Origin of the sequence: Empedobacter sp. UBA3475, assembly GCF_002378465.1 — a bacterium.
Lineage (GTDB): Bacteria > Bacteroidota > Bacteroidia > Flavobacteriales > Weeksellaceae > Empedobacter > Empedobacter falsenii_B.
Map to the genome: position 1 here is coordinate 1 of NZ_DFRA01000041.1, position 41,413 is coordinate 41,413.

At 31.5% G+C, this 41,413-nt stretch carries 42 protein-coding genes, 3 tRNA genes and 1 pseudogene; 28 read left to right on the forward strand and 18 right to left on the reverse strand.

All coding sequences use genetic code 11. The features are described from left to right. Positions 1–707 precede the first annotated feature (707 nt). Genes B3I31_RS09390 through B3I31_RS09405 form a run of 4 tightly spaced genes read right to left on the reverse strand, consistent with a single transcriptional unit; the run spans position 708 to position 5,098 of the window. Entirely contained in the window at positions 708–1,841 is a 1,134-nt protein-coding gene (locus B3I31_RS09390) for an efflux RND transporter periplasmic adaptor subunit (RefSeq protein WP_219034695.1), read from the reverse strand. 24 nt (positions 1,842–1,865) lie between these two features. Next, positions 1,866–3,122, reverse strand: coding sequence for an ABC transporter permease (locus tag B3I31_RS09395; RefSeq protein ID WP_038335695.1), 1,257 nt, complete (start codon positions 3,120–3,122; stop codon positions 1,866–1,868). Then, entirely contained in the window at positions 3,122–4,351 is a 1,230-nt protein-coding gene (locus B3I31_RS09400) for an ABC transporter permease (protein ID WP_038335694.1), read from the reverse strand. Before B3I31_RS09400 ends, B3I31_RS09395 begins: the two co-directional genes overlap by 1 nt. Positions 4,352–4,408: 57 nt before the next feature. Next, positions 4,409–5,098, reverse strand: coding sequence for an ABC transporter ATP-binding protein (locus B3I31_RS09405; protein WP_038335693.1), 690 nt, complete (start codon positions 5,096–5,098; stop codon positions 4,409–4,411). Between the two features lie 173 nt (positions 5,099–5,271). On the opposite strand from B3I31_RS09405, the gene B3I31_RS09410 reads away from it, so the two are divergent. The 3 genes from B3I31_RS09410 to B3I31_RS09420 are packed head-to-tail and all read left to right on the forward strand — an operon-like array spanning position 5,272 to position 6,559. After that, the gene (locus B3I31_RS09410) at positions 5,272–5,772 is read left to right on the forward strand and encodes a GbsR/MarR family transcriptional regulator (protein ID WP_038335692.1); all 501 of its coding nucleotides are present in this window, start codon (positions 5,272–5,274) and stop codon (positions 5,770–5,772) included. Between the two features lie 52 nt (positions 5,773–5,824). Beyond that, the gene (locus B3I31_RS09415) at positions 5,825–6,172 is read left to right on the forward strand and encodes a hypothetical protein (RefSeq protein WP_291060342.1); all 348 of its coding nucleotides are present in this window, start codon (positions 5,825–5,827) and stop codon (positions 6,170–6,172) included. Positions 6,173–6,184: 12 nt separating this feature from the next. Further along, on the forward strand, positions 6,185–6,559 hold the full coding sequence (locus B3I31_RS09420) for a hypothetical protein (protein WP_125349102.1): 375 nt from the start codon (positions 6,185–6,187) through the stop codon (positions 6,557–6,559). A 42-nt stretch (positions 6,560–6,601) separates the two neighbouring features. Here the strand turns inward: B3I31_RS09420 and priA are convergent, their stop codons facing one another. Next, entirely contained in the window at positions 6,602–9,061 is a 2,460-nt protein-coding gene (gene priA / locus B3I31_RS09425; RefSeq protein WP_286496372.1) for a replication restart helicase PriA, read from the reverse strand. 148 nt (positions 9,062–9,209) lie between these two features. Here priA and B3I31_RS09430 point away from each other — a divergent pair, with 148 nt between their 5' ends. Beyond that, entirely contained in the window at positions 9,210–9,521 is a 312-nt protein-coding gene (locus B3I31_RS09430) for a hypothetical protein (RefSeq protein ID WP_115001209.1), read from the forward strand. 69 nt (positions 9,522–9,590) lie between these two features. Then, positions 9,591–9,899 (forward strand): hypothetical protein, encoded by a 309-nt coding sequence (locus B3I31_RS09435; RefSeq protein WP_115001211.1) that lies wholly within the window; start codon positions 9,591–9,593, stop codon positions 9,897–9,899. Between the two features lie 50 nt (positions 9,900–9,949). Here the strand turns inward: B3I31_RS09435 and B3I31_RS09440 are convergent, their stop codons facing one another. Both B3I31_RS09440 and B3I31_RS09445 read right to left on the reverse strand, forming a co-directional pair. Further along, entirely contained in the window at positions 9,950–11,122 is a 1,173-nt protein-coding gene (locus B3I31_RS09440; protein ID WP_115001213.1) for a proline dehydrogenase family protein, read from the reverse strand. Positions 11,123–11,254: 132 nt separating this feature from the next. Beyond that, complete coding sequence (locus B3I31_RS09445) at positions 11,255–11,503, reverse strand: type B 50S ribosomal protein L31 (protein ID WP_038335685.1); 249 nt, start codon at positions 11,501–11,503, stop codon at positions 11,255–11,257. Positions 11,504–11,797: 294 nt separating this feature from the next. Between B3I31_RS09445 and B3I31_RS09450 the strand changes: the two genes are divergently transcribed. Next, a complete protein-coding gene (locus tag B3I31_RS09450; RefSeq protein ID WP_257468169.1) occupies positions 11,798–13,186 on the forward strand; it encodes a hypothetical protein in 1,389 nt (462 codons plus the stop codon). Between the two features lie 32 nt (positions 13,187–13,218). Here the strand turns inward: B3I31_RS09450 and B3I31_RS09455 are convergent, their stop codons facing one another. Genes B3I31_RS09455 through B3I31_RS09470 form a run of 4 tightly spaced genes read right to left on the reverse strand, consistent with a single transcriptional unit; the run spans position 13,219 to position 15,988 of the window. Continuing rightward, complete coding sequence (locus B3I31_RS09455) at positions 13,219–13,680, reverse strand: hypothetical protein (RefSeq protein WP_219034692.1); 462 nt, start codon at positions 13,678–13,680, stop codon at positions 13,219–13,221. Between the two features lie 56 nt (positions 13,681–13,736). After that, complete coding sequence (locus B3I31_RS09460; protein WP_115001214.1) at positions 13,737–14,195, reverse strand: LexA family protein; 459 nt, start codon at positions 14,193–14,195, stop codon at positions 13,737–13,739. A gap of 12 nt (positions 14,196–14,207) precedes the next feature. Then, the gene (locus tag B3I31_RS09465) at positions 14,208–15,542 is read right to left on the reverse strand and encodes a Y-family DNA polymerase (RefSeq protein WP_306459994.1); all 1,335 of its coding nucleotides are present in this window, start codon (positions 15,540–15,542) and stop codon (positions 14,208–14,210) included. 17 nt (positions 15,543–15,559) lie between these two features. After that, positions 15,560–15,988 carry a CC0125/CC1285 family lipoprotein gene (locus tag B3I31_RS09470; protein ID WP_180906237.1) on the reverse strand — a complete coding sequence of 143 codons (429 nt, stop codon included), beginning with the start codon at positions 15,986–15,988 and terminating at the stop codon, positions 15,560–15,562. 270 nt (positions 15,989–16,258) lie between these two features. Between B3I31_RS09470 and ccsA the strand changes: the two genes are divergently transcribed. The 7 genes from ccsA (at position 16,259) to B3I31_RS09505 (ending at position 23,300) form a co-directional block, all read left to right on the forward strand. Then, the gene (gene ccsA, locus B3I31_RS09475; protein WP_291047538.1) at positions 16,259–19,549 is read left to right on the forward strand and encodes a cytochrome c biogenesis protein; all 3,291 of its coding nucleotides are present in this window, start codon (positions 16,259–16,261) and stop codon (positions 19,547–19,549) included. Positions 19,550–19,664: 115 nt separating this feature from the next. Continuing rightward, on the forward strand, positions 19,665–20,258 hold the full coding sequence (locus B3I31_RS09480; protein WP_181816287.1) for a glutathione peroxidase: 594 nt from the start codon (positions 19,665–19,667) through the stop codon (positions 20,256–20,258). Positions 20,259–20,261: 3 nt separating this feature from the next. Continuing rightward, complete coding sequence (bshB1, locus tag B3I31_RS09485) at positions 20,262–20,963, forward strand: bacillithiol biosynthesis deacetylase BshB1 (RefSeq protein WP_125349099.1); 702 nt, start codon at positions 20,262–20,264, stop codon at positions 20,961–20,963. 118 nt (positions 20,964–21,081) lie between these two features. After that, positions 21,082–21,157: transfer RNA gene (locus tag B3I31_RS09490), tRNA-His, on the forward strand. Between the two features lie 41 nt (positions 21,158–21,198). Beyond that, a tRNA-His gene (locus tag B3I31_RS09495) sits at positions 21,199–21,274 on the forward strand. A gap of 42 nt (positions 21,275–21,316) precedes the next feature. After that, positions 21,317–21,392: transfer RNA gene (locus B3I31_RS09500), tRNA-His, on the forward strand. A 261-nt stretch (positions 21,393–21,653) separates the two neighbouring features. Continuing rightward, the gene (locus B3I31_RS09505; RefSeq protein ID WP_125349098.1) at positions 21,654–23,300 is read left to right on the forward strand and encodes a dipeptidyl-peptidase 3 family protein; all 1,647 of its coding nucleotides are present in this window, start codon (positions 21,654–21,656) and stop codon (positions 23,298–23,300) included. Positions 23,301–23,348: 48 nt separating this feature from the next. Here B3I31_RS09505 and B3I31_RS09510 read toward each other — a convergent pair whose 3' ends face one another. Both B3I31_RS09510 and B3I31_RS09515 read right to left on the reverse strand, forming a co-directional pair. Beyond that, positions 23,349–23,984, reverse strand: a complete 636-nt coding sequence (locus B3I31_RS09510; protein WP_114999737.1) for an NAD(P)H-dependent oxidoreductase — start codon at positions 23,982–23,984, stop codon at positions 23,349–23,351. A gap of 76 nt (positions 23,985–24,060) precedes the next feature. Next, entirely contained in the window at positions 24,061–24,525 is a 465-nt protein-coding gene (locus B3I31_RS09515; protein ID WP_147279970.1) for a hypothetical protein, read from the reverse strand. Between the two features lie 105 nt (positions 24,526–24,630). Here B3I31_RS09515 and B3I31_RS09520 point away from each other — a divergent pair, with 105 nt between their 5' ends. The 3 genes from B3I31_RS09520 to B3I31_RS09530 are packed head-to-tail and all read left to right on the forward strand — an operon-like array spanning position 24,631 to position 26,777. Then, positions 24,631–25,647, forward strand: coding sequence for an aminoglycoside phosphotransferase family protein (locus B3I31_RS09520; protein WP_219034690.1), 1,017 nt, complete (start codon positions 24,631–24,633; stop codon positions 25,645–25,647). Then, positions 25,640–26,062 carry a RapZ C-terminal domain-containing protein gene (locus tag B3I31_RS09525; protein WP_219034689.1) on the forward strand — a complete coding sequence of 141 codons (423 nt, stop codon included), beginning with the start codon at positions 25,640–25,642 and terminating at the stop codon, positions 26,060–26,062. Before B3I31_RS09520 ends, B3I31_RS09525 begins: the two co-directional genes overlap by 8 nt. 1 nt (position 26,063) lies before the next feature. Beyond that, entirely contained in the window at positions 26,064–26,777 is a 714-nt protein-coding gene (locus B3I31_RS09530; RefSeq protein ID WP_219034688.1) for a nucleotidyltransferase family protein, read from the forward strand. 377 nt (positions 26,778–27,154) lie between these two features. Here B3I31_RS09530 and B3I31_RS09535 read toward each other — a convergent pair whose 3' ends face one another. Further along, positions 27,155–27,526, reverse strand: a complete 372-nt coding sequence (locus tag B3I31_RS09535; RefSeq protein WP_219034687.1) for a YchJ family protein — start codon at positions 27,524–27,526, stop codon at positions 27,155–27,157. Positions 27,527–27,556: 30 nt separating this feature from the next. Beyond that, positions 27,557–28,279, reverse strand: coding sequence for an RDD family protein (locus tag B3I31_RS09540; RefSeq protein WP_219034686.1), 723 nt, complete (start codon positions 28,277–28,279; stop codon positions 27,557–27,559). Positions 28,280–28,308: 29 nt separating this feature from the next. Between B3I31_RS09540 and B3I31_RS09545 the strand changes: the two genes are divergently transcribed. The 6 genes from B3I31_RS09545 (at position 28,309) to B3I31_RS09570 (ending at position 34,204) form a co-directional block, all read left to right on the forward strand. After that, positions 28,309–29,304 carry a stage II sporulation protein M gene (locus B3I31_RS09545; RefSeq protein ID WP_219034685.1) on the forward strand — a complete coding sequence of 332 codons (996 nt, stop codon included), beginning with the start codon at positions 28,309–28,311 and terminating at the stop codon, positions 29,302–29,304. Continuing rightward, positions 29,291–29,953: a hypothetical protein gene (locus B3I31_RS09550; protein ID WP_280036848.1), complete on the forward strand. Its 663-nt coding sequence runs from the start codon at positions 29,291–29,293 to the stop codon at positions 29,951–29,953. Before B3I31_RS09545 ends, B3I31_RS09550 begins: the two co-directional genes overlap by 14 nt. Further along, positions 29,950–31,194 carry a hypothetical protein gene (locus B3I31_RS09555; protein ID WP_286495855.1) on the forward strand — a complete coding sequence of 415 codons (1,245 nt, stop codon included), beginning with the start codon at positions 29,950–29,952 and terminating at the stop codon, positions 31,192–31,194. The genes B3I31_RS09550 and B3I31_RS09555 overlap by 4 nt, the downstream gene beginning before the upstream one ends. Further along, positions 31,194–32,180, forward strand: a complete 987-nt coding sequence (locus B3I31_RS09560) for an AAA family ATPase (RefSeq protein WP_286495856.1) — start codon at positions 31,194–31,196, stop codon at positions 32,178–32,180. The genes B3I31_RS09555 and B3I31_RS09560 overlap by 1 nt, the downstream gene beginning before the upstream one ends. Further along, positions 32,180–33,508: a DUF58 domain-containing protein gene (locus tag B3I31_RS09565; RefSeq protein ID WP_219034682.1), complete on the forward strand. Its 1,329-nt coding sequence runs from the start codon at positions 32,180–32,182 to the stop codon at positions 33,506–33,508. The genes B3I31_RS09560 and B3I31_RS09565 overlap by 1 nt, the downstream gene beginning before the upstream one ends. Positions 33,509–33,586: 78 nt before the next feature. Further along, positions 33,587–34,204: an N-acetylmuramoyl-L-alanine amidase gene (locus B3I31_RS09570; RefSeq protein WP_125349084.1), complete on the forward strand. Its 618-nt coding sequence runs from the start codon at positions 33,587–33,589 to the stop codon at positions 34,202–34,204. 49 nt (positions 34,205–34,253) lie between these two features. On the opposite strand, the gene B3I31_RS09575 is transcribed toward B3I31_RS09570, so the two are convergent. Next, positions 34,254–34,607, reverse strand: a complete 354-nt coding sequence (locus B3I31_RS09575) for a TonB-dependent receptor domain-containing protein (RefSeq protein WP_185144102.1) — start codon at positions 34,605–34,607, stop codon at positions 34,254–34,256. A gap of 60 nt (positions 34,608–34,667) precedes the next feature. Continuing rightward, on the reverse strand, positions 34,668–35,357 hold the full coding sequence (locus tag B3I31_RS09580; RefSeq protein WP_286495857.1) for a DsbA family oxidoreductase: 690 nt from the start codon (positions 35,355–35,357) through the stop codon (positions 34,668–34,670). Between the two features lie 230 nt (positions 35,358–35,587). On the opposite strand from B3I31_RS09580, the gene B3I31_RS09585 reads away from it, so the two are divergent. The 5 genes and pseudogenes from B3I31_RS09585 (at position 35,588) to B3I31_RS09605 (ending at position 40,392) form a co-directional block, all read left to right on the forward strand. Continuing rightward, positions 35,588–36,877: an adenylosuccinate synthase gene (locus B3I31_RS09585; protein ID WP_219034680.1), complete on the forward strand. Its 1,290-nt coding sequence runs from the start codon at positions 35,588–35,590 to the stop codon at positions 36,875–36,877. 56 nt (positions 36,878–36,933) lie between these two features. Next, positions 36,934–37,788 carry a fructosamine kinase family protein gene (locus tag B3I31_RS09590; RefSeq protein WP_286495858.1) on the forward strand — a complete coding sequence of 285 codons (855 nt, stop codon included), beginning with the start codon at positions 36,934–36,936 and terminating at the stop codon, positions 37,786–37,788. Positions 37,789–37,809: 21 nt separating this feature from the next. Continuing rightward, the gene (purB, locus tag B3I31_RS09595) at positions 37,810–39,237 is read left to right on the forward strand and encodes an adenylosuccinate lyase (protein ID WP_125349080.1); all 1,428 of its coding nucleotides are present in this window, start codon (positions 37,810–37,812) and stop codon (positions 39,235–39,237) included. Between the two features lie 88 nt (positions 39,238–39,325). Next, positions 39,326–39,753: pseudogene (locus B3I31_RS09600) on the forward strand (SGNH/GDSL hydrolase N-terminal domain-containing protein); the annotation flags it as partial. Then, on the forward strand, positions 39,754–40,392 hold the full coding sequence (locus B3I31_RS09605; RefSeq protein WP_286495860.1) for an SGNH/GDSL hydrolase family protein: 639 nt from the start codon (positions 39,754–39,756) through the stop codon (positions 40,390–40,392). Positions 40,393–40,492: 100 nt separating this feature from the next. Here B3I31_RS09605 and B3I31_RS09610 read toward each other — a convergent pair whose 3' ends face one another. Continuing rightward, the gene (locus B3I31_RS09610) at positions 40,493–40,867 is read right to left on the reverse strand and encodes a DUF962 domain-containing protein (protein ID WP_286495861.1); all 375 of its coding nucleotides are present in this window, start codon (positions 40,865–40,867) and stop codon (positions 40,493–40,495) included. A 114-nt stretch (positions 40,868–40,981) separates the two neighbouring features. On the opposite strand from B3I31_RS09610, the gene B3I31_RS09615 reads away from it, so the two are divergent. Further along, positions 40,982–41,413, forward strand: a 432-nt coding sequence (locus B3I31_RS09615; protein ID WP_291060349.1) for a hypothetical protein, incomplete at its 3' end; no start/stop codon positions are given.

Here is a 41,413-nt window from a genome sequence, read left to right on the forward strand (position 1 = left end):
CAAAGGTAATACTTATTTTTTAACTAACAAATTGTATTTTGATAAATTTTAAAGCTTTTATTTCAATAAGTCAATTCTTACTTTTACTCCCAACCCCCCTTTCGGAATCGGATTGCAAAGGTAATGCTTATTTCTAAACTCGCAAATTTATTTTTAAATAATTTTTGTCGCTATATAAGTCCTTATGTCAACTACAATACTACTCGTCTTTCGTATTGGGATTGCAAATATACGGCTGGATTATTCGTTTTTCCAAACATACTTTACTTTTATTTTACATTCTTTCCTTAAGTTATTGGTACAATGGAAAATATTTTTTGAAATGTTTAGATATGAGAACTGAGATATTAGATTTTTGACGAGAAAAGCTCTTTTTAAAAACTAAATTATAACGGGATAGATTTCTCGACAAGCTCGAAACGACAGGAAAATTAAACTTGTTAATTACTCAAGAATGCCTTTTAACTTCATAAAATGATTAGATGTTTTGCTTTTCTTACCAAAAAGAAAAGTAAAATGGATACTTTTGAGTTAACTATTCGGGAGGAATTGTCGCAAAGCGAGAATGAGTTATTCAGTATAGTTAATAATATAATGGATACGATGCTGATGACATCATAATTAAGTTTCTATAAAAAAGCTTTTTGATAAAATCGGAGTGACAGAATCAAAAAAAGGAGAACGCTTTATTCTCCTTTTGTATCTTATTAATGTGGACCGTTACCGTTTTTATCTTTTTCCAAATCGGTATTCCAAATTTTGATTTTATCTGTTTTTTTCAAGCCAGATTTTACTTGAACATTCACTCCGTCTGTAATTCCAAGAGTGATGTATTTCTTTTCGTATTTTGCATCTTGTCCTTTACCAGAAGTAAGAATCTCAACATATGGTTTTTGGTTTTCGTCGTAACGAACATGCGCTGATTTTACCAACAATACATTTTTTGCTTCCTGCGTTACAACCTCAGCATTTGCAGAATATCCCGCACGAATAAAGTTATCTGAATCTAATTGAACTGGTGCTTTAATCTCGAACTGAACTACTCCATTCGTTGCAACTCCTTGAGGCGAAATAAAATCAAGAATCGCTGTAAAAGTTTTGTTCGGAATTGCACCAATCGATACATTAATTTTCATTCCTTCTTTTAATTTACCAACCTCAGCTTCGTCAACTTTTCCTTGGAAAATCATTTTCTTAACATCAGCCATCGTAGCAATAGTAGTACCTGTAGAGAAATTATTAATCTCTTGCACCATATTCCCAACCTCAACAGGAATATCTAAAATCATTCCCGAAGTAGTTGCTGTAATACGTGTTGTTGCATAAGCTTCCAAACCGGGAGCAATACCTGTTTGCGCAACTTTGTAATCGTTTTCGGCAGCTTTTAATTGTTGTTGAGCTGACTTATATGTCGCATTTGCATTGTCATAATCTGCACGAGGCAAAACACCTTGATTATATAAAGTTGATGTTCGATTGAAATTACGACGTTCTTGATCGACCGTAATTTGAGCCGCTTGAATAGACTGACGAGCTGCATTTAACGACTGAACATTTGGAACAACTTTCAGTTCACAAATCAACTGACCACGCTCTACATATTGTCCTTCAGCAACATTAATCGATTTTATAACACCCGAAATATTTGGCTTAATTTCAATTGTTTCCAACGGTTTTAATTCACCAGTTGCAACAGCTTTCACCTCTATATTTCCCATAAAAGGCGTTGTCGTTTCATAAACTTCATTGTCTTGGCTATTCTTTTTACCGAAATATGCAATCACACCGATTACAGCACCGATAAAAACGACAATCATCAAAATCTTTAGAAATTTTTTCATTCTTCTATATCTGTTAAGTTTTAGTTATTCATCTCTCAAAGCATCAATAGGTTTGATTTGAATTGCACGTTGAGCAGGAATCAATCCCGCTAAAGTTGCCATAATCACCATCACTGCTAAAGCTGTAAAAAGTGTAAACAAATCGATTGACGCATTATATAAAGGTATGTTTTTATTTGATGGAATGATAATTTCGTTGAGAACCATTAGTAAAAGTGCTGCAAAAATAATTCCGCCTAAACCTGCAATTAATGTTAAAACTACTGATTCTAACAAAATTTGTCCTCGAATTTGAGCAGGAATTGCACCTAATGCTCTTCGAATTCCAAATTCTTTTGTTCGTTCTGAAACTGTAATCAATAAAATACTTGCAATCGCAATAACCCCGGAAAATAATGTCATTCCTCCTACAACAATCGCTAGGAACTGCATTCCTTTTACGAATTTCATAATCTTTCCAAGCATTTCACCTAAATTAAAACCACCAATTCCCTGGTCGTCATCTGGCGAAATATTTTTAATTTGTTTCAGATATGTTTTTAATTCTTTTTCGAATGCTACAATATCATAATTATTAGGTAAACTCAAACTTAAATATTGAATCGTTTCTCCTTGATTGTATATTTTTTGAAATGTTGTAAACGGAATAAACACTTGATCTTTACTCTCTACAGGCGAAGAAGGTGTGTCGTAAACGCCGACAATTGTATAATAACTATCGCTAATTCTGATTTCTTTCCCTAAAGGTTTCGGTTTATCACCAAAAAATTGTTCGGCAACTTCAATTCCAATTACACAAACTTTCGATTCAGTTTTGATATCATCTTCATTGATAAAACGACCTTGAATAATATCTTTCCCAAACATTCGGTTTTGATCTGGATAATCTCCATTAACCGTGTAAAAATTATATTTTGTTCCGTAAGTTAATATTGAATTTGGTTTCGAGTTTCGAGGAGCTAACAACGAAATTTGAGGAAAACGAGCCTGAATTTGACGAACATCACTCATTTTCAATTCAATTGTGCGACCTTTTTGAAATCCTTGATATGGCATCGATGTTGTCCCTCCCCAAACAAATAATGAATTGGTTGCGGCATTTGCCAAATTACGGTCAAAACCATTTTGCAAACCGCGTGTTACTCCTAACAATAATACAAATAAGAACATTCCCCATGCAACACCAATCATTGTCAAAATAGTGCGCAATTTATTTTTGCGAATCGCCGCGTAGACTTCGCTCCAAGCATCTGGATCAAAAACAAATTTTATAAAGTTCATTATTCGTCTCTTAAAGCATCAATAGGTTTAATACGTGCTGCATTCAAAGCTGGAATTAATCCAGAAACTGTTCCTGCAACAAATAAAATAATACAAGCCATTACCAACGAATTAGTTTCTACACCTGGATTATAAATAAAATATTCTTCTAAGCTATCTCCAATATTTTCTACAACAAGTGCCGCTAAAGCAATTCCTATTGCTCCGAAAATAATTGTAATCATAATTGCTTCTTGTAAAATCAGTCCCAAAACATTGGCTGGTGTTGCGCCTAAAGCTTTTCGAATACCAATTTCTTTGGTACGCTCTTTTACACTAAACACCATAATATTTCCGATACTTACGATTCCTGCAATCAAACTTCCTCCACCAATTACAAATACAATAATTGTCAGAATCAAGAAAAATTGATTGGTATCTTCCATTGCATCAGCCGCATTTCGCACCCAAATTCCACCATAATCAGAAGGTGCAACATTATGTCGACCTTTTATATTATATTCAATTGCATTTGCAAGTTTAGAAATGTCAGCCAAAGCCATTCCATCTTTTGGTGTTACAATAATCGATGATACTTTATCTGTAGCATAAATCGTTCTAAACGTTGTAAAAGGTGCATACAAAGCACGCTCGGCATTATCACCACCATCTTTACTTTCGAAAACACCAACCACTTGATACATACTTGAACCTAATTGCAAATACTTACCAATCGCAATCTGATTTGGAAAAAAATCTTGCGCAACCAATCGTCCAATAACAATTGATTTGGACTGATTCTCCATATCTTTTTTATTGATAAATCGACCAAGCGTTACATTTTCATTAATCATTGATTCATATTCTGGATAAACTCCAGTAATTGAATAACTTCCTGAATTAGCTTCATTTCTAATCGTATCACTTTTCGAAATTGTACTTACAATCGATTTTATTTCATCTGGAAAAGAATGTTTAATAAAATCAAAATCTTTTACATCCAATTCAATTGTACGTCCTTGTTTGAAACCATTGTAAGGTTCTGTTGTTGTACCTCCGTTAACGGTAATATTTAATGAATTTGCTTTGAAAAATTCTTGTTGAAACCCGTTCTGCAAACCATTTCCCAATCCATACAATGTAATAAACACAAAAAGCGCCAAAGCGATTGTCAAACCCGACAATGCTGTACGCAATTTATTACTTGCAATGGACGACCATATTTCGCTCCAACGGTCTGTATCAAACATATTTTATATTTAAGATTCTTTGATTTATGATTTACGAAGTTTGAGATTCGAAAATCATTAAACTCTTACTTGTTCTACTTTTTCGTCACTTACAATTACACCATCTTTAAGACGAACAATACGTTTACACATATTTGCAATATCATCTTCATGCGTCACCATTACAATTGTTTTACCTTCGTCATTAATTTCTTGAATCAGGTGCATTACTTCTTGCGAAGTCTTTGTATCCAGCGCTCCTGTAGGCTCATCCGCCAATAACAATTTTGGTTTTGCAGCCAATGCACGCGCAATTGCAACACGTTGTTTTTGTCCACCCGAAAGTTCATTTGGCATATGAGTAGCCCAAGGCTCCAACCCCACTCTTTCCAGATAACTAAGCGCTATTTTATTTCGATCCGATCGTTTTACTTTTTGATAATACAACGGTAACGCTACATTTTCTAATACATTTTTGAAACTAATTAAATTATAAGATTGAAAAATAAATCCTAAAAATTTGTTTCGATAATTAGCCGCTTTAGTTTCGTTTAACTTCTCAATTCTAACACCGTCCAATTCATAAATACCTGTATCATGCTCGTCCAACATTCCAATGATATTCAATAAAGTTGATTTCCCCGAACCCGAAGATCCCATAATCGCAACAAATTCGCCTTCCGTAATCTCAAGGTTAATTCCTTTGAGTACGTGAAGTTTGTTTTTTCCCATTATGTAGGATTTATTTAAATCTCGAATAGATATCATAGATTGTTGTAAATTTCAATAAAGATAACAGATAAGTCGAAATTATAAGAAAAATGTTACAAGCAAGTTTAAGATTTATCTTATAAATAGCGCTAAAATATTTTTCAAAATTAATTTTCAATAATTTTTGAAAGTATAGAAATTTATATATATTTGTGTAAATAATAATTGCAATGAAATTAGAAGAATCAAAAGAAAAATTTGTTCAAACTTGGGGAACTTTCGCTGTTAACTGGGGAATAAATCGTACTATGGCACAAGTTCATGCATTATTATTAACGTATAATGAACCTATTTCTACAGATCAAATTATGGAGGAATTACAAATTTCTCGCGGAAATGCAAATATGAATTTGCGTGCTTTGATGGATTGGGGAATTGTAAGAAAAGAATTGATAAAAGGAGAACGTAAAGAATATTTTGTTGCCGATAAAGATGTTTGGTATTTATTCAAACAAATTACAAAAGAACGCAGAAAGCGTGAAATAGAGCCGGTAATTGATTTTTTAGAATCATTAAAAAACATCGACGATCAATCTGATGATGCAAAAGAATTTGCAAAATTATTACAAGATTTATCTTCTGTTTCGACAAAAATCAATAATATAATGGACCTTGCTATCAAATCTGATGAGCATTGGTTGGTAGGAAAAATCACGAATTTGATAAAATAATCAATTCGTATTTTTTTGAATCACAAATTTCAAAAATTATTGAAAATTCAATATGTATAATATTATTTCGTATATCATTTATCTGATTATTACTTTCTACATCACCATTTTTATTGGTTGGAAAGTGTATAAAATTGGTTTTGTGTACTTGACAAACTTAATCGATAATCATTCTGTTTGTCAATCGATTAATAATCTTTTATTGATTGGATACTATTTGGTCAATTTAGGTTTTTCGGCAATAAGTTTACAAAACTGGGAACAAGTTGACTCCATTACCATCATGTTTTCTTCATTGTCCTACAAAATTGGATTTATATTATTAATCCTCGGAATATTAAATTTTATTAATTTATCAATTATTTATATCGCAAGAAAAAGCAAAAAAATAAACACTTAAACACAGCAAATTATGACAAATTACAATCTAATTGCATATTTGGTTTACTTACCAGTGGCAATATTAATGACAATCGCAGTTTCTAACGTTTTATTCAAAAATGGAAAAATATTTATGTACGATATTTTCCATCAAAAAGAAGATATTGCAAGCGCAACAAATTCATTATTCAAAATTGGTTTTTATCTTTTGAATATCGGTTTTGCCATGCTAATTGTTTACATGACTTCTATCGCAACAACCGAAGATTTGATTGTAAAATTAAGTACAAAAATTGGTAGTTTCGCCATTTATTTAGGAATAATGTTGATGCTAAACCTTTTCTTATTTATGAAAGGCAGACGTAGATCTTTGCAACAACAATATTTAAGAAGTTTAGAATCTTAACAAGAAAACCTCCCAAAAGTTAACTTTTGGGAGGTTTTTATTTTAAACTGGATCAACATCAACATCAATTCGTACCGAACGAAAAGCTGCAATTGTATGCAATTGATCTATTTTTGCTTGAATTAAATCTTTTACTTTTTGAGGTGATTGATTTGGTCTAATTTTAATCATCACATCTGTAATATATAAATTATTGATTCTTCCAATCGAAGGCGTTTCTGGACCAAGTAAACATTTTGCATCAAAACTTGGTTTAAGCAAAACGACTAATTGAGCCGCCGTTTTATCCAAACGCTCTTTATTTTTATGCTTGAAACGCAACTTGATTAACCGTGAATAAGGAGGATACAAAAATTCTTTTCGCTCATACAAAATATCTTTCATCGTTGGTGCATAACTGTAGGTTGTGACATTTTGCAAAATCTGATGTTCTGGCTGAAAAGATTGAATCAATACTTTTCCTTGTTCTTGACGACGACCTGCACGACCAGAAACTTGCGTTAACAATTGAAACGCTTTTTCGTGCGCTCTAAAATCAGGAAAATTTAACAAAGAATCTGCTCGAATAACACCAACAAAATTAACATTTCCAAAATCAAAACCTTTTGTAATCATTTGCGTTCCAATTAAAATATCAATTTCTTTGTTCTCAAAATCTTCGATCAATTTTTCGTACGCAAATTTCCCTCGCATCGAATCGACATCCATTCTTCGAACTTTTGCTTCAGGAAAAATTGTTTGAACTTGCTGTTCTATCTGTTCTGTTCCCAAACCTTTTGTATTCAATTCGTACGAACCACAACTCGGGCAACGCAAAGGTTTTGCTTGTGCATAACCACAATAATGACATTTTAGTTGATTCGAGAATTTATGATATGTTAAACTGACATCACAATTTGGACATTCGGGCGTATGACCACACGTATTACATTCCATAATTGGCGCATATCCACGACGATTCTGAAATAAAATGACTTGCTTTTTTTGATGCAATTGATTGAAAATTTCATCACGAAGTGTATGCGAAATATCTTCTGTAATTTCTTTTTCCTTTTGCGCTTTTTTGAGGTCAATCAAATTAATTTCGGGCAATTTTATACTCCCAAAACGTTCAGTTAATTCGACATAACCATATTTTTTATTTTTCGCATTATAATAACTTTCAGCCGAAGGTGTCGCTGAACCTAATAAAACCTTCGCATTCATCATTCCTCCAAGCAACATCGCCATATCGCGCGCATGAAAAAATGGTTTTACATCCATTTGTTTATAAGAAGATTCGTGCTCTTCATCCACGATAATCATTCCTAAATTATCAAAAGGCAAATACAACGCTGTTCGTGGACCAATGATAATATCAAAATCGCCATTCAAGGTTTTCTGCCACAATTCTACACGTTCATTTTGATTGAATTTCGAATGATAAACTCCTACTCTTTCTCCAAAATGTTTTTTGATTCGATGAACAATTTGAGTTGTCACAGAAATTTCTGGTAATAAGTACAACACTTTATTTCCTTTCGCAATTACTTGTTCCATCAATTTTAGATAAATTTCTGTCTTTCCACTTGATGTTACACCATGTAATAAAACGGTTGATTTATCCTTAAAATCTTCTTTAATTTGATTTAAAGCTGCAATTTGTTTCAAGGTCAATTCAGCAATTTCAGCAACTTCTTTCTCATCTTCATCTACACGAGAAGTTTGATGTTGATAAATTTCAACTGCTCCTTTTTCTGCTAAAGATTTAAGTACAGCATTTGTCGCACCTTGTTTTATAAAATCTGCAACTTTTAGCGGTTTTTCTTGCGATTGCGTTTCTAACGTAATCAATTGCAACAAGGTTTCGCGCTGTTTTGGTGCTTTATTTAATTGATTTAAAATCTCGATAAAGGCAGTTTCATTTCCTTTTAAATCTGGATGTAATCGGACATAATTATCAATTTTTGGCGTATATTTTTCGTTCAGTTTTTCATCTAACCGAATAATTCCTTTATCAATTAATAATTTAAGTGTTGGAATTGCTGATTTCTCGTCTACAATTAAAGCTGCTTCTTCAACTGAAATGATTTCACGCAATTTCAACGCTTCAAAAACTAAGAATTCATAATCATTTAGCTCTTCAATTGTTTCATAATTTGGATTAATTAATCGAACAAAAGTTTGAGATTCTAATTTTAATGCAGAAGGAAAAGCATTTCGAAAAACATCGCCCAGTGAACACATATAATAATTCGCCATCCATTCCCAAAAATTAATTTGCGTTTGCGTCACCAAAGGTTCATCATCCAAAAAAGCATGAATCGCCTTTGTTTTGTATAATTCTGGCGCATTTTGATGAATAGAATGTACAATTCCTGTATATAATTTTTGCGTTCCGAAAGGCACGGAAACACGCTGACCAACTTTAATTTGCTGTAAATCAATTTCAGAAAGATGGTATGTAAATGTTCCATTTAATGAAAGTGGTAAAATAATTTCGGCAAAATAATTCGTTGTCATTTTATATGATTAAAAACGCAAGTTAAACATTTTTTTGTGTTAAGAATGAAGATTACAATTGCTTAAAATTTCACAAATTATTAATATTTCATTTTCAGATAGTTTGAAGAATTAATACTAATTTTAAGAGAATTCAAAAACTATCATTATGTTACATGCCATTTTAGATCAGATTTCGGAATCGGAAAAACCAATTATAAAAATCATTTTCAGAAATGATGATACGCGTGTTGTTGCTTTTGGACTAAAAAAAAGTTTGAAATTAATCGATCATCAATTACCTGTAAATGCAAAAATTTTAATGCTGAAAGGTGAAATAGAAATTGATTCAAAAATTGAGATTGTCAATTTAAAAGAATTTGACGAATATATTCTTCCTCCAAAAGTTATTCATCAAGTGACTTCCTTACAAGATTCGATGATGTTGGTTATTCTAAATTTTAATAAAAAAAGTTTTTAAAATATAGTTAAACTCTATTTATTTACACTATAAAAAACTTTATATTTATGATTATTAATTTATCAAAATATGAAACTACTTTTCTCATTAACTACTCTCCTTACCTTAGCCCTATCTTCTTGCAGTACAAGTATTAAACACGATCGATTATTTACTGGAACGATTGTGAGAGATTGTACAGGAACTTACATTCGTGTTGATGACAAAGAGGATTATTTGGTTTGTAACAATGAAATATTTTCAGACAAAAAAGAAGGTGAAACCGTGAGTGTTATTTATGATTTTGAAAAAACATGCAAAGAGTTAGAAAATAAAGCAACTTGTATGATGTATCATGAACATAAAGGCAAGATTAGAATCAAGAAAAATAATAATTAATCAAAAAATCCACTCAAATTGAGTGGATTTTTGCTTTATATAAAATACGATTATTTCGATTTTTTACGACGCTCTAATTCTTTTTCAATCAGCATCAATTCGCGTCCTGTTTGTCCTGCAACAGAAGTGTTTTCTTGTGCTCGACGAACCAAGTAAGGCATTACTTCTTTGATTGGCCCGTAAGGTAAATATTTTGCAATATTGTATCCTAAATGCGCCAAGTTGAATGAAATATTATCACTCATTCCAAATAATTGTCCAAACCAGAAATTTGGATTATTTTTCTCAATTCCGTTTTCGTTCATCAATTTGATTAACAATTCGCAACTTTCTTCGTTGTGCGAACCTGCGAATAAACCAAAACGCTCGTGATGAGAAGCAATAAATTCTAACGCTAGATTATAATCTCTATCCGAAGCTTCTTTGTTTGGTTGAATTGGAGATGGATAACCTTCGGCTTGCGCACGTGCACGCTCTTTCTCCATATATGCTCCACGCACAATTTTGAATCCTAAGAAATATCCTTCGCGCTCTGCTTTTGCATGCATTTCTTTCAAATAAGCCAAACGATCATGACGATACATTTGCAACGTATTCCAAACTAATGCACGTTTTGTGTTATATTTCACCATCATTTCGTCAGTCAAATCATCTGCAGAACCTTGCATCCAAGTTTCTTCTGCATCTACCATGATATTAACATCCAAATCATATCCTTTTTGACATACTGCCTCGAAACGTTGACGAATATTAGCCCAAGATTTTTCTTCTTCTGCAGTTAACGTTTGTTTCTTCCCTACTTTTTCAAATAATTCGATTCGACCAAATGCAGTTGGTTTAAATACTACAAATGGAATTGATTGATTAGATTTTGCTAAATCAACCAAGTGTAACATAACGTCACGAACTTCGTCAAATTGTTTTTCTTCTGTTAATCCTTCGATAGAATAATCTAAAATAGAACTTACGTGATATTTAAATAATTCATTTGCGACAACCACACCTTGTTCTGCCGTTTCTCCTCCTACAAATTGTTTGTAGATTGTTTCACGAATTACAGGTTTTACGAATGGGATATCTACCGCAAATGGTAAATTAAAAAACTTAGTTCCAAAACTTGTCAATGCGGGGCTTCCGATTAACTTGTATAAGTAATACGCTTTCTTTAAATCTTTATCTGATTTCGATTCGAAAGCAAACTGTGTATTGTCGAATAAAGACATGTGAGTTAACTATTTTTTGTGTTAATATAACGTTACAAATTTATAATTAAAACCTGATTAAACTAAAAAAACCTACAAGAAATTCTTGTAGGTTTTTGATATATTTTAAAGATTGCAAATAGTTGCCTATTCTTATCCTTTTTTAGCGTATTTGCTTCTGAATTTGTCGATACGTCCTGCAGTATCAACCAATTTAGTTTTACCTGTGTAAAATGGGTGAGATGTAGAAGAAATCTCCATTTTGATTAATGGGTACTCTACTCCGTCAACAACTAATGTATCTTTAGTATCAGCACAAGATTTTGTGATGAACACATCTTCGTTAGACATATCTTTGAATGCTACCAAACGGTAATTTGTTGGGTGGATATCTTTTTTCATTTTTTTAATCTTCTTTGTTAACTTTATTGGAGTGCAAAGATAATATTATTTACAGAATGTTACAATCAATTTTATTGAAAAAACATTTAAAACAATACATTAAGCAAATTTAATTTCGAGTGTAATGGGCTTCTTAAAATTAAACCTGCACTTCTTGTACACATTTTTCGTGGTGCAAATATAAACATTTTAGTAATTCGTACAAATATTTTTGGTGAATCTATTCATAAAAATCTATTTTTTATCTTTGTCCATCTACAATAAAACCTATTATTTGCTGTTTAAACTTATATAATGAATCATAATTTTATGAACGTAAAAACATTAATCGCCGGACTTGGTATTGCTTCTTTGATTGGTTTTCAATCTTGTCGCGATGATTTTGACTATGATCCAATTAGTTCTGAATTGCGCTTTAGCAAAGATACCGTTTCCGTAGATACCGTATATAATTTCTCTAAATCTGAAACCTATCTGCTTAAAATTTATAATCCTGAGAATGATGATCGCGTGATTCCAAAAATATATTTGACACGTGGAAATAATTCATTTTTCAATATAAATGTAGACGGAAAAGCAGGAACAAGTTTCGAAAATGTGCCGATTCGCAAAAAGGATAGTTTATTTATTTTTGTTGAAGTAAATGCTCAAGAAGCGCCTCTTAATCCGCTTTACGATGACGAAATTAACTTTAAAACAACCAATTCTTCTAAAAAAATCAAGTTACTTTCTTGGATAGAAAAAGCTAAAATTCATACAAAAGATGCTACAATTTCTTCTGCAAATTGGAATATGGACGAAGCCCAAGTAATTGACGGAAATTTAACTATTACAAGTGATTTAACAATTGATAAAGGTGCAAAAGTTTATTTCAAAAAAGGAGCAAGTTTAACAGTTGGAAACAATGCAAAACTTACTGTAAATGGAGCTTTGAATGAAGAAGTGAAATTTCGTTCAGCTCGTCATGATAATAAATACGATTCGATTCCTGATCAATGGAACAAAATCGAACTAGCTCCAAATAGTACATCAAAAATCAATTATGCAAAAATTATTGGTGCAGATACTGGTTTACACGTAAATAATTCGAAATTAGATATTAGTAATGCTAAAATTGTTAATAATCAATCGTATGGAATTTTAGCAACAAACGCTACAATTACAGGTTACAACTTGGTGATGAATAATAGTAATTTGGCAACTTTAGCAATAGAATATGGTGGTTCGTACGAATTTTATCATTCTACTTTTGCCAATTATTACAATTTTGCGACAAGTGCTGGTCCAGCTTATTCGCTTTTCTTGAGTAACGAAAACAATGATAAAAATGTTTCGGCTTTGACAAAAGCAACGTTCGGAAATTGTATTATATATAATGAACGCACGCCAAATGCTATTTTATTGGATAAAAAAGATGGTGCGGCTTTCAATTATTTATTTGACACCAATGTTATTCACAATGCGGATACTTCAGTATTAAATGTGACAACTGCGCCAAATTTCTTGGCAAGTATTACGTTAGATCCGATGTTTGAGAATACAAATTATTTCGCAAATAAATTAGCTGTGAAAAATGAATCACCTGCTAAAGGGAAAGGAAAAATATCTTTTGCGCAACAATATCCGTTAGATTATAACGGACAACCTCGAGGAACAACTCCTACAATTGGAGCATTTCAATAAAATAAATAAGGTCGAGTAAAACTCGACCTTATTTATTTATTATTTAACTGAACAGATACTTTTCCTTTAAAATCATCTCCTTTAAAATTGATTCTATAACTTTTATAAGATTCTAAATGAATAGATTCTTTTTTATTCATTTTTCCTTTCGAAGCACTACCTATTTGAGTTAATTCTTTTCCTGTATAATCTACAATCGAAAAATCCATTAAACCATTTTTTTGTTTCACTTCATAATCTAATTCAAGTTCTATATCTTGATTTGTTTTCAAGAAATAATAAACTTCTCCTTGCATTTGTGTAAAGTCCAAAACGATTTGATTATTATTTCGTCTAATCACTTTTGTTGCTGAATATGTTGTTCCTTCTGTTTTATAAATTCCATCAATACTCAAATATCTTGACGCATTCGTTGACACATTCGAAACAGTTGAAATTGTAATACAAGATTGCACCAACATCACTGCAAAACACAATAAAATAAATTTTCTCATAACATCATATCTTTACTATTAAGATGCATGTTTTATAAAAAAGTTACAACAAAGATTTAAATTCTATTCGTTATTTCTCGTACCAAAACACCAACAACTCCTAAAATAACCACCTCATCATTTTCGTGTATTTGAACACAATCTTTGTAATTTAGATTTATCGCAATCAGTTTATTGTTTATTTTATCAAAGCGTTTCAACGTATAATCTTCATTATTAACAGAAACAATAATATCATCGTGATGCAACGGAATAAGATCTGTCCGAATCACCAAAATATCATTTTTTTGATAAACAGGATACATCGAATCTCCACCAACGACAATCAAAAAAGTAGATTCGGGATGCGTTAAATAACGTTCGTCCAAACTTATTCTATCGTCCACAAAATCTTCTGCAGGTGAAGGAAATCCAGCATTTACATGACCAAAATTCGGAATATATTTTTTCTCACCATCTGTATTTATAACAAAAAGGTTGAGTTCTTTGTCTAACATTTTTATCTCTCCATTCATTTTTTCTATCGTTTAATACACCACCAACAAATCTTTCCACTTGGTTGTATAACAAGGTGATAAATTATTTTGACGCATTTTCCACGTTTTATTCAAATCTTGCGAAGCTAATTTTATTTTTGCCGCACCAAATTTTTTGTTCAACAAATCGATGACTTTCATCAAATCTGGGTGATTTGGATTTTCTTCTTCAAAAAGCGATAATTGTTTTTGATCTGACGAAACAATTCCAGACACCACTACTCCAGCCTTTTTGTACTCATAACCATCTTTATAAATTTGCTCAAACGCTTTAATTGCAAATTTGGACAACGTTATACTTGAATTCGATTCGTAAGGTAAATGGACCGAAATTGTACGGTAATATTGTGGTTTATTTCTATCAAAATTATTGGTCTGAATAAAAACTGTAACCAAATTGCAAGAAGAATTCTGTTTCCGAAGTTTCTCTGCACACGAAACCGCAAAAGTAGCAACACGCTCTTTTACATATTCAAAATCGTTGGTATATTCTTCAAAACTACGCGTCGTTGCAATACTTTTCTTTGCCGAAATCGCTTCTAAATCTAACACCGCTTCACCTAACAAATCTTTTTTCAAACGCAAACCTACTATCGAAAATTCTTTCCGAAGAAAATCATCTTTTAATTGTACAAAATCCAACGCTTTATTGACACCGATCATTCTCAAACGTCGCGACATTCGTCGACCAATTCCCCAAACATCTTCAATATTTAACCATTTTAACGCTTTATGGATTTGTTCTTGAGTCTGAATAATATAAACCCCTTGATGAACTTCTGGAAATTTTTTCGCAATATGATTCGCTAATTTCGCCAAGGATTTTGTTGGAGCAATTCCTACACAAACTGGCAATTTTGTAAATTGATATATTTTAGATTTGATTTCTAATCCGTAATTTTTCAAATCAAAACGATCAAATCCATTCAATTTTAAGAAACATTCGTCTATCGAATAAATTTCCTGATCAGGCGAATACAACGATAAAATCGACATTACACGATTGCTCATATCCGCATATAATTGATAATTTGACGAAAAAACTTTGATTTTTTTCTGTTCAAAAATACGTTGAAATTGATGCGCAGGCGCACCCATTGGAATTCCAGCTAACTTTGCTTCGGCAGAACGCGAAATTACACAACCATCATTATTAGACAATACTACAATTGGCTGATGAAGAAGCTTCGGTTGAAAAACACGATGGCAACTGGCGTAAAAATTATTACAATCTATCAATGCGAACATAATACAAAGTTGAGAAGTTAAAACGCCACATTGTGTCATCGAAAATGTTAAATTATTCAAAAATAAAAAACCACTCAAATGAGTGGTTTGTATTCTTATTTAATTTTATATTTTTTATGCAAATCTTTTATTACAACAGCTGGTTCATAAACCGTTTGAAATTTTATCGGTTTACTGTTTTTGAAATATTGTACTTTCAGCCACGTATCATTATTATCTAACTTTGTATAGCTGTTACTTTTTTCCAAAACTTTATCGTTCACCGTACTTAAAATTGCAAAATAATCAAAATTATTACGCTGACCAATTTCTGCTGCTCTCAACAAAGCATAGTCAAACGTTTTGTCTTTTTTATTGTATTCGTTTCCATCAAAACTAACAATATAGGTATCATTGTTCACCTTTTCTTCGGTATAACCGCCTGTACCATTATCTTTTTGGTATGCAACAGCCTTGCTGTTATGACAACTTGCTAAAGCAAAAATGAAAGCTCCAGCACATAAAATTTGAGTTAATTTTTTCATATCATTATAATTGGTTATTGAGCTTTAACAAAAATTGTTCCTTTTAAGATATGTTTTTGATATTTCTAAATATTTTCTTAACAAATTATTTTTGAATAAAATACTTTGTTATAAACATTTCTGATTAACAGTGTGTTTTTTAAACATTTAAAATCAATTTTGGCACAACATATTTAACATTCTATTAACTCATTGATTCTAATAAAAATCATTTAAGTTTTAATGCTTTATCTGATAAACTCACCTATTTTTGTAAATCAATTATAAGTAATGAGTAAATTAGAAAAATATCTATTTTCTACCAGAACCATGACGGTCTTGCTATTCATCTACGCAATCGCCATGGGTTATGCCACTTTCATTGAAAATGACTACGATACGGCTACTGCAAAAGCTGTTATTTACGAGGCAAAGTGGTTTGAGGTATTAATGATTTGGTTGATCGTTTTGTTCTTAATGAATATCAAACGATACCGATTATGGTCAAAGGAAAAATTGCCTTTATTGGTTTTCCACTTAGCATTTTTGTTTATTTTTATTGGAGGAGGAATTACTCGTTACATCAGTTTCGAGGGTGAAATGCCTATTCCAGAAGGAGGAACAAGTAACGAAATTACATCGTACAAATCTTATTTCAAGATGATGGTTGATGATGGTACACAACGTTTGGCGTATGACAATCATCAATACAATATGACGTATTTTGACAGAAAAGATAGTACAAGTTCTTTGTTCCGTAGACACTTTGAAGGTGAATATCAGTTCAAAGATAAAGTCATTAAATTAAAAACTTTTGATTACGTACCTCACGCTTTAGATACGGTTGTAAGAAAAAAAGAAGGAATTAATGTTTTAGAAATCGTGACAGTTGGACAAGCTGGACGTAATTCTGTTTTCATCAGAAATGGTGAAATAAAAAGTGTTAATGGAACTTTAGTTTCGTACAATAGACCGCAAGATGGTGCGGTACAAATTACTGGAGAAGGAGAAAATTTGGTTATCAAATCGCCTTTCGAAGGAGAATATGTACAAATGGCTGGACAACAAGTTGGACAAATTACAGACATGCAAAAATTGCAAGAAGGTGCTGGAAAAGTTGAATTTAATGTTCCTGCTCCATTAAAACTACGTTCGTTATATACAATCAACGGAGCGCAATTTGTAGTTCCAAATCCGGCTTTCAAAGGTGAAGTTTTATATAGACAAGGTTCTAAATTTAAAGCAGAAGAAAAGAATCTACCTGGTGCAATTAGAGCCGAAGTTATTGTTGGTGATAAACGCGATACAGTGACAATTGTTGGTGGAAAGGGTGTCACAAATTATTCTGCTGATGTACAAATTGACGGAATGAATATTTCGTTAGGTTACGGTTCTAAATTAGTAAAAGTTCCATTTAGCATTCGTTTAGATGACTTTATTTTAGATCGTTATCCTGGTTCTACAAATCCTTCTTCTTTCGAATCTAACATTACAGTTATCGACGAGGGAAAAGAAACAAAACATCACATTTATATGAACAATGTAATGGATTATAAAGGTTACCGTTTCTTCCAATCGAGTTATTTTCCAACGGAAGACGGAACTATTTTACAAGTTAACCAAGACTGGTGGGGGACTAACATTACCTATTTAGGATACTTCTTATTATTTGGAGGAATGTTTGTTTCATTATTCTGGAAAGGAACTCGTTTTACGCAATTAAACTCTCTATTAAAAAGTTTACATACCAAAAAAATAAATATTTTACTTCCATTATTTTTACTTTCTGGATTAGCATTTGCTCAAAATCCAAGTACTACTGATGGAGGAAAAAATGGACATCAAAAAATTCAGACTGATTCGGAAAAAGGGAACGTTCATTCATCAGAGCACATTGGTAGTTTTTCTACAAAAATGGCTGATGGAGATGAATTAGCGAAGAATGTAAAAATTCCTGACGAACACGCTGATAAATTTGGTCATTTACTTACACAAGATATCGAAGGACGTATAAAACCTCTTAATACACAAGCTTTAGAAATCCTTAGAAAAGTTTATAAAAAAGATAAATTCCACGGATTATCTGCCAATAAATGGTTTATTTCTTTGCAATTAGACCCTGCTTATTGGGTAAATGCTCCGATGATTGAAGTTGGAGATAAAGGAGGAGATCGTTTAAAGAAAATTACAAGCGCAAACGAAGATGGTTACACATCTTTAATGAATTTGATCGATCCAAAAACGACTCGTTTTAAATTAGATAAAGCCTATAACGAGGCATTCTCAAGAAAACCTTCAGAGCGTTCTAAATTTGATGAGGAAGTAATTAAGGTTACAGAGCGTTTCAATATTTTAGATCAAACTGCAAAAGGATATCAATTAAAAATAATTCCAGTTCAGAATGATCCTTCAGAGCGTTGGACTTCTTGGATTTATCAAACACAAGAAAATCCTGTAGAAATCGATACAATGGCACTTGGAATGATTAGTGTTTATTTTAACATGGTTTCGAAAGGATTAGAAAATGGTAATTGGACGCCTGCAGATAATGCGGTAGATTATATCGATAAATACCAACAAAAATGGGGTAAAAATGTTGTGCCTTCTCCAACAAAAGTTGAGATAGAAGTGTTATACAACAAATACAACGTTTTCTTTTGGGTGATGATTGCTTATTGTATGGTTGGTGGAGTTTTAATGATTTTATCCTTCATTCAGTTATTTTCAGAAAGCAAAGCACTTCATCGAATTATCAATGTTTGTTTGGGATTAATATTTATTGTCTTTATCGTACAAGCCGCAGGACTTGGTGTTCGTTGGTATTTAACTGGACACGCACCTTGGTCTAATGGTTACGAAGCCATTGTATTTATTTCATGGATTAGTGTTTTAGCTGGATTGTTATTATACAAAAACCGAAACGCATTTATTCCAACAACAGGAGCTATGGTTGCTGTAATTATGATGGGATTTGCACACGGAGGTTCTATGTTAGATCCACAAATTACACCACTTGTTCCTGTACTAAAATCATATTGGTTAATTGTACACGTTGCGATTATCGTTTCATCTTATGGTTTCTTTGGATTAAGTGCTATTTTAGGAGTTTTCTCATTAATTATCATGATGATTAAACCAAATAAAAAGATTGAAATTTCGCTAAAAGAAATGACTTACGTTTCTGAAATGTCATTAACAATTGGTATTTTCTTACTTACCGTTGGTACATTCTTAGGAGGTATGTGGGCAAACGAATCTTGGGGACGTTACTGGTCTTGGGATCCAAAAGAAACTTGGGCTTTCGTTTCTGTAATTGTTTATGCAGTTGTTTTACATATGCGTTTAGTTCCAGGATTGAGAGGGAAATTTGCCTTCAATGTTGCAGCAATGTGGGCTGTTTGGACAGTAATTATGACGTATTTTGGCGTTAACTATTACTTATCTGGATTACACTCATACGCAGCCGGAGATCCAATTCCAATTCCATTCTGGGTTCCTGCAACAGCAGTCGCAATGTTAGTTTTATCTATTGCAGCTTGGTATTTCCAAAACAAAGTTTACCACGTAAAATCAAAAAATTAATTTCTTTAAATATTATAAAATAAAAAAGCTCATCCAAAGATGAGCTTTTTTATTTTAACCTACTTTAACTTACAAATCATAACATTTTTTTTAAATTTGTTTAAAATAGTACGCAATGAAATATTTATTCATCGGATTTTTAGGGCTATTTATAGCTTGTAATGCGCAAGAAACTAAGAAAGTTTCTAAAAAGCAAACCATTCATCAAACAACAAAAACACCTCAAAAAGTGAACAAAATTTACGATTATACATTCAAAGATATCAATGATGACGATTTTAATTTCGCGGATTTGAAAGGAAAGAAAATCTTAATTCTTAACACAGCTTCAAAATGTGGTTACACACCTCAATATGATGCTTTAGAAAAATTGTATCAAGAATATAAAGATCAAGGTTTAGTTATTGTTGGATTTCCTTCAGACAATTTTGGAGGTCAGGAATTTGACAACAATGAAGAAATTGCAAGTTTTTGTAAATTAAATTATGGCGTAACTTTTCCTTTGATGTCAAAAAGTGATGTAATTGGAAAAAATCAAAATGAAATTTTCAAATTCTTAACAAAAAAATCATTGAACGGAAAATCTGATAATGATGTAAAATGGAATTTTACGAAATTTTTGATTAACGAAGACGGAACTTTAGAGGCTTCTTATCCATCAAAAGTAACTCCAGATTCAAAAGAAATAATAGATTGGTTAAATAAATAGTAAATGAAGTTAGATATTCTTGCAATTGGAGCTCATCCTGATGACGTAGAATTGGGATGTGGAGGAACACTTGCAAAAGAAATTAAAAACGGTAAAACAGTTGGTATTCTCGATTTAACAAAAGGAGAATTGGGAACTCGTGGTACTGATGAAACGCGCCGTGTAGAAGCAAATGATGCCAAAAACATTTTGGGAGTTGCTGTAAGAGAAAATCTTGGAATTCCTGATGGTTTTTTCTTGAATGATAAAGAAAATCAATTGAAAATTGTCGAAATCATTCGCAAATATCAACCTGATATTATTTTGAGTAATGCACCTCACGATCGCCATCCAGATCATGGAAAAGGTTCAGATTTAGTGAATACTGCTATTTTCTTATCGGGTTTACCAAAAATTGATAATGGATTACCAGCTTGGCGTCCAAAAAAGCACTTCCACTACATTCAATGGTTGCCTTTAGAACCTCATTTTGTAATTGATATTTCTGGTTTTGTTGATACAAAAGTGGAAGCTTGCATGGCGTATAAAACGCAATTTTTTGATCCAAATTCGAGCGAACCTCAAACACCAATTTCATCGAAGAATTTTACAGATTCTATCCGATATCGTGCATATGATTTAGGAAGATTAATCGGAACTGAAGGTGGAGAAGGATTTATTTCGCGAAGTTATATTGGCGTAAATAATTTAGATTCTTTAATTTAGAAATAAAGGTGTAAAAAACCTTTATTTTTTTGTCAAAATTATTTGCAAGTACCGATTAATAGGCTATATTTGCAGTCCAATTGAGAGATTAAATAAAAGTTAATTTCGCAATAAAAATGGTGATTGTAGCTCAGTTGGTTAGAGCGCCGGATTGTGGTTCCGGAGGTCGTGGGTTCGAGACCCATCATTCACCCTAAAACTTTAGAATTAGTTTCAAAAGAAATTCAAACCAAATGGTGATTGTAGCTCAGTTGGTTAGAGCGCCGGATTGTGGTTCCGGAGGTCGTGGGTTCGAGACCCATCATTCACCCTAAAAACTTTAGAATTAGTTTCAAAAAAAATTCAAACCAAATGGTGATTGTAGCTCAGTTGGTTAGAGCGCCGGATTGTGGTTCCGGAGGTCGTGGGTTCGAGACCCATCATTCACCCATATTAAATCTCAATTTCAATAGAAGTTGAGATTTTTTAATTGAATTAATATCAAAACTTGGGAGCAATGCAAAAATTTGTGATAATCTGAATAAGAAAAAAGCTCTATCTCTAACTTCTTACAATTGCATTCTAAAGCTTTTTAATTTTTGGATTAGGAGTCAGGATTCTTGGTTATTTTAAATTATATTTTTATGGATAAAAAAAATAAGAATGATTTTTAGTTTGATTCTTCGTTGTAAATTTACCAAAACATTCAAAATGAAAAAATCATCAATATTCTTAGGAATGATTGCTTTTGCTGGAGTTTTAAGCTCTTGTTCAACTCAAAAAACAGCAGCAGAATCAACTCAAACCTCAATAGAAATGACAAAAGATTACGCTTTTCAATATTATGCTCAAGTTCCATTAACAACAGATATTTCGCATTTAACAAAAAACGAAAAAGAGATTTTACGTTTGATGTTCAAAACGGCAGATATTATGGACGATTTATTTTGGCAACAAGCTTATGGTGCTAAAATAGATTTGATGGACGAAACGAAAGGTGAAGCCAAAGAATATGCAAAAATAAACTACGGTCCTTGGGATAGATTGAATAACGAAACGCCTTTTATAAACGGTATTGGAGCAAAACCTGCTGGTGCAACTTTCTATCCAATTGATATGACGAAAGAGGAATTTGAACAAGCAAATATCAAAGATGGTAAATCTCCTTACTCAATTATTCGTCGTAATCGTGAAGGAAAATTATATTCGATTCCATACCACGAAAATTTCAAAAATCAATTATCAAAAGCCGCTGAATATTTAACAAAAGCATCAGAATTAGCAGAAGATGCTGGGCTTAAAAAATATTTAAAATTACGTGCTGCAGCTTTGATAAGCGATGATTTTTATGCAAGTGATTTGGCTTGGATGGATATGAAAAATGCAAATATTGATATGGTGGTTGGTCCGATTGAAAATTACGAAGATCAATTGTTTGGATATAAAACTTCATATTCTGCATATATTTTAGTAAAAGATATTGAATGGTCGAAAAAATTGGCAAAATTCGTTCAATATTTACCAGAATTACAGAAGAATTTACCTGTTTCTGCAAATTACAAAAAAGAAATTCCTGGAACTGATTCGGATCTTAATGCGTATGATGTGGTGTATTATGCGGGAGATTGTAACGCTGCTGGAAAAACAATTGCGATTAATTTACCAAATGATGAAAAAGTTCAACTAGAAAAAGGAACGCGCCGTTTGCAATTAAAAAATGCTATGAAAGCGAAATTTGATAAAATTCTTGCCCCAATTGCAACTGCTTTGATTGATGAAAGCCAACAGAAAAACATCAAATTTGATGCATTCTTTTCTAATGTGATGTTTCACGAAGTGGCGCATGGTTTAGGAATCAAAAATACAGTAAATGAAAAAGGTTCTGTCCGCGATGCTTTAAAAGAAGCTAATTCAGCTTTAGAAGAAGGAAAAGCTGATATTCTTGGTTTGTATATGGTGAATCAATTGTTGAAAAAAGGTGAATTGACAGGAACACAAGAAGATTATTTTGTGACTTTCTTGGCTGGAATCTTACGTTCAGTTCGTTTTGGAGCAAGTTCTGCACACGGACAAGCAAACATGATTGCGTTTAACTATTTTGCTGAAAATGGAGCTTTCGAAAAAACTACAAATGGACGTTACAGAGTAAATGTAGCTAAAATGGAAAAAGCAATGAATGGTTTATCAGAATTAATTTTGACACTTCAAGGAAATGGAGATTATGATGGTGTAAAAAAATTATATGCTGATAAAGGAATTATTCACGACGATTTACAAAAAGATTTAGATGTCTTGAAAACAAAAAACATTCCAGTTGATGTTGTTTTTGAACAAGGTCCAAAAATGTTGGGATTGTAAAAATAGATTCAATAAAAAAGCTTTCTCAAAATTGAGAAAGCTTTTTTGTTATTCATATAATTTCGTAGCAAAATCCTTCATCGGATTTCTAACTTTTTTCATTGGCGCTAGCCAATCTTCACTGTCTCTGTATCCCAAAGGAAGCATTAAAACGCTTCGCATTCCTTTTTCTTTCAAATCAAGCAAATCATCCAATTCAGCATTATCAAAACCTTCCATTGGCGTACTATCAATTTTCAATTCTGCTGCTTGAGCAAGAGCAAAACCTAATCCAATGTATGCTTGACGAGCTGTATGTGCAAAATTTTCTTCAGAAGTTTGAGGCAAATAAATTCCTTTCAATTTATCTGTATACGAACCAAAACGACCTCTTGGCAAATCTCTCTCATCCGTTGTATAATCGTAAATTGCATCAATACGATCTTCTGTATAACGATCCCAAGCTACAAAAACCAATAAATGCGAACAATCTACAATCGCTTGCTGATCATAGGCAATTGGAACAATTTTTTGTTGCAATTCTTTATTTTTAATAACTAAAATTCTGAACTGTTGCAAACCTGATGAAGTTGGTGCTAAACGAGCTGCTTCAACAATTTTTTTAACGTCTTCTTCTTCAACAATTAAAGACGGATCATATTTTTTTGTAGCGTAACGCCATTTCAAATCATCTATTAAAGACATAATTACTTATTTAAAATCTTTCTAAAAATACATCAAAAAAGTAATCGATCGACCAAAAAATATGCTAAAATTTATGTTATTTATCTTGTTTCCATTCCAAAAAATAACTTCCAGTTGCATTCGTAGAATTCCAACGAACTTGATAATCACCTTTTGCTAAATCAACTGTAAAATTTTCTTCTTTCGAATTTGTAAGTTGACGATTAAACACTACTTCATTATTTTGATCTACAATTTCAAAAATCATTTCGCCTTCTAATTTAATATTCGAATGAAAATTAGCAGTTAAACTTTTCGAAACATTTAGCTTGATATAACTCGTTCCAGAAGCATCTTCAAACTTCGCTTTTGTCCAATTATCACCATTCGAATTCGACCATTTCGAATCCCCCACTCCTTTGTCAAAAAAAGTTCCTTGCGATTTGATATTTGGATTATCCACTTTTCTATAAAAATTATTCGAATCAACATCTGCATTAACTTTTACTGTAATACATGATTGTAACGAAATCATTGCGATAATAAGTGCTATTTTTTTCATATTAGTTTCTCTTTTACTAAATAGATGCAGCATTTTGAAAAAAGTTACAGCAAACAAATATTTTTAAATCATTTTTGATATGCGTAACTTTCGCAAAATATTCTGATGAACGATACTACAGCTCAATTTTTGCAAGAAAACTTTACTCAAAAAGCAATTGAAAGTTTAACTCAACTTTCAGGAGGAGGTTCAGCTCGAGTATATTCGAGATTTTTTGATCAAAATCAGTCGTATATTTTGGCTGAAAGCTCTAATATTGAAGAAAATAAAGTATTTATTCAGTTCTCTTTAGATTTAAAAAAAGTCATCAATAATATTCCAGAAATTGTTTCAGTTTCAGAAGATTTTGCAACCTATGTTCAAACAGATTTAGGAGACGAAACACTGATGAATATTGTCTTGAATGATTTCGAAAAAGCAAAACCTTATTATTTTAAGACATTAGAAAAATTAGCAATTGCTCAAATTCAAGGTGCAACTAAAATCGATTTTAATCATACTTTTTCGTATCCAAAATTAGATAAAACATTAATTTTAAGAGATTTATTTCAGTTTAATTTTTACTTTTTAGATGTCTTAGGAATTGATTACAATGCAGGAAAATTAATCAAAGATTTTGATCGTTTTGCGTCTCAATTTGATAAACTTTCGCCACAAGGTTTTGTGTTCAGAGATTTCCAAACGCGCAACATTATGATTCATCAAAACGAACCTTATTTTATCGATTATCAAGGCGGTTTATATGGACCTGTTGTCTATGATTTGGTTTCGTTAATTTGGCAAGCAAAAGCCAATTTACCATTTGAATTTAAAAAAGAATTATACGAATTTTATTACCAAGAATTAACCAAACAAATTCCAACTTTAGTTCCAATAGATTTTCGTCAATCGTACGAATATTGTGTAGTTGCTCGACTTTTACAAGTTTTAGGAACCTATGGTTTGAGAGGAATTATTGAACGTAAAAAACACTTTTTAGAAAGTATTTCATTTGGGCTTAAAAACTTAGAATCAATAATCGATTATCCTATATTACAAAATTATCCAGAATTAAAACATATTATAAAAATCCTTGTTCTTCCAGAAACGTTAGAACGCATAAATCATAAAATAAATGGCTAAATTAAACATCAACGTTCGTAGTTTTTCGTATAAAAAAGGAATTCCAACCGATCCAACTGGAAATGGTGGTGGTTTCGTTTTTGATTGTCGTGGAATTCTAAATCCAGGTCGAATTCAGGCATATAAAACACAAACAGGGCGCGACGAAGAGGTTAAAAAATACTTGAAAACAGAAACTAAAATTGCAGTTTTTTTAGAAGGTGTTTTTCAAATTATTGACATTTCGATCGAAGATTATTTGCAACGAGGTTTCGAGAATTTAGAAATTAATTTTGGTTGCACAGGCGGACAACATCGATCAGTTTATTCTGCTGATGCGACTGCAAAACATATTCAAGAGAAATTTCCAGAAGCGCAAGTTACGTTACATCATATTGTGCAAGAAGAAAAAAATTGGATAAACGAGGCGTATTAATATGAAAGCAATGATTTTTGCAGCGGGTCTTGGGACTCGTTTAAAACCATTTACTGACAACCATCCCAAAGCTTTAGCAGTTGTAAATGGAAAACCTCTTTTGCAACGAAATATAGAATATTTGAAATCTTTCGGAATTAATGAAATCGTGATTAACGTGCATCATTTTGCAGATCAAATCATTGAGTTTTTAGAAGATAATAATTATTTCGGAATTGAAATTACTATTTCAGATGAAACAGATCAAGTTCTTGAAACTGGTGGTGGTTTGGTTAAAGCAAAAGCTAATTTCGAGGAAGATTTTTTGGTGATGAATGTGGACATTTTAACAGATCTAAATCTTGCTAAATTTATCAAAGCACATCAAGAAAACAAAGCGTTAGTAACGTTAGCAGTTTCTGATCGAAATTCATCTCGTAAACTATTTTTCAATGAACAAAATGAATTAAAAGGTTGGCGAAATCTGAAAACAGAAGAAGAAATAAAAGCTGTAGATTCTTTAGACAATTGCAAAGATTTAGCTTTTAGTGGAATTCATGTTATTTCTCCTACTCTATTTGATAAAATTACAGAGAAAGGTAAATTTTCTATCATGAAAGTTTATATGGACTTGATGAAAACTGAATCTATCATTGGTTTTGATCATTCTGGCGGAATTTTAATCGACGTAGGTCGACCAGAAAGCGTGTTAGAAGCAGAACAATATTTTAAATAGAAAACAAAAAACTCAATTCAATGGATTGAGTTTTTTTATGCAAAAAGTTTACATATCTTAGATAGAATGAAATACATTAATTATTTTATCTATTTAACTATTGTTGTAGTGATAATTCTCGCTTCAATACTTTACTTTTCTTTCAAAAATAAAGTTGGAAAGATTCTGCAAAAATAAATTACAATAAAAGCTTAGTTTTGATTAAGAAAGGATTCAAAGATACTTATCCTTATGACGAACGTTTTTTAGAAATTTATGATACAGAAATTCAGGATAAATTGAAGGAATTGTAAAAGTAATTGCTCAAAAAAAATATCCATTTTTTTTAATTTCTAGACTTCGCTTGAAATAATATTTTCTGAATTTATTTTTAAAAATCAATAAAACTCGCCATCTACATAAAACCATTTGCCATTCTCTTGCACAAACCTAGAAAGTTCATCATGTTCGTAGATTTCACCTTGTTTGTCTTGGTAATAAGCTCTAAATCGAACTTTATTATCTTTAGCAAAAACAATTTCTAACTTTAACCATTTATTCGATTTTGCCCAATCTTCGATATCACTAAAATCATTATCTTTTTGCGTAGAAGAATGTGTTGTATCAACTAAATATTCAGGCAAAACCATTGCAAAAGCAGCGTAACGAGAACGCATCAACTCTTCGGGAGTTTTTGGCAATTCAATATTCAAATGAAAAGGTTCGCAACAAGTTGCATATACTTTTCCAGAACAACAAGGACAATTCATTTTATTCTTTATTTTTTGCAAAGATACTGTTTACTTGTCTTTGTGGTAATGATAATGATCCTGAATCACCACTTGAATAAAATCAATATTTCCTAAACCATCACTTTTCACCTCCATTATTTCCTCCAGTTTTCGCGTTAATTTTAATAAAATATCATAATTATTATTGTTTAATGCAGACGTAAAATTTTCTTTTACAATATTAATATCACGATCAGACAGGCGATAAACTTCGGGAAAACGAATTTTATAGGTTTCAGAAACTTCAGCGAAAATAGTTTGTGATAAAGCTAATTTCGGATTCAAATCAATCAAACATGTATTCGCAACAATATCACCTAAACGTTGACCATTTTTATTTATAATCATCGTTATCAACGCGATAAGTCCAGTAAATAAAAACAATTCGACACTTCCAATTACCCAACGCAAGAAATAATCAAAATTATTGGCACGATTTCCGTCCATTCGTATTACACGAATTTTCATAATCCATTTTCCAATTGTTTGCCCTTTCATTAAAATCTCGAGAACCAACGGATAAAGTAAAAATATAAAACCTATTATACTATAAATTCCCATACGAAACCATTCGTCTCTATTCGGAATAAACTCAGAGAAATAATACATACCGTAGACTAATATGATTCGGATAATCATATCGATGATATACGCAAGCAAACGTTTTCCAAGTGGTGCAATATTATAAGCAATTTGCACGTTTTGAGGTGTATTGACTAAAAGTTTATTCATATATTTGGTTCACTAACAACTACTCTACAATGAGAGAAGCGCATTTTATTGATAAAAATAAGTCTAAATGGTCTGATATTGAACATAATTTGAAAAATAAAATTGATGTTCATCCAGATATTTTAGCAAAAAACTACATCGAAATTACAAATGATTTGGCGTTTGCTCAAACTTATTACCCAAAAAGTAAGACAAAAGATTATTTGAACGAGTTAGCTTTATTTGCGCATCAGTCAATTTACAAAGATCAACGAACTTCTGGGAATCAATTTGTGCAATTTTTCAAAGAAGATGTGCCAAATGTAGTCTACAAAAATCACAAAATGTTGTTGTATTCATTCTTAATTTTTGCCTTAGCGGTTTTAATTGGCGTTTTATCATCGCATTTCGATCCAGATTTTACACGATTAATTTTAGGAAATCAATATGTAGACGAAACGTTAATGAACATCAAAAAAGGTGATCCTGCAGCAATTTACAAATCAGGAAGTCAGACTGGCTCTACATTAGCTATAACCATCAACAATATTCGTGTTGCTTTTTTTGCTTTTACATTAGGATTATTTTTCAGTATTGGATCAGGATATATTCTATTTTCGAACGGAATTATGTTAGGTGCATTTCATTATATGTTTTTCAAAGAAGGCGTTTTGGGAAAGGCAATGTCAGCAATTTGGATGCATGGAACAATCGAAATTTCGGTGATTATTATTGCTGGAGCTTGCGGATTAATGCTTGGAAATGGCTTTATGTTTCCAAAAACTTTATCGCGAAAAAAATCACTCACAATCAAAGCAAAAGAAGCGGTAATGATTTTATTAAGCACTGTTCCAATGTTTATTATAGCTGGATTTATCGAAGGTTTTATTACGCGTTTATATGATGTTAATATTGTATTGAGTTTATTGGTAATAATCCTTTCATTAATCTTAATTATTTGGTATTACATCATTTATCCGATTCAAAAAAATAGACAAAAAACTTTTTCGTTCAATCAAACTTTAGAATCGAATGAAACAATTTAGACTATTTTTTACATTTACATTATTATTAATTCAATTCGTTGTTTTTGCACAAGAAAAAACAGCAGAATTTAAAGCATTCAAAGAAAAATATGCTGGAAAAGAATTTGATTATAATGATGTTCCAAAACCTAAAAAAGAATTCGAACCTGGCTTTTTCTCAAAAATAATCGAAGGTATTTTTAGATTTCTCTCTTATTTACCTTGGGAAATCATTTTCTATTTTGTAATTGGATTATTCTTAATTTTTCTTGCCACACGTATTTACAAAAATGGTGGAATTCTTAAACGAAATTCGAAAAAATTATATGACGAATCTGATTTTGATTTTATCGAAGAAAATTTAGCCGAAGTTAATTTGAATTCATTAATCAATAAAGCAGAAACAGAACAAAATTTTGCTTTAGCAATTCGTTATTTGCATTATCAAAATCTACAAAATTTAGATAAAAAAGGTTGGATTGAATGGGATCCGAAGAAAACAAATCAACAATTTATCAATCAAATAAAAGACGAAAAATCAAAGATTTTATTCAATCAAAATACTAAAATTTTCAATCAAGTTTGGTTTGGAGAATTTAAAATTGATGAAAATAAATACCACGAATTCAAGACAAATTTCAATCAGTTTAACCAATATTTAGCCTCATGAAAAAGAAATTAGGTATTCTATTAGGCGCTATTTTATTGATCGGAATTTTTATATTTTCTTTCTCAAAACTTCGTTATAAGCTTCCTAAATCATGGAATGTAAGCCTTTATCAAAATAGTAAAGATCCGTACGGATTATTTATTATGCACGAAGAACTTGGGAAGTTATCTAATGGGAAAATGAAAGATTTGGAAAAACTTTCTGAATTAAAAATTGATCCTAAAAAAGCAAAAGATTATGCAGTTGTTGTGCTCGGTTCTGAAATTTATTTTGATACAGTTTCTAAAAATTTATTGAGCAAAATTGCCGAAAATGGTGGAATTGTGATGATTGCAGATTATTATGACAATTTTGGTGATGACACAAATGGAAAAGAAGATATTAACGAAGAAACGTATTCTACAGATACGCCAACAACTGATTCTACGGAATCTGAAGAGAATATCTTGTACAATCAGACAATAAATATTAATGATAATTTTGAACTTAGAACAAATAAATTGTTCAAAATAAAGAAGAAAAAAGAAATCGAACATCACTATTTTAGCGATATCACAAATGATTCTGAAATTTTTGGAACAATTACTTATAAAGATAAGGCTTACCCAAATTATTTAAAAATCAAACCAAAAAATTATAAAGGTTATTATTTATATCACGCAGAACCGCTTTATTTTACCAATTATTATTTGTTAAATGAGGACAGTTATTTCTATGCTAAATCAGTTTTAGAACCACTGAAAGGGAAAACTATTTTTTGGTACAATACCTCGAAAACTTATGCAGGAAGTTCATCAATGATGCGTTTCATAATGAGCGAACCAGCTCTAAAAGCTGCTTGGATTACGTTATTGGTTTTACTTTTCTTCTTTTTAATTTTTAGAAGCAAACGCGAACAACGCATCATTCCAATTTATACCAAAGAAGAAAATCATACCGTCGAATTTGCTAAGACAATTTCCTCTTTATACCAAGAAAATGGCGAAGTAAAAGACATTGTTTCAAAGAAAATCGATTATTTTTTATACAAATTGAGAAAAACATTTTTAATCGAAACAGACGATATTACAAACAAACAATTCATTGAAATTGTTGCACAAAAAGCAAATTTGAGCCAAGAAGAATGTCTTGAAAAATTCACGATTCTGAAAAATATTTATCAAAAAAATCAACCAAATGAACACGATTTGAAAATTGTGTATCAAATCATCGAAAACTATAAACAAAAAGCAAATATCTAATGAGCGAAAATACATATCAACCATTCGAAAATAGAGTCGATTTTTCGGATGTACAACATAAAATGCAAACTGTAAAAAATGAATTGAAAAAGGTAATTGTCGGACAAGATGATATTATCGATCAATTAATTTTGGCTTTGCTTTCTAACGGACATTCTCTGATAGAAGGTTTGCCTGGAGTTGCCAAAACAATGATGGCAAAATTGTTGGCAAAAACGATAGATTCTGGTTTTAGTAGAATTCAGTTTACGCCAGATTTAATGCCTTCTGATGTGATTGGAACGTCTATTTTAAATTCTAAAATCAATGAATTTGAGTTCAAAAAAGGACCAATTTTTTCGAATATTATTTTAATTGATGAGATTAACCGTTCGCCTGCAAAAACTCAAGCGGCTTTATTCGAATCGATGTCAGAAAAACAAGTGACGGTTGATGGAACAACTTATCCTTTACAAGCTCCTTTTCTAGTTTTTGCAACTCAAAATCCAATCGAGCAAGAAGGAACGTATCGCTTACCAGAAGCACAATTGGATCGTTTTATGTTTAAGATTTATGTCAAATATCCTTCGTTAGAAAGTGAAATTGAATTATTGAAAGAACAACAAGAACGCAAAAATATTGACAAAGAAACGTTGGTAGAAAAAGTAATTTCAGGAAATGAAATTATTGAGTTCCAAGATCGCATAAAATCAGTTTTCGTACACGAAGCGTTGATTACGTATATTGCGACAATTGTTCATCAAACCAGAATCGATCAAACCTTGTATATGGGTGCATCGCCACGTGCTTCTATCGCGATTTTAGATGCTGCAAAATCAAATGCAGCGGTGAATGGACGCGATTTTGTGATTCCAGAAGATATCAAGCAAATTGCGCATACAATTTTGGGACACCGCGTTGTGATGGTTCCTGAAAAAGAGATGGAAGGTTTTACAACACAACATATTATTCAGCAAATTATTGATCGCGTAGAAATTCCTCGTTAATGAAATTTTTCAGAAGCTTATTTCTTACCAATCGCTTTTTTTATGCGGGATTATTCATTGCATTTTGTTATGTGATTGCATTTTTTCTATCTCCTATTTACATTATTGCAAAGATTTTGACACTTGTCTTTATCGTCAGTGTTATTGTCGAAATATTTTTGGTTTATATTCCTAAAACTTCCATTGAAGTTCTTCGAAATTATCCAGAACGACTTTCAAATGGTGATGAAAATGAATTGGAACTTTTCGTAACAAATCATTATCAATTCCCTCTAAATGTAAGGATTATAGAAGAGTTTCCTGTTCAATTACAATTAAGAGATTTTCAGTTTAGAAAACGATTTAAAAGTAGTCAAAATACTAAATTTGATTTCAAAATTCGACCAACAGAACGAGGTTCATATAAATTTGGATTAACAAATGTATTTATTTCTGTTTTTGGATTGATTGAGAAAAAGATCAAAATAAACGAACCAATTTCGATTGCTTGTTATCCTTCTTATTTGCAATTAAAACAGTTTCAATTATATTCTACCGCTCAGTTACAGAATCAATTTGGAATGAAAAGGATTCGAAAAATTGGAACAAATACAGAATTTGAAAATATAAAAAATTATACGATTGGTGACGAATATCGTTTAATCAATTGGAAAGCAACGGCAAAAGCAAATCGACTGATGGTCAATCAATTTCAGGAAGAAAAATCGCAGCCTGTTTATTCGTTAATTGACTTAGGGAGAACGATGCGAATGCCTTTTGATGGTTTAAAATTGTTGGATTATTCAATCAATTCTAGCTTAGTTGTCGCAAATATTTCACTTCAAAAAAATGAAAAAGCAGGTTTAATAACATTTAATAAAAGAATTCAAGATCACGTTGTTGCGGATAGAAAAAATCATCAAATGCAATTGATTTTGGAGAAATTATACAATGTACAAACTGATTTTTTGGAAAGTGATTTTGGACAATTGTATGCCTATATCAAACGAAAATTAACGCAACGATCGCTTTTATTTATTTATACCAATTTTGAAACAATTGATGGTTTGGAACGTCAATTACCATATCTGAAATTGATTAAAAAATCGCATGTTGTCGTTTTGATTCTATTTAAAAATTCGGAATTGAAAAAACTTAATCATCAGAAAGCAAAGACTACTACTGATATTTACGATCAAACAATTGCCGAAAAGTTTAATTACGACAAAGAATTAATCATAAATCGTTTGCATCAATTCGGGATTTTAACGATTTACTGCGAACCACAAGAATTGTCTATTAACTTAATCAATAAATATTTAGAGATAAAAGCGCGAGGTTTGTTTTAAAAAAAGTTTTTTTAACCATTTTTTTAGAAAAATAAGCACAATTATTGCTTAAAGTTGGTCAATTTAATCTGAACAACCATGAAAAAACTATTACAGATCTTTTGTTTAATTTTAACAACAAGTCTTTTTGCACAAACAAATTTTATCGAAAATAAAACACTTTCTACAAAGCGCGTAATCCTTTTGGACGCTGGACATGGAGGAACAGATACTGGCGTAAAAAAAGATGAATTTCAGGAAAAAGATATTGCGCTGAAAATTGCAGAAATTATTCAAGAAAAAAATCCTTTTACAGATATTGATTTTGTATTATTGAGAAAAGGTGACGAACAAATTATCAATACAAGTCGTGCGAAAATGATTAATGAAATAAAACCTGATTTGGTTTTATCAATTCACGCAAATTATAATGTAAAAGATTCGAAAAAAGGAACAGAAATTCACCTTTCTCCATTGAATCCTACTTTCGAAGAATGTAAAATACTTGGCGAAAAAATTGGAACAAGTATAAGTTCTTTAGGTTTTGAAAACTTAGGAATTGTTGAAACAAATTCGAAAATATTACGAGATTCACAAGTTCCAATTATTATGATTGAAATCGGTTATTTGACAAATGACGATGACCGAAAAATATTAACAAACGAAAGTAATTACCCTAAAATAGCAGATAAAATTTTTGAAGCATTGAAGAATTAGACATAAAAAAATCTCAGAGTATTTTGCTCTGAGATTTTTTGTTTTTTCTCTATTTTCCATCCAATTCTTGTTCTTGATGAAAGGCAATTTGACCAAAATCATCTTGTATATTTTGATAATAAACTTTTGCTTGTAAATAATCTTTGAATCCATAACTTAACTCGAAATTATACACAAAAGCTGGTTGCATAAAAGGATTTCCTTCTGTGTAAGAAATAGGATTACTATACCATTTATTTGGATTTAATTCCCAAAAAGCTGGTCGTTGAATTCTTCGCCCAAAATTAAAATTGAACGAATGATCTTCTGTTGACTGATATTGAATATAAAACTTTGAAAAGCTCTTTTCATAAAAATCAATTAGCAGAAAAAATTGTACAATTTTTAGAAAATTATCAATCAATATAAAACGAAAAAAAGGACTTCAATTAAAGTCCTTTTCTATATTTATTTGCAAATTGTATTAATCACAATTTCCGTCTACATCACAAGAAGCACCATTTTGTGGTTGGTCCAAATGATCTTTTTCGTAAGCTTGTGTCAAAGCAGAAACGAAATACTCGACTGGTTGAGCACCAGAAAGTGCATATTTACGGTCAATTACGAAAAACGGAACGCCAGAAACACCAATATTACGCGCATCTAAAATATCCGAAGCAACTTCAAAAACATTTGCATCAGAATTTAGCATTTCAAGAACTTCGGTTTTGTTCAAACCAATTTCTTCTCCCAATTCAGCCAAAACTTCATAATCAGCTACATTTTTACCTTCTGTAAAATACGCTTTAAAAAGTCTTTCTTCTGCTTCCGAACCTTTTCCATTCGCTTGCGCAAAATGAATCAATCGGTGAGCATCACCCGTATTGACAACTTTAGAATTTTGTTGTTGAAAATCAATTCCAACAACTTTTCCCATTTCAGCCAATTGATTATTCATTGCCGAAACTTGTTCTTCCGAAATTCCTTTTGTTTTGATTAAATAATCATTGACAGAAGTAATTTCAGTTTTTGATAAATCAGGATTTAACTGAAAACTTTTCCATTCAACCTGTATTTTATCTTGATAAGGAATTTGCGTTAAAGCTTGTTCAAAATGTTTTTTTCCGATATAACAGAACGGACACATTACATCCGACCAGATTTCAATTTTCATTATAGAAATTTTTGGTGTAAAAGTTTGTAAAAATACGCTTTTTATTTGAATGGATTCGGTTATTTTTCGGTTAATTTTATCTTGAAAAATTATTAACAAAATCTTGAAAAATAATCGTGCTAAATTGAGTTTTAAATTTGTTTAAGACAAGGTTTAAATTACCTTTGCAGTGAACCAAGAAAAGATGATTAGTTTCATTTTTATTCCAAATCAAATAACGAACAAACAATATGTCAACACACGTAGTAGTCGGTCTTCAATGGGGTGACGAGGGAAAAGGAAAAATTACAGATGTATTAGCCGAAAAATCGGATTATGTTGTACGCTACCAAGGTGGTAACAACGCTGGTCATACGGTATATGTAGGCGATGATAAATTTGTCTTACACTTATTACCTTCTGGAGTTTTACAATGCAAAGGAAAATGTATTATTGCGAATGGTGTCGTAGTAAATCCTGAAGCTTTTTTTGCAGAAACTGAACAATTAGAAGCAAAAGGTTTATCTACAGATCACGTTTTTATCTCGAGAAGAGCGCATATCATCATGCCTTATCACATTTTGTTAGACGAATATCGTGAAGAATTTGCAGGAAAAGATAGTCAAATTGGTACAACAAAACGCGGAATTGGTCCTTGTTATGAGGATAAAGTAGCGCGCGTTGGTATTCGTGCAATTGATTTATTAAATCCTGAAGTTTTAGCAGAAAAAATCAAAGAAAATTTAGTGGTTAAAAATGCTTTATTCGAAAAATTATTCAATAAAGAACCATTAAAATTCGAAGACATTTACGAAAAATATTTAGCTTATGGTGAGCGTTTGAAAGAACGTATCTTAGATTCTGAGTTAGAAATTAACCACGCAATTGACGAAGGTAAAAATGTATTATTCGAAGGTGCTCAAGCATTAATGTTAGACATCGATTTTGGTACATATCCATTCGTTACATCATCTTCTCCAACAACAGGTGGAGTTTGTGTTGGTGCTGGAGTTCCTCCTACAAAATTGAAAAATTTGATTGGAGTTTCGAAAGCATATTGTACACGCGTTGGTAACGGTCCTTTCCCAACAGAATTGGACAACGAATTAGGAGAACAAATTCGTCAAGTTGGTCACGAATTCGGAGCGTCGACAGGTCGTCCACGCCGCACAGGTTGGTTAGATTTAGTTGCATTGAAACACGCTTGTATGATTAATGGAATTACACATTTAGTAATTACTAAATTAGATGTAATGTCGAATATTGATACAGTAAAAGTTTGTACAGGTTACAAAACAGAAGACGGAAAAATCATTGATTATTTCACTTCTTCTACAACTAAATTAGCTGATTACGAAGCGCAATACGACGAATTACCAGGATGGAAAGAAGATATTACAAACGTAAAATCTTTTGATGAGTTACCGCAAACAGCGCAAGATTACATTCACTACATTGAGAAATACTTAGGAATCGAAGTTTATTTAGTTTCGGTTGGACCAGAGCGTTCTCAAAACATTATTAGAACAACTTTATTTTAATAAATTAAATAGTATAGCCTGACTTTTGTTGGGCTATAACTTTATGAGATATTTTTATGAACGAAATTTTAGTACGATTAAAACAATTGAATTTAGGTATAGATTCTATCGTCCCGATGAAAGGTGGTGATATTAACGATGCTTTTCGATTAGAATCGTTTGATAAAAAATATTTTTTAAAGGTAAATTCCGCAAACAACTTTCCTCATCTTTTCAAGAAAGAAGCACGTGCTTTAGAAGCCATCAAAAAGACCAAAACATTTTCGGTTCCGAAAGTGGTAAATGTTGGCGAAGCTGGAAAAGATTTTCAATATTTATTATTAGAATGGATGGAAACCTCTACTCCAACTGTTGTAAATTGGGAAAACTTAGGAAAAAATTTAGCAAAACTTCATCAAAATACAAGTAAACAATTTGGTTGGTCAGAAGATAATTACATTGCAATTGTCGTTCAGCCGAATAGTTTAACAGATTCTTGGAGCGAATTTTATGCAAAAAATCGCATCATGCCAATGATGAAACTATTGCAAAACAAACAATTAATCAATTCAAAACAAATAAAATCTGCAGAGAGTTTATGTAAACAATTGAATTCGATATTTCCAGAAGAAAAACCTGCTTTATTGCATGGAGATTTTTGGAATGGAAATATTTTAGCCAACAAAAAAGGCGAATTCTCGGTTATAGATCCTGCAATTTATTATGGTCATCGCGAAATGGATTTGGCTATTGCAAAGCTTTTTGGAGGATTTGATGATGTATTTTTTGATGCCTATCACGAAAATAATCCTTTAGCACCAAATTTCGAAGAGCGTTTACCAATTGCACAATTATTTCCATTGCTGATACACGCTTACCTTTTCGAAGGTTATTATGTGAAAGATGTGCAAACCATTTTGAAAAAATTTTAAAAAACAAAACAAACAAATACAATGAACAAGTATCAAAATCCTTTAGAATCGAGATATTGTAGCGACGAAATGCTATATATCTTTTCTCCTGAGAAAAAATTTACAACATGGAGACAGCTTTGGATTGCTTTGGCAGAAATTGAAAAGGAACTTGGATTAGATATTACAGACGAACAAATTCAAGAATTAAAAAATAATGCAACTAATATTGATTATGATGTTGCTGCGGCTTACGAAAAGAAATTTCGTCACGATGTAATGGCTCACGTGCATACGTACGGAGATGTTGCACCAAGCGCAAAAGCAATTATTCATTTAGGCGCTACTTCGGCTTTTGTTGGCGATAACACAGATTTGATTCAGATTCGTGATGGATTTCAACATGTAAAAGGACAATTAATCAATGTGATTGATGGTTTAGCAAAATTTGCGCGTCAATACAAAGATTTACCAACTTTAGGATTTACGCATTTCCAACCAGCACAATTAACAACCGTTGGAAAACGTGCAACACTTTGGTTACAATCTGTTTTATTAGATTTAGAAGAATTAGAATTCAGAATAGATACGTTACGTTTTCGCGGTGTAAAAGGAACAACTGGAACAGCGGCTTCTTTCAAAGAATTATTTGATGGAGATTACCAAAAAGTAAAAACATTAGACAAAAAATTATCTGAACGTTTCGGATTCAAAAATGTTTTTGCAGTTTCAGGACAAACTTACGATCGTAAAATTGATGCTCAAGCATTAGAATTATTATCAAACATTGCACAATCTGCACATAAATTTACAAACGACTTGCGTTTATTACAAAATTTAAAAGAGATTGAAGAACCTTTCGAAAAAAATCAAATTGGATCTTCTGCAATGGCATACAAACGCAATCCTATGCGTTCAGAGCGTATCGCCTCTTTAGCGAAATACGTGATGTCCTTAGCAACTTCTCCTGCAATGGTTGCTTCAACTCAATGGTTCGAAAGAACGTTGGACGATTCGGCTAACAAACGCTTAGCAGTACCTCAAGCATTTTTAGCGATTGATGCAATTTTAATCATTTGGAACAATATTTTAGATGGTTTAGTCGTTTATCCTAAAATCATCGAGAAGCATATCGCGGAAGAATTACCATTTATGGCAACCGAATATATCATTATGGAAGGTGTTAAAAATGGTGGAGATCGTCAAGAATTACACGAAATTATCCGTACACATTCTATGGAAGCTGCAAAACAAGTGAAAATGGAAGGAAAATCTAACGATTTAATTGAACGTATCATTGCCGATGAAAATGTAAAAATTGACAAAGAGAAATTAGTCGAATTATTAGATCCGAAAAACTTTACAGGATTTGCTTCTGAACAAACAGAAGAATTCTTAAAAGATTTGGTTGATCCAATTATCGAAGAAAATAAAACACTTTTAGGCGCTCATACAGACCTTAAAGTGTAAACACGCTTAAGACAAACACATGAAACAAAAAAAAGACTTCCAAATTGGAAGTCTTTTTTTAATTTTAACCTTTAATCAATTATAACCAATGAGAAAATTCTTTCTGTTTTTTGCACTTATTTGTTCTTTTCACGTAGTTGGACAAATCAAATATATCACGAACAAAGAATTTACTGTACAAGGAAAAGCCTTTGATAATACACCTTTTTACCATAGAATCGATACCAACAAATACGCAAATCTTCCTGAAAAAGTAAAAGGTTTATTTACTGCTCCCGCTGGATTATATGTTATATTCAAATCGAATACTTCACAAATAAAACTGGATTGGACAACTCGTTCTACTTATTTGGGCGCGAATACAACTGGAATTATGGCGCGTGGGTTTGATTTGTATATCAAAGAAAACGGAAAGTGGATTTTTGCAGGTGCGGCTTTACCAAATCAGCAAAATATCAAAAGTGAATTGATATCGTCAAGAATTTATCAAAGACAGAAAAGGAATTCATACTTTATTTGCCACTTTGGAACGAAATTACAGATTTAAAAATAGGAATTGATGCTTCCGCTAATTTTATCAATCAACCGATTGCGTATAAAAAGAAAATCGTGGTTTATGGTTCAAGCATTGTGCAAGGTGCTTCGGCAAGTCGTCCTGGAATGAATTATCCTTCTATTTTAACACGAAAAACAGGCTATGAATTCATTAATCTTGATTTGAGTGGAAGTGCAAAAATTGAAATTGAATTGGCTGAAATGATCAAAGATATTCAAGGGGTTGATTTGTTTATCTTGGATTGTGTTCCAAATAGTTCACCCGAAGAGATCAAAAGTAGAACAATTCCGTTCGTCAAATTACTCCGAAAATATCATCCAAAAACACCAATCTTGATGGTAGAAAGCTTGATTCGACCAATGAGTAAATTTGATTTAATCGCTCACGAAGATATGACAAGACAAAATCAAACCTATCGAGCCCAATACGATGCGTTGATAAAAGAAGGCATAAAAGATTTGTATTTATTGAAAGGTGATAATTTAATTGGTTCGGATAACGAAGGTTCTACAGACGGAATTCATCCAAATGATTTAGGTTTTAGCAGATTATCAGAGGCCATTGAGAAAAAAGTAAATGAAATTTTGAGTAAGAAATAGATTAATACTTTATACCAACTTTTCTCAAAATAAAACCTAACAACCAAATAGGACCAACCAACAAAAATTGTAAATCTTTGAGAAAACTTGGCTTCTTCCCTTATATTTTGTGTCCAACGAATTGTAAAATCCACGTGATAATAAATACTACCAAATAAACTAACCAAGATTTTGTACCGAATTGCACATTGCACAACGAAATAAAATATTCCATAATCAACATTAGAAAAATCATAATGAAACCAACGACAACCGATAATCTAAAATAAAATATTGAAACAATAACCAATGCAATGATTGAAGCTATACTGATATAACCAAAGTTCTGAACATACAAATGCGGCGCTGGAATGTAGGATATAAAACCAAGAATCGTCCAAAAGATTAAAGGAACACAAATCCAATGAATAGTTTTGTTTGTTCCATTTTGATGACTTTCTCCATATTCACTAAAAAGTTGTTCTATTTTTCTCATATTGGATGATTTTAACTTAAATATAGGTTGAATTTGTTTGATTATTAAACTTTAAAACCAAAATTATAGTTGTAAATTTGAATATAACTTGAAATATCTTACAAAATCCAATTAATGTTTACAAAAATTATAAATGTATTTGCAATACTATTTGGTATCACACTCTTTACCCTACTAACTTATATTTTTTATAATCAAGCTTCTAAAGATTTATCTAAATATTCGCAAGTTGAAGGTATAATAACAAATAAAGGTATTATAAATTCAAACAAAAATTCTAAAATATTCTTTTTAAAACTTTCTAATTATCCTCAAAATCTCGCAGTATACAAAATGACTAAAAATTATTCAGAGCTTGATAATAATATTAGTCACGGTGACAAAGTAAAAGTATATTTTTCACCTTCAAATTCTAATAAAAATAACTTGGATATAGTTCAAATAGAGAAAGAAAATAAAATTTTATTAAGTTATAATACGCACAAAACCACCTACTATTTTTTAACCGGAATAACTACAATCGCTACTGTAATCTTCCCTAAAAAA

Coding starts and splice junctions, on each gene's coding strand:
- B3I31_RS09390 (WP_219034695.1), bottom strand. CDS start 1,841: ATGAAAAAATTTCTAAAGATTTTGATGATTGTCGTTTTTATCGGTGCT.
- B3I31_RS09395 (WP_038335695.1), bottom strand. CDS start 3,122: ATGAACTTTATAAAATTTGTTTTTGATCCAGATGCTTGGAGCGAAGTC.
- B3I31_RS09400 (WP_038335694.1), bottom strand. CDS start 4,351: ATGTTTGATACAGACCGTTGGAGCGAAATATGGTCGTCCATTGCAAGT.
- B3I31_RS09405 (WP_038335693.1), bottom strand. CDS start 5,098: ATGATATCTATTCGAGATTTAAATAAATCCTACATAATGGGAAAAAAC.
- B3I31_RS09410 (WP_038335692.1), top strand. CDS start 5,272: ATGAAATTAGAAGAATCAAAAGAAAAATTTGTTCAAACTTGGGGAACT.
- B3I31_RS09415 (WP_291060342.1), top strand. CDS start 5,825: ATGTATAATATTATTTCGTATATCATTTATCTGATTATTACTTTCTAC.
- B3I31_RS09420 (WP_125349102.1), top strand. CDS start 6,185: ATGACAAATTACAATCTAATTGCATATTTGGTTTACTTACCAGTGGCA.
- priA (WP_286496372.1), bottom strand. CDS start 9,061: ATGACAACGAATTATTTTGCCGAAATTATTTTACCACTTTCATTAAAT.
- B3I31_RS09430 (WP_115001209.1), top strand. CDS start 9,210: ATGTTACATGCCATTTTAGATCAGATTTCGGAATCGGAAAAACCAATT.
- B3I31_RS09435 (WP_115001211.1), top strand. CDS start 9,591: ATGAAACTACTTTTCTCATTAACTACTCTCCTTACCTTAGCCCTATCT.
- B3I31_RS09440 (WP_115001213.1), bottom strand. CDS start 11,122: ATGTCTTTATTCGACAATACACAGTTTGCTTTCGAATCGAAATCAGAT.
- B3I31_RS09445 (WP_038335685.1), bottom strand. CDS start 11,503: ATGAAAAAAGATATCCACCCAACAAATTACCGTTTGGTAGCATTCAAA.
- B3I31_RS09450 (WP_257468169.1), top strand. CDS start 11,798: ATGAATCATAATTTTATGAACGTAAAAACATTAATCGCCGGACTTGGT.
- B3I31_RS09455 (WP_219034692.1), bottom strand. CDS start 13,680: ATGAGAAAATTTATTTTATTGTGTTTTGCAGTGATGTTGGTGCAATCT.
- B3I31_RS09460 (WP_115001214.1), bottom strand. CDS start 14,195: ATGAATGGAGAGATAAAAATGTTAGACAAAGAACTCAACCTTTTTGTT.
- B3I31_RS09470 (WP_180906237.1), bottom strand. CDS start 15,988: ATGAAAAAATTAACTCAAATTTTATGTGCTGGAGCTTTCATTTTTGCT.
- ccsA (WP_291047538.1), top strand. CDS start 16,259: ATGAGTAAATTAGAAAAATATCTATTTTCTACCAGAACCATGACGGTC.
- B3I31_RS09480 (WP_181816287.1), top strand. CDS start 19,665: ATGAAATATTTATTCATCGGATTTTTAGGGCTATTTATAGCTTGTAAT.
- bshB1 (WP_125349099.1), top strand. CDS start 20,262: ATGAAGTTAGATATTCTTGCAATTGGAGCTCATCCTGATGACGTAGAA.
- B3I31_RS09505 (WP_125349098.1), top strand. CDS start 21,654: ATGAAAAAATCATCAATATTCTTAGGAATGATTGCTTTTGCTGGAGTT.
- B3I31_RS09510 (WP_114999737.1), bottom strand. CDS start 23,984: ATGTCTTTAATAGATGATTTGAAATGGCGTTACGCTACAAAAAAATAT.
- B3I31_RS09515 (WP_147279970.1), bottom strand. CDS start 24,525: ATGAAAAAAATAGCACTTATTATCGCAATGATTTCGTTACAATCATGT.
- B3I31_RS09520 (WP_219034690.1), top strand. CDS start 24,631: ATGAACGATACTACAGCTCAATTTTTGCAAGAAAACTTTACTCAAAAA.
- B3I31_RS09525 (WP_219034689.1), top strand. CDS start 25,640: ATGGCTAAATTAAACATCAACGTTCGTAGTTTTTCGTATAAAAAAGGA.
- B3I31_RS09530 (WP_219034688.1), top strand. CDS start 26,064: ATGAAAGCAATGATTTTTGCAGCGGGTCTTGGGACTCGTTTAAAACCA.
- B3I31_RS09535 (WP_219034687.1), bottom strand. CDS start 27,526: ATGAATTGTCCTTGTTGTTCTGGAAAAGTATATGCAACTTGTTGCGAA.
- B3I31_RS09540 (WP_219034686.1), bottom strand. CDS start 28,279: ATGAATAAACTTTTAGTCAATACACCTCAAAACGTGCAAATTGCTTAT.
- B3I31_RS09545 (WP_219034685.1), top strand. CDS start 28,309: ATGAGAGAAGCGCATTTTATTGATAAAAATAAGTCTAAATGGTCTGAT.
- B3I31_RS09550 (WP_280036848.1), top strand. CDS start 29,291: ATGAAACAATTTAGACTATTTTTTACATTTACATTATTATTAATTCAA.
- B3I31_RS09555 (WP_286495855.1), top strand. CDS start 29,950: ATGAAAAAGAAATTAGGTATTCTATTAGGCGCTATTTTATTGATCGGA.
- B3I31_RS09560 (WP_286495856.1), top strand. CDS start 31,194: ATGAGCGAAAATACATATCAACCATTCGAAAATAGAGTCGATTTTTCG.
- B3I31_RS09565 (WP_219034682.1), top strand. CDS start 32,180: ATGAAATTTTTCAGAAGCTTATTTCTTACCAATCGCTTTTTTTATGCG.
- B3I31_RS09570 (WP_125349084.1), top strand. CDS start 33,587: ATGAAAAAACTATTACAGATCTTTTGTTTAATTTTAACAACAAGTCTT.
- B3I31_RS09580 (WP_286495857.1), bottom strand. CDS start 35,357: ATGAAAATTGAAATCTGGTCGGATGTAATGTGTCCGTTCTGTTATATC.
- B3I31_RS09585 (WP_219034680.1), top strand. CDS start 35,588: ATGTCAACACACGTAGTAGTCGGTCTTCAATGGGGTGACGAGGGAAAA.
- B3I31_RS09590 (WP_286495858.1), top strand. CDS start 36,934: ATGAACGAAATTTTAGTACGATTAAAACAATTGAATTTAGGTATAGAT.
- purB (WP_125349080.1), top strand. CDS start 37,810: ATGAACAAGTATCAAAATCCTTTAGAATCGAGATATTGTAGCGACGAA.
- B3I31_RS09610 (WP_286495861.1), bottom strand. CDS start 40,867: ATGAGAAAAATAGAACAACTTTTTAGTGAATATGGAGAAAGTCATCAA.